The 57,671-nt window shown below is 41.2% G+C and carries 51 protein-coding genes and 1 pseudogene; 31 read left to right on the top strand and 21 right to left on the bottom strand.

Features of this window, described 5'->3' with window-relative positions:
• Positions 1-263: 263 nt before the first annotated feature.
• The 3 genes from BCU84_RS01980 (at position 264) to BCU84_RS01970 (ending at position 2,000) form a co-directional block, all read left to right on the top strand.
• Positions 264-1,103: a mechanosensitive ion channel family protein gene (locus BCU84_RS01980; protein WP_102526425.1), complete on the top strand. Its 840-nt coding sequence runs from the start codon at positions 264-266 to the stop codon at positions 1,101-1,103.
• A 280-nt stretch (positions 1,104-1,383) separates the two neighbouring features.
• Entirely contained in the window at positions 1,384-1,800 is a 417-nt protein-coding gene (locus BCU84_RS01975; protein ID WP_102526424.1) for a hypothetical protein, read from the top strand.
• Complete coding sequence (locus BCU84_RS01970; protein WP_102526423.1) at positions 1,797-2,000, top strand: helix-turn-helix transcriptional regulator; 204 nt, start codon at positions 1,797-1,799, stop codon at positions 1,998-2,000. Before BCU84_RS01975 ends, BCU84_RS01970 begins: the two co-directional genes overlap by 4 nt.
• A gap of 34 nt (positions 2,001-2,034) precedes the next feature.
• On the opposite strand, the gene BCU84_RS01965 is transcribed toward BCU84_RS01970, so the two are convergent.
• A complete protein-coding gene (locus BCU84_RS01965) occupies positions 2,035-2,490 on the bottom strand; it encodes a GNAT family N-acetyltransferase (protein ID WP_102526422.1) in 456 nt (151 codons plus the stop codon).
• A 250-nt stretch (positions 2,491-2,740) separates the two neighbouring features.
• Between BCU84_RS01965 and BCU84_RS01960 the strand changes: the two genes are divergently transcribed.
• Positions 2,741-3,454, top strand: a complete 714-nt coding sequence (locus BCU84_RS01960; protein WP_102526421.1) for a DUF3313 family protein — start codon at positions 2,741-2,743, stop codon at positions 3,452-3,454.
• Positions 3,455-3,515: 61 nt separating this feature from the next.
• Here BCU84_RS01960 and BCU84_RS01955 read toward each other — a convergent pair whose 3' ends face one another.
• Entirely contained in the window at positions 3,516-4,394 is an 879-nt protein-coding gene (locus tag BCU84_RS01955) for a radical SAM protein (RefSeq protein ID WP_102526420.1), read from the bottom strand.
• 160 nt (positions 4,395-4,554) lie between these two features.
• On the opposite strand from BCU84_RS01955, the gene BCU84_RS01950 reads away from it, so the two are divergent.
• Entirely contained in the window at positions 4,555-4,815 is a 261-nt protein-coding gene (locus BCU84_RS01950) for a hypothetical protein (protein WP_102526419.1), read from the top strand.
• Between the two features lie 191 nt (positions 4,816-5,006).
• Here the strand turns inward: BCU84_RS01950 and BCU84_RS01945 are convergent, their stop codons facing one another.
• Together BCU84_RS01945 and BCU84_RS01940 are read right to left on the bottom strand one after the other, a co-directional pair.
• A complete protein-coding gene (locus BCU84_RS01945; RefSeq protein ID WP_241906336.1) occupies positions 5,007-5,477 on the bottom strand; it encodes a GNAT family N-acetyltransferase in 471 nt (156 codons plus the stop codon).
• A 140-nt stretch (positions 5,478-5,617) separates the two neighbouring features.
• Entirely contained in the window at positions 5,618-8,779 is a 3,162-nt protein-coding gene (locus BCU84_RS01940) for a TonB-dependent receptor (RefSeq protein WP_102526418.1), read from the bottom strand.
• 328 nt (positions 8,780-9,107) lie between these two features.
• On the opposite strand from BCU84_RS01940, the gene BCU84_RS01935 reads away from it, so the two are divergent.
• Positions 9,108-9,902 carry a S1/P1 nuclease gene (locus tag BCU84_RS01935; protein WP_102526417.1) on the top strand — a complete coding sequence of 265 codons (795 nt, stop codon included), beginning with the start codon at positions 9,108-9,110 and terminating at the stop codon, positions 9,900-9,902.
• A 481-nt stretch (positions 9,903-10,383) separates the two neighbouring features.
• Here the strand turns inward: BCU84_RS01935 and BCU84_RS01930 are convergent, their stop codons facing one another.
• The 5 genes from BCU84_RS01930 to zntR form a co-directional block, all read right to left on the bottom strand.
• Positions 10,384-12,363: a cytochrome c3 family protein gene (locus BCU84_RS01930; RefSeq protein WP_102526416.1), complete on the bottom strand. Its 1,980-nt coding sequence runs from the start codon at positions 12,361-12,363 to the stop codon at positions 10,384-10,386.
• A gap of 592 nt (positions 12,364-12,955) precedes the next feature.
• On the bottom strand, positions 12,956-14,866 hold the full coding sequence (locus tag BCU84_RS01925; RefSeq protein ID WP_102526415.1) for a hypothetical protein: 1,911 nt from the start codon (positions 14,864-14,866) through the stop codon (positions 12,956-12,958).
• A 565-nt stretch (positions 14,867-15,431) separates the two neighbouring features.
• The gene (locus BCU84_RS01920) at positions 15,432-17,252 is read right to left on the bottom strand and encodes a hypothetical protein (RefSeq protein ID WP_102526414.1); all 1,821 of its coding nucleotides are present in this window, start codon (positions 17,250-17,252) and stop codon (positions 15,432-15,434) included.
• 334 nt (positions 17,253-17,586) lie between these two features.
• Positions 17,587-18,954: an SO_0444 family Cu/Zn efflux transporter gene (locus BCU84_RS01915; protein WP_102526413.1), complete on the bottom strand. Its 1,368-nt coding sequence runs from the start codon at positions 18,952-18,954 to the stop codon at positions 17,587-17,589.
• Positions 18,955-18,962: 8 nt separating this feature from the next.
• Positions 18,963-19,418 carry a Zn(2+)-responsive transcriptional regulator gene (gene zntR / locus BCU84_RS01910; protein WP_102526412.1) on the bottom strand — a complete coding sequence of 152 codons (456 nt, stop codon included), beginning with the start codon at positions 19,416-19,418 and terminating at the stop codon, positions 18,963-18,965.
• Positions 19,419-19,746: 328 nt separating this feature from the next.
• Between zntR and purH the strand changes: the two genes are divergently transcribed.
• Together purH and purD are read left to right on the top strand one after the other, a co-directional pair.
• The gene (gene purH / locus BCU84_RS01905; RefSeq protein ID WP_102526411.1) at positions 19,747-21,336 is read left to right on the top strand and encodes a bifunctional phosphoribosylaminoimidazolecarboxamide formyltransferase/IMP cyclohydrolase; all 1,590 of its coding nucleotides are present in this window, start codon (positions 19,747-19,749) and stop codon (positions 21,334-21,336) included.
• Between the two features lie 269 nt (positions 21,337-21,605).
• Positions 21,606-22,907, top strand: a complete 1,302-nt coding sequence (purD, locus tag BCU84_RS01900) for a phosphoribosylamine--glycine ligase (RefSeq protein WP_102526410.1) — start codon at positions 21,606-21,608, stop codon at positions 22,905-22,907.
• Positions 22,908-23,001: 94 nt separating this feature from the next.
• Here purD and BCU84_RS01895 read toward each other — a convergent pair whose 3' ends face one another.
• From BCU84_RS01895 to BCU84_RS01885, 4 genes are all read right to left on the bottom strand, one after another.
• On the bottom strand, positions 23,002-23,871 hold the full coding sequence (locus BCU84_RS01895) for a hypothetical protein (protein WP_102526409.1): 870 nt from the start codon (positions 23,869-23,871) through the stop codon (positions 23,002-23,004).
• A 108-nt stretch (positions 23,872-23,979) separates the two neighbouring features.
• Positions 23,980-24,132, bottom strand: coding sequence for a hypothetical protein (locus tag BCU84_RS20675; RefSeq protein ID WP_157936180.1), 153 nt, complete (start codon positions 24,130-24,132; stop codon positions 23,980-23,982).
• Between the two features lie 608 nt (positions 24,133-24,740).
• Positions 24,741-25,292, bottom strand: coding sequence for an N-acetyltransferase (locus BCU84_RS01890; protein WP_241906335.1), 552 nt, complete (start codon positions 25,290-25,292; stop codon positions 24,741-24,743).
• 161 nt (positions 25,293-25,453) lie between these two features.
• The gene (locus BCU84_RS01885) at positions 25,454-25,903 is read right to left on the bottom strand and encodes a hypothetical protein (RefSeq protein ID WP_102526408.1); all 450 of its coding nucleotides are present in this window, start codon (positions 25,901-25,903) and stop codon (positions 25,454-25,456) included.
• Between the two features lie 515 nt (positions 25,904-26,418).
• Between BCU84_RS01885 and nhaC the strand changes: the two genes are divergently transcribed.
• Positions 26,419-27,894: a Na+/H+ antiporter NhaC gene (gene nhaC, locus BCU84_RS01880; RefSeq protein ID WP_102526407.1), complete on the top strand. Its 1,476-nt coding sequence runs from the start codon at positions 26,419-26,421 to the stop codon at positions 27,892-27,894.
• A gap of 55 nt (positions 27,895-27,949) precedes the next feature.
• Here the strand turns inward: nhaC and BCU84_RS01875 are convergent, their stop codons facing one another.
• Positions 27,950-28,867 carry a LysR substrate-binding domain-containing protein gene (locus BCU84_RS01875; RefSeq protein WP_198589509.1) on the bottom strand — a complete coding sequence of 306 codons (918 nt, stop codon included), beginning with the start codon at positions 28,865-28,867 and terminating at the stop codon, positions 27,950-27,952.
• Between the two features lie 141 nt (positions 28,868-29,008).
• Here BCU84_RS01875 and xapA point away from each other — a divergent pair, with 141 nt between their 5' ends.
• The 4 genes from xapA to BCU84_RS01855 all read left to right on the top strand — a co-directional run bounded on the left by xapA (position 29,009) and on the right by BCU84_RS01855 (position 32,884).
• A complete protein-coding gene (gene xapA, locus BCU84_RS01870) occupies positions 29,009-29,839 on the top strand; it encodes a xanthosine phosphorylase (protein ID WP_102526406.1) in 831 nt (276 codons plus the stop codon).
• A gap of 8 nt (positions 29,840-29,847) precedes the next feature.
• On the top strand, positions 29,848-31,110 hold the full coding sequence (locus BCU84_RS01865; protein ID WP_102526405.1) for a NupC/NupG family nucleoside CNT transporter: 1,263 nt from the start codon (positions 29,848-29,850) through the stop codon (positions 31,108-31,110).
• A gap of 63 nt (positions 31,111-31,173) precedes the next feature.
• Complete coding sequence (gene deoC / locus BCU84_RS01860) at positions 31,174-31,965, top strand: deoxyribose-phosphate aldolase (protein ID WP_102526404.1); 792 nt, start codon at positions 31,174-31,176, stop codon at positions 31,963-31,965.
• Positions 31,966-31,996: 31 nt separating this feature from the next.
• Complete coding sequence (locus BCU84_RS01855) at positions 31,997-32,884, top strand: EamA family transporter (protein WP_102526403.1); 888 nt, start codon at positions 31,997-31,999, stop codon at positions 32,882-32,884.
• A gap of 83 nt (positions 32,885-32,967) precedes the next feature.
• Here the strand turns inward: BCU84_RS01855 and BCU84_RS01850 are convergent, their stop codons facing one another.
• Both BCU84_RS01850 and BCU84_RS01845 read right to left on the bottom strand, forming a co-directional pair.
• Complete coding sequence (locus tag BCU84_RS01850) at positions 32,968-34,320, bottom strand: FAD-binding oxidoreductase (protein WP_102526402.1); 1,353 nt, start codon at positions 34,318-34,320, stop codon at positions 32,968-32,970.
• 59 nt (positions 34,321-34,379) lie between these two features.
• Entirely contained in the window at positions 34,380-34,958 is a 579-nt protein-coding gene (locus tag BCU84_RS01845) for a GNAT family N-acetyltransferase (protein ID WP_102526401.1), read from the bottom strand.
• A gap of 223 nt (positions 34,959-35,181) precedes the next feature.
• Here BCU84_RS01845 and BCU84_RS01840 point away from each other — a divergent pair, with 223 nt between their 5' ends.
• From BCU84_RS01840 to BCU84_RS01825, 4 genes are all read left to right on the top strand, one after another.
• A complete protein-coding gene (locus tag BCU84_RS01840) occupies positions 35,182-35,889 on the top strand; it encodes a spondin domain-containing protein (RefSeq protein WP_102526448.1) in 708 nt (235 codons plus the stop codon).
• Positions 35,890-35,900: 11 nt separating this feature from the next.
• On the top strand, positions 35,901-36,653 hold the full coding sequence (locus BCU84_RS01835; protein ID WP_102526400.1) for a spondin domain-containing protein: 753 nt from the start codon (positions 35,901-35,903) through the stop codon (positions 36,651-36,653).
• 118 nt (positions 36,654-36,771) lie between these two features.
• Positions 36,772-37,506 carry a response regulator transcription factor gene (locus tag BCU84_RS01830; protein WP_102526399.1) on the top strand — a complete coding sequence of 245 codons (735 nt, stop codon included), beginning with the start codon at positions 36,772-36,774 and terminating at the stop codon, positions 37,504-37,506.
• Positions 37,507-37,588: 82 nt separating this feature from the next.
• Complete coding sequence (locus BCU84_RS01825) at positions 37,589-39,043, top strand: HAMP domain-containing sensor histidine kinase (protein WP_102526398.1); 1,455 nt, start codon at positions 37,589-37,591, stop codon at positions 39,041-39,043.
• 164 nt (positions 39,044-39,207) lie between these two features.
• Here BCU84_RS01825 and BCU84_RS01820 read toward each other — a convergent pair whose 3' ends face one another.
• A complete protein-coding gene (locus tag BCU84_RS01820) occupies positions 39,208-39,426 on the bottom strand; it encodes a hypothetical protein (protein ID WP_102526397.1) in 219 nt (72 codons plus the stop codon).
• A gap of 612 nt (positions 39,427-40,038) precedes the next feature.
• On the bottom strand, positions 40,039-41,103 hold the full coding sequence (gene hemE, locus BCU84_RS01815) for a uroporphyrinogen decarboxylase (RefSeq protein ID WP_102526396.1): 1,065 nt from the start codon (positions 41,101-41,103) through the stop codon (positions 40,039-40,041).
• Between the two features lie 469 nt (positions 41,104-41,572).
• Here hemE and rsd point away from each other — a divergent pair, with 469 nt between their 5' ends.
• The gene (gene rsd / locus BCU84_RS01805; protein ID WP_102526395.1) at positions 41,573-42,049 is read left to right on the top strand and encodes a sigma D regulator; all 477 of its coding nucleotides are present in this window, start codon (positions 41,573-41,575) and stop codon (positions 42,047-42,049) included.
• Positions 42,050-42,157: 108 nt separating this feature from the next.
• Here the strand turns inward: rsd and BCU84_RS01800 are convergent, their stop codons facing one another.
• The 3 genes from BCU84_RS01800 to BCU84_RS01790 form a co-directional block, all read right to left on the bottom strand.
• On the bottom strand, positions 42,158-43,201 hold the full coding sequence (locus BCU84_RS01800; RefSeq protein ID WP_102526394.1) for an MJ1255/VC2487 family glycosyltransferase: 1,044 nt from the start codon (positions 43,199-43,201) through the stop codon (positions 42,158-42,160).
• A 105-nt stretch (positions 43,202-43,306) separates the two neighbouring features.
• Positions 43,307-43,819, bottom strand: coding sequence for a phosphatase PAP2 family protein (locus BCU84_RS01795; RefSeq protein ID WP_102526447.1), 513 nt, complete (start codon positions 43,817-43,819; stop codon positions 43,307-43,309).
• A gap of 270 nt (positions 43,820-44,089) precedes the next feature.
• Positions 44,090-44,347, bottom strand: coding sequence for a YgjV family protein (locus BCU84_RS01790; protein WP_102526446.1), 258 nt, complete (start codon positions 44,345-44,347; stop codon positions 44,090-44,092).
• A 382-nt stretch (positions 44,348-44,729) separates the two neighbouring features.
• On the opposite strand from BCU84_RS01790, the gene rraA reads away from it, so the two are divergent.
• From rraA to BCU84_RS01725, 13 genes and pseudogenes are all read left to right on the top strand, one after another.
• Entirely contained in the window at positions 44,730-45,215 is a 486-nt protein-coding gene (gene rraA, locus BCU84_RS01785) for a ribonuclease E activity regulator RraA (protein ID WP_102526393.1), read from the top strand.
• Positions 45,216-45,344: 129 nt separating this feature from the next.
• Positions 45,345-46,382 carry a formimidoylglutamase gene (locus BCU84_RS01780; RefSeq protein ID WP_102526392.1) on the top strand — a complete coding sequence of 346 codons (1,038 nt, stop codon included), beginning with the start codon at positions 45,345-45,347 and terminating at the stop codon, positions 46,380-46,382.
• A gap of 601 nt (positions 46,383-46,983) precedes the next feature.
• Positions 46,984-47,739 carry a bifunctional demethylmenaquinone methyltransferase/2-methoxy-6-polyprenyl-1,4-benzoquinol methylase UbiE gene (gene ubiE, locus BCU84_RS01775; RefSeq protein WP_102526391.1) on the top strand — a complete coding sequence of 252 codons (756 nt, stop codon included), beginning with the start codon at positions 46,984-46,986 and terminating at the stop codon, positions 47,737-47,739.
• Positions 47,739-48,359 (top strand): SCP2 sterol-binding domain-containing protein, encoded by a 621-nt coding sequence (locus BCU84_RS01770; protein ID WP_102526390.1) that lies wholly within the window; start codon positions 47,739-47,741, stop codon positions 48,357-48,359. Before ubiE ends, BCU84_RS01770 begins: the two co-directional genes overlap by 1 nt.
• Complete coding sequence (ubiB, locus tag BCU84_RS01765) at positions 48,356-50,005, top strand: ubiquinone biosynthesis regulatory protein kinase UbiB (protein WP_102526389.1); 1,650 nt, start codon at positions 48,356-48,358, stop codon at positions 50,003-50,005. Before BCU84_RS01770 ends, ubiB begins: the two co-directional genes overlap by 4 nt.
• Before the next feature lie 99 nt (positions 50,006-50,104).
• Positions 50,105-50,344, top strand: a complete 240-nt coding sequence (gene tatA / locus BCU84_RS01760) for a Sec-independent protein translocase subunit TatA (RefSeq protein WP_102526388.1) — start codon at positions 50,105-50,107, stop codon at positions 50,342-50,344.
• A gap of 6 nt (positions 50,345-50,350) precedes the next feature.
• Positions 50,351-50,749: a Sec-independent protein translocase protein TatB gene (gene tatB, locus BCU84_RS01755; RefSeq protein ID WP_102526387.1), complete on the top strand. Its 399-nt coding sequence runs from the start codon at positions 50,351-50,353 to the stop codon at positions 50,747-50,749.
• A gap of 10 nt (positions 50,750-50,759) precedes the next feature.
• On the top strand, positions 50,760-51,518 hold the full coding sequence (gene tatC, locus BCU84_RS01750) for a twin-arginine translocase subunit TatC (protein ID WP_102526386.1): 759 nt from the start codon (positions 50,760-50,762) through the stop codon (positions 51,516-51,518).
• A gap of 58 nt (positions 51,519-51,576) precedes the next feature.
• The gene (locus tag BCU84_RS01745) at positions 51,577-52,176 is read left to right on the top strand and encodes a hypothetical protein (RefSeq protein WP_102526385.1); all 600 of its coding nucleotides are present in this window, start codon (positions 51,577-51,579) and stop codon (positions 52,174-52,176) included.
• Between the two features lie 2 nt (positions 52,177-52,178).
• Positions 52,179-52,976, top strand: coding sequence for a TatD family hydrolase (locus BCU84_RS01740; protein ID WP_102526384.1), 798 nt, complete (start codon positions 52,179-52,181; stop codon positions 52,974-52,976).
• A complete protein-coding gene (locus tag BCU84_RS01735) occupies positions 52,976-54,910 on the top strand; it encodes a diguanylate cyclase (protein ID WP_241906334.1) in 1,935 nt (644 codons plus the stop codon). Before BCU84_RS01740 ends, BCU84_RS01735 begins: the two co-directional genes overlap by 1 nt.
• A gap of 26 nt (positions 54,911-54,936) precedes the next feature.
• Entirely contained in the window at positions 54,937-55,947 is a 1,011-nt protein-coding gene (gene hemB / locus BCU84_RS01730) for a porphobilinogen synthase (RefSeq protein WP_102526383.1), read from the top strand.
• A gap of 208 nt (positions 55,948-56,155) precedes the next feature.
• Positions 56,156-57,671: pseudogene (locus BCU84_RS01725) on the top strand (adhesin); the annotation flags it as partial.

Genomic DNA, 57,671 nt, shown 5'->3' with positions numbered 1-57,671 from the left:
GTTTAAAGCCTTAATCATAGAAAAAGTCTTCAAATAGAGGGTGCAATGCACTATACCTTAATGAGATTCCCTACCTATTAACTAGCCTGAAAAACTTGAGGTATCTCACGTATTAACGACATTAAAATTAATGAAATAGGATTAATGAATATTTTGTGAGTCTAATTATGTAAAAACGTTAAAAAACAACCCAAGACAACACTTAATTACAACACTATAATCAGTAATTATCTGTTTATTCATCTAATAAAAAGACCATCATTATGAATGAGACCCCAGCAGGCTTAGATCAAGAATTAGCTCAACTGCAAAATGTTTATGAGTTGCTGACAGAGTTTATTGTCCAATATAGCTTCCAAATCATTGGCGCTATTATCATTTTGCTCATTGGTATCTGGATAGCTAACAAGATGTCTGATGTGGTGACCAATCAATTTGAAAAACATAATATTGATGTCACTTTAGGTAACTTTGTTTCAAACCTTGTCAGAATTACCATCATCGTCATGGTATCGATTATTTGTTTAGGCAAACTCGGGATCAGTGTAACGCCAATGGTCGCCGCTATTGGTGCTGCCTCATTGGGCGCTGGTTTAGCGCTACAAGGCATGCTTGCCAATTACGCTGCAGGCGTGACGATTATTGTCACTAGACCTTTTGTTATTGGTAACACTATCGAGATCCAAGGCGTGTCAGGCGTCGTACAAAAAATTCAATTAGGACTCACGATTCTGACTAACGAAGAAGGCGAGTTAATTCATATTCCTAATAAGCACATTGTTGGTGAAATCTTACATAACTCTCAAGAATACAAATTGGTCGAAACCAAGTTCAACATTGATTATGAAACCGATCCTCAAATTGTGACTACGTTAATTACTGACGCATTATTGTCTCAAGAGAAAGTGAATCAGTCTCGTCCGCCACAGGTTGGTATTAATGACTTTAATAGCATAGGAATGGAAATTGGTGTGCGCTATTGGGTACCAACTAAAAGTTATTATGAAGATAAATATCAAAGTAATTTAGCCATTTTTAGCGCATTAAAAACCGCTAGCATTACCATTCCTTGTCCGGTGAGAGAGATCCATCTACAACATTAATCTACCGTTAGTCGATCACTCCCTTACGCTCACTGAGCGAGTTATGATTATAACTCGCTCAGTGATTTATAGCTTATAGATTAGCGGCTTAATAACTCCCCACCCTTTCAAAAAATGCCAAATAGTTCCCTCTAGCACCTGTAGCTATGTCGTGCTAACTTGACAAAATGTCGCTAAAACTTGACATTTTAATTTTTAAAGCACATATTTAAGTCAAGCTTACTTTACATAAAGACAAGTTAAGTTTAATTTTAAATCAAAATGGATAACAGGGTGTTCTATGAATGATTCAATGGATAATGATTGGAAAAAGTGCAACAGCATCAACACAATACGATTAGCTAAATGGACTGCAGCATGGGTGATAACGCTCGCAATAACGACTTTTGGGCCTATCTTTTTGTGGCCTGAAAATGACATCATCACGGTGGCTACAATTGGAGGAAACTTCTTGGTGGGTATCGGTATGATCTGGGCCAATAAACAACACCTCGCTTCTCTCGATGAGCTACAACAAAAAATTCAGTTAAATGCCATGGGCTTGAGCCTTGGAGTCGGATTAATTGTGGGTATTAGTTACTCAACCCTAGCTACAACAGGGATAATCAACGCTCATGCCGAAATTTCTCATCTTGTCATCGTCATGAGTTTAACCTACATGGTCGGCATTATATTGGGTAATAGGAAAAATCGATGAATAACAGATTAAAAGTGCTACGGGCAGAGCACAATTTAACTCAGGCGCAACTGGCTGACTTATTGAATGTATCCAGACAGACTGTTAATGCGATTGAAAAAGGTAAATTCGATCCGAGTCTGCCTTTAGCCTTTAAAGCAGCAAGATTATTTAAGCTCACAATTGAAGATATCTTCCAAGATGAAGAGGCCGTATCTTGAATAATAAAAGCAGCTAATAGTGCGTTTATTTCGCTTATAAACTCAGGGTCATAAACACACTATTAGCGTCTGCTTTATAATCTGCAAAGGGGCCGCATTCAATAAAACCATGGCGAGCATATAACGTTCTTGCTGGGATAAAAAAATCCATGGAGCCCGTTTCTAAGTTAACTGTTTTAGCCCCGCTAGCTTTAGCCTCATTGAGCATAAAGGTCAATAAAGTAGCTGCAACACCACGGCGGCGAAATGCACTCGATACTCGCATCGATTTTATTTCAACATCTTCTACTGAATATCGATTAATCGCACCACAACCCGCTAGTTGGTTGTTTTCCCAAATAGTCCAAAAGTCGATATGAGGTTGGCGCAGTTTAGATAAATCTAATGCGTGCACACTGTCGGCAGGTGAAGTCGCATACATATCTTGTAAATGCTCAGTCAATAACTTAGCTACGTCATCGCCTGTGAGGTCGTCGAGTCTAATATCCATATTTATCATTCCTTTTATTACTACTCTCTGTCTTTCTCTTTCTAATTTTGCTACTCATTCTCTTTTTACCAAGCTTACTTGGCTATTACAACTATCACTTTAATGACGCTACAATCCTGTATTTAAACGATAAAATAGTTAACCATAATATATTGGCTTAACAGAGACTAATGCTTTGATTGACGCTGTGATTGACTCTTTTGATTAAGCTGCCATATTTACTAACAGTATTATTTAAGGGATTAATCATATGCGCAATAGTCAGTTTTACCCAGCTATTCTAGTGACCAGTATATTGTTCAGCCTTATTGGCTGCGCCTCTGGACCCGCGACACTGCAACAAGGCCCTGATGCTGAAACCACTAAAGATGGTTTAGTTAAAGTCGATAATTCAAAGCTCGCACTTTCATATGCAAGACCCAATGTTAATTGGCAGCAATACAGTAAACTGTATTTTAAACCGACAAAGGTCACCAACGATCACCCAGATGATTATCGCGCGCCGAAAATTGATAGGCAAAGTGACGGTTTAAACGCAACCTACGACCTACCTCAAGAGTCATTAGATAAAATGGCCCTACAATTTTCAAAGACCGTTGCCGATGTGTTTAATAGCGAGCAGCCTTTTGAGCTAGTCACGCAAGCTGGGCCAAATACATTAATCATTGAAACTGCAGTCACCGATATTCGCTTAACTGCTCCGATCGAAAAATCTCGCAGAAGCTTTAACTCATCAGGAAAAACATACACCCAAAGCTCAGGCTCGATGGTGTTATTAGCCGTGCTTAAAGATGCTGAAAGTGGCGAAGTGTTAGCGAAAGCTGCCGATCGTGCGATGGGATTTGATCAATGGCGTCAAAACACTCAAGTATTTAATTGGGGAGATGTCAAAACGGTTTATCGTCGCTGGGCAAACGACTTCAAAAATGCCTTAATTGAAGCCAGCGCTCAAACTGAAAACTAACATTTTACAATCATTAATTTGAATCAAGCGCCTTAGGTAAATAGCTTAAGGCGCTTGTTGCTTATAAGCCTCGCTGCCATTCTTGGCGAAGTGGAATTGTCCCTGTAATGGCATCAGAAACTTGATTCAATAATTGTTGTTTATCCTTGCCAAGTACGCCTTTGAGCACTAAATAATTAGAAGCATGATCGGATCTAAAAATGGTCTTGGTGAGCGCAAGCTCTGATAATAATGTCTGCATCTCATTCAACAGCCCAAGTTGATCAGGTAATTCAAATTTACCATCAAACACGCTATCCATTTTCTCAGTACCTAAGGGTAAGGTAACCACTAAGGTCGAAAGGTAATCAGGCTGGGCAGCATTCATTAATTTCGCTGAAGCTTTAGCATGTTGTTGCGATAATTGTTTACCGCCAAGTCCCATTAAAATCATCACCGACGATTTCATGCCCGCTTGCTTGATTTTTTCAAGCGCCATTAAGGAACTTGCGTAATCCTCACCTTTTTTAATCTTAGTGAGCACTTCGTCATCGCCACTTTCACAGCCTACATAAAGCAATGACAGCCCCATATCACGTAGTTCTGACAACTGTTCGACCGTTTTATTGGTCAAATTTCGTGGTAAGCAATAACTACTGATACGCGTCACGGAAGGTAAGTGAGTATTAATTAATTGGCATATTTCTTTTAATCGCTTAAAAGGCAACGTCATCGCATCACCATCTGCCAAGAACACCCTAGTAATGGGATGACCAGACGCGGCAGCAGCTAATATATCCTGCTCAATCTGCTCAATTTTAGTTGCTCTAAACTTTTTTTGCTCTTGGGTGTACATGTCGCAAAAACTGCAGTGATTCCAGCTACAACCATTGGTTACTTGAAGGATAAGCGACTTCCATTCTGATGGAGGTCGAAACACGGGTTCAATATAATTAATCACACTTTTCCCTTTTTAGTGCTCTGTTTTAAATACGCCCTGTACGAATTACGAGCATAGTGATTGTTTTTTATTCTATTTTTTGATCCAAAACGTTTGAATTGCTCGTATTGGTTGTTTATAGTCGTTTTGTTAACTAAATAATTATTCAGGCTAATTGATTATGAATCAAGTCGCATATGGACTCAGTGAACGTAGAGGCGAAGCCCTCGATCAAGAGCACCATTGGGAACTCATGACAGCAGATCAAAAAATGGCGCTGTATGATCTCAACCGATTTGGTTACCGATTGCTTTTTGTGAGAATGATGCCAGAAGGCCCTCTGGCAGTCATTGCTCAACAAAAAGAGTTGGCGACAATTGATTTTGAAGGCGAACTTAACCTACGCCCAGAGATCAAGTTACGTGATGAGTCTCAATCATAGTCTCAATCATAGTCTCAATCATAGTCTCAATCATAGTCTCAATCATAGTCTCAATAATAGTCACAAAGACTGTCTTAGTCTCAATGACAGCATTAGTCACAATCATTCTCATGGTTAGTTAAGTACTTTATTGCCCGATAAAAAGAGTGCCTTGGCACTCTTTTTTTATGGCTTACTTTCTAATCAAATTGCTACAAGTTAAGCAGCATATCAATGTGCGGGATCCCATCTTCTAAATACATTTCAGAGTTAACAGTAAACCCCTGCTGCTGATAAAAGTCACTGAGATGCTGTTGCGCGCCTATTTGGATACTGGTTTGTGGCCACTGAGTTTTGACCACATCGATTGATCGCTGCATTAATGCATGAGCAATCCCTTTGCCGCGACCTTGTTCAGCAATAATCACTCGACCAATACTGGCTTGGGGATAACTGACTCCTGCCGCTAAAATTCGAGTGTAAGCGATTAATTCACCTTGCTGATTGATGCCTAGTAAATGTAAGGTTTCAGCTAAACGATCTTTATTATCAAGCTCTGGATAAGGACAATTTTGCTCGACAACAAACACATCTACCCGCAGCTTTAATGCCTCGTAAAGCTCATCAAGACTAAGCTGGTTAAAGTGCACAAGTTTCCATTGCATTGAATCTATAAAGGGCATATTGGTCCATTATCATTGGAGTGTATTTTGGCAGTCTAGCATGAAAAAAATACCTGATTAACACGCTTATTTGTGCATTTATTTCAGCCAAAAAAATACCGAGCCAAAGCTCGGTATTTTATCGGTTAAATTAGCTCAATTTAGAACTTGTATTTAACGCCAACTTTTAACTGCCAAGCAGACTTATTGATGTCATAAGTATTTTGGTTAGCTGTTTCGATACCATCTTGACCATAAGGCACTGAGTAAGTGTAAACACCCGTACCAGCGTCGTAGTTATGGTCTACTAAGATTTTACTACCGAAAGATTGGTACTCAACAACACCCCAATCATCATTCATCAAGTTAAGTACGTTTTTCACGTCAAAGTATAAAATACCTTTATGATCTTCTAGGAAGCCAGGCAACTCTTGAGTGAAACGGAAATCTAACTGATGGACCCAAGGTTGGTTATCAGAACCTTTACCTGCGATACCGCCAGCATATTTACCTAAACCGATTTCATCAATTGCAGCTTTAAACTCTTCATATGTTAATCCGCCTGCATACTCAACATTGGCATCATCTGCACCTGTTGGGATGTATGGAAGGTAAGAATCTGAGTATGCAAATGAACCTTGGTCACCGAAACCACGGTCATTATGCGAACCTAGTACCCAAGTCATTGGGCGACCTTCGCGGGCTTCATAGAACATGTTGAAGCTAGAGTTATATCCTGCAACAAATTCAACATCATAGCCTAAGCTTGCAGTGAAACGATGTGGTGTTTCATAGTAACCTGGACCAATAGTTGTTCCGTTACGATCTGCACCCACAGAAGTGTATTGGTAGTTAGACGTTGCTGTTGAAGATGAACCCTGGTTACCTTCGTCAACTTGGTTATATGCATAACCAAGACGCATGTTCAGACCCATATCCCAGTTTTTAGCTAAGCTGAAACTTAACGTTTGGCTCTTACCGTCTTCTTCAGCATTAGTTAACATTAGATCGTAACGTTCAGTGTTTCCACCTGCACCATTATTTGCTAATGGATCCCATGTTTCGTATACAACACGACCTGTTGCATCAGTCGTCAATTCGCGACGAGCTAAATCAACCCAGGCAACATCATTTTCTTTCTGAATATATAAGAACTCACCACCGAAGAACCAATCTTGACCTAGCGCACCGAAGTCCCAAGTACTGTCAAAACCGATACTTGCACGCCAATCAGAAGGAAGCTCAAAGTTAGGGTCTAATGAGTTAGTGTTACCATCGCCGCCCACTAAGCCATCTTGTGCACCACTCGGTACATCACCAAAATCAGGTGTGCCCCAAGCATCATTCCAACCGTCATTGAAACTGAGTAAACTATTACCGTCATTTGAGAAGCTATTAGACATCCAAACTGTTGGGTAACCACCACTGTAACGGCCTACACCACCACGAATAGTTACATCATCAGACAGTACGTAAGTTAAGCCAACACGTGGTAAGAAAATATCTTTACCATCCATTGTGCCATTGTTAGCAAAGCCATAACGGTCAACAAAGTTTTGGTTTAAAGCTGGAGAATCTGACATGCTGATGGTTTCGTAGCGAATACCATAAGTCATTTCTAAATCTGAATTGATTTCCCATGTATCTTCAATAAATAATGCTAATGTTTCCATGTTGAAACTAGCTGCAACATCATTTGCATTACCTGATTCAGCATTTTGATAACGGAAACGGTCAACAACACCATTTTCAAAATCATCAATTGAATCGAAATCCCAAGAACCCATAGTGTCTTGAGCAAACAAGTTAAATACTTCAACATTATTGAACTGGAAACCGAAACCAATATTATGCTCGTCTAAGTAGTAATCACCGACAAAACGTAACTCTAAGTTTTGGTTGTTTAATTCATTTGATTGACGTGAGCGCTCAGTACCGAAATTAACATCGCCAGCGTCAGTACGAACATTGACTTGCCCAATACCGATGTTTTCAACTGGGTTAGAACTACTTGTTGTATCTTTATATGCAACTTTAATTTCTGTTGTGAAAGAATCAGTCCAGTCACTGTATAACGTTGCTGCGTATGACTCTAACTCTTCTTCTTTATCGTACCAGTAGCTTGATAAATTCAGTGATGATTCATCATCTGATACTTTATTAGTTCTGTTACCCACTGTGCTTTGGTAAGTCAAAGATGCACGGTGTTCGTTAGTAATGTTCCAATCTAATTTGGCTAAGATTTTTTCATCTTTTTCTTGAGGAGAGGCATTGTAGCCACCAATGTTACTTAAGCCGTAAACATCATTAGCAATGTTGTTGATGCGATCTAATTCATCAGATGTGACGCGCGAATCATTAGCGAAACCGGCACCAGCTGGTCCCCACTCTGCAGCTTGTGGCGCATCGTAGTTTTCATATGAACCGAAGAAGAACAAGGTATCTTTAATTAGTGGGAAACCGACCGTGCCACCAAAAGTAGTTTCTTCGAAATCTTGCTTAAGCTTCTCGCCTGTTTCTTGATCTTTACCGTCGCCAGCCATGCTGTCATTAGTGGTTTCCCAAAAAACAGTACCCGCTAATTCGTTAGTACCAGATTTAGTTACAGCATTAACCTGTGCTCCTGAGAAACCACCAGTACGAGCCGAGAAAGGAGAAGTGTTTAATGCCACACTTTCTACCGCATCAATTGAGATAGGTGAACGCTGAGTTGGGTAACCGTTAGAGTTAAGACCGAAATCATCGTTTTGAGAAACACCATCAACAACAAAAGTGTTAAAACGAGGGTTAATACCTGCAACACTCATTGAAACGCCATCAGTTCCTACTACAGCCATTGGGTTTTGACGTAATACATCTTTAAGGTCACGGTTAATACCTGGAGAGTTAGCAATATCTTTCGCACCGAACTCACTGTTACCACCTGCGCTACGGAAGTAATTTGCAGTACCGACAACACCAATACGTTCCATGTCAGCTGCAGATTGCAGAGTACGGTTATAACGTAATGTTTCACCAACGTTTAGGTATAAATCTTGTTCTAGATCATCAGCAAATTTTTCAGAATCAACTTTGATGATATACGGACCACCAACACGAAGACCACGTGCTGAGAATAAACCGTCAGCGCCTACTGACACTTCTGTCACTGTCCCTGTTGGTTCATGGATGATAGTAATTGTTGCATCTGTAACAGCATTTCCTTGAGGACCAACAATCTGGCCTCGGATGTTTGATGCAGTATCTGCTGCCATGGCTGGTAGAGAAACACCCATAGCAAAGCACGTCGCTAGTGCTAAGCGACTGATTTTATTGTTTAACATTTTCAGACCCCTGAAATATTTTTATATTTTAATTTGTTTGCTAGTTAATCTAGCTTTTAATATGAAGCTGTAGAGTAAAAACTTCAGGGGGATTTTATAACCAATTTGTTTCAAAATCATGTCATTCTTGAACTATTTTACAACAAAACTTAAACTGCCAACGCCTAACTTGCTTTACACATTTAACCAAAGCCACATGGGCTAAGGTTTCTCGGTAGTTTAGTCACAAAAATTTAATAAAAAAAAGATAATATACAAATCTTCTAAACCATCGATTTGGTCACATTACTAGGGTCAAAGTGGCTAAATCGTTAAAGGAATAATAATAATGAAACCTGCAGTACTTCTATTAAGCGCAACAATTACGTTAGCTAGCGCAATCAGCCAACCCGTTCATGCTTTTGGTCAAATAGGTCATAGAATTATTGGCGAGCTCGCTCAAAATAATCTATCACCAACAGCACAAAGTAATATCAATGCATTAACAAAAGGTGAATCACTGGCACAAATGTCGACTTGGCCAGATGAGATCCGTTCAGATAAAAATTGGTACCACTCTTCACCTTGGCACTATGTGTCTATTGAAGATGATGAAACGTGGGAGACAGTAACAAGAAATCCTAAAGGCGACATTATTGAAAGCCTTGAGCGATATGAAAAAATCTTAATCGATCCAAAAACAACAAAAAAAGATAAATGGGAAGCACTGGCTTTTTATGTTCATTTTGTCGGCGACATTCATCAGCCATTGCATGTTGGCCATAGCCACGACCACGGCGGTAATAAAGTAAAACTGAAATGGTTTGGAGACGATACAAATCTGCACTCTGTGTGGGACAGTAAAATTATTGAGCATCAAAAATTAAGCTACACCGAATACACAGGGTTTATTGAACGTATCTCAGATAAAGACATCAAAAACTGGCAAGGCAAAAGCTATTATGACTGGGCTGATGAATCTAAAGCATTACGTGCAGGAACATACGAGCTAGAAAAGAATCGTGATGATCAACCCGATCTTCGATTCCAGTACATATTCAACCATACCCCAACAGTTGAATTAAGACTGCAACAAGCTGGCATTCGTTTAGCTGAAAAGCTTAACGTCATATTTGGTCAGTAAATTAAAGCGCAAAATCTGCATGATTATCAAAACTTTATGAATCATGAACATAAGCCCACTTGTTTAATGATAGGTGGGTTTAATTTTTAGGAAACAATTCGTTAATCAATACGCCGTATATTCGTCATTTTTTCATCATTTATTTCGCATAAAACTATCTTAAATACGTAGCAATAGAGACTTATTAGTTCTTTATTACATTAATAATCACGAATGAGATCACTAGTGCGAATTACAGTCAACTTTATTAAGCCGTCTCGACAGATGATCGTTATAAAGTAAAAATGAGCAAGGTGAAACTTGAGCAGGAATAACGAGAAGTGAGCCTAACCAGCAGAAAATAAGAGCCTGTAAATAATGTTTCCTTATAAGATATCAAATAAAAAAGCCACTATTGTTACCAATAGTGGCTTCCTGTTATTACAGCGCCAACAAGGTGGAGCTGTAATACACTTTTAACGTCTAGATTAACCTAATGTGATTAACGTTCGAAGTTATGGTAAACATCAATACCAAACGACTTACCAGTGTCATGACACGTTGCACATGACTCAGCAGTTCCTTCAGTAAACCATTGGTCGGTAGTTGGAACATTAAATTCACCACCATTTTGTTCCATATGGTTCAATGCTGAATCTGAATCATGACATGCAAAACAGTTTGCAGTGATTGGGCTAGTCATTACGCCATCAGTACCTTCGTTAAACGCTTTTGAAAGCATATATTGATTAGGTACATCAGCTAGGCTTACGCCATCAGCATGACAAGACACACAGTTATCAGCATTCAAGCTAGCAGCAGAGTTTTCAACATTGTTGCCATCTTCATCAGTTTTAGCACCTGAAAGCGCATTACCGATACCCCAGTGCATGCTATGAACCATAGGTCCGAAGCCTGGAGCTGATAAAGCACCTTTACGATCTTGGCCGTTGTTATGACACGCAACACAATCTAAGCCGCCATCACGGTATCCACCATTTTTATGATAGTTAGTATCGTTGTTGTGACAAGTCGTACAGCTATCTTCAGTTACTGCGTGACGACGTCCCCAATCTTGTACTTTTTCAAAGTTAATTGGGTCAACGACTTCACTGTAACCAGTGAAAGATACACCGAACTCACCATCACTATCTTCCCAGTTAGTATCTGCGATAGTGATACGTGAACTTGCTGACAAGTTAGCATCTTCAAAGCCATCTGTTAGCTCGCCGTAACACACTGAACGAGAACCATCTTCGTTTTCAATGTAACCTTCTGCGCCATGAGAAATCACACGAGCCACAATAGAATCATTATGGTAGTTGTTGATGTAAGCACCGCCATAAGTCACTTCATGGGCTTCATACATTTCACCAATATTTAATTGCACAGGTGTTTCACCTGAGTTATCAAATAATGCGATATCAACACAGTAACCTTGAGTCCATGCTACGTCTTTGTGGTCAATCCACTCATCCATAGTTGGATTAAAGTATGGGTTACTTGTTGTGGTGTAATGGTTAGCACGAATTTCTTCACGCTCAACTAAACCAATAGAAGATGATTCAGCATGGAAAGCACGCGCATCGAATCCGTCAGCAGGTACAATAACGCCTGACTCACCATTACCATGACAGTCACTACAGCCATTGCCAGCAATACTAGTATTAACTACAGGTTCTGCGTGACAGGTATAACAGTTAGTTGGGGTGAAATCTTTTTCAAATTTCTGATGGTTAATATGACCCAATTTCTGCATGCTATTTTTAGCATAACCACCAGTGTCTAAAGAGTTTCCTTCAGCGTCGATATCACGAGGTACGTTGTTATGACACACCATACAGCCGCCAACAAAATCAACTTCCCCTTCTGTATTTAAGGCAACATAATTACTGTGCTTAATATCTGATGTAGCATAATCTACGTGGCACGAGTAACAAGTTTCAGTTGTGCTGGTATGAGTATTTTCAGGCTTGTTGACAATAATGTAAGGTGAAGATGCAATGTTATCCCCGCCACCCACTTGTAAACGAATCAAGCCTTCTGTATCCGCTTGAACAGCTGCCATCGGCGCAACAAATTCGTAGCGACCATCATCTAACATGGTTAACGTTGCACCTTCTGTGGCACTATCACCACCCGCGCTAGCACTGCCACCAACAGAGCCATCACGTGCACGCTGAATTCCATGGTCAGTTTTTGCAGCTAAATATACAGCGGCATTTTCAAGACCATTAATTAACGTGCCATCTTCATCTGTAATTTCAAACTCAAGGGTAACTTGACCTTCTCCTACAAGATGTGAAATATATTCGACATTAGTCACTGTTGAAACTTCTGTCACTGGGGTACTTGGTTCTCCAGGTGCGCCTGGTTCGCCTGGCGCACCATCTTCTCCATCACTTCCGTCACTTCCACAGCCTGCTATCCCCATAGCGGCTGCAATAACGAACGCTAATTTACGTTTGGTTAAATGCTTCATCATCACTCCTAATTATTTTTGTTACTACTTTATAGGTATAAAGTTAATTTAATATAACCTTATGCAGATCAAAGAAGAGTGATGACTGTCACAACCGTCTGTATCATATGTTTTAAAACGAGGTGTTTATGTTAAAAAGTTGAGCCAGATCAATATCACTAGCCACTAATGCAACAACAAAGCCTTAACACCATTGTCTTTACATTACTTTACAATGACTTAAGCAACACCATTGAGAAATAAATAATACTAACAGCTAAAAGATGAAGAAAAGTTTAAAAATCTTATCGTTGAATTATGACGTATATCTTGAGGTTATAAGAGAGCTTTTAGATTTTTCATACCACTTTAAGCCTGAGAGGATTAAAAGTGTAGATCAACTCATACCGTAAACACTAAGATATTGAAAAATAAAAATATACTCAAAAAAACTTGCTCAATTTATAGCCTGGAATGTTTTTTAGCCATAAAAAAACCACTATGGTAAATAGTGGTTTTTATTCAATACTTATATAGATTTAGCAAAAACTAGTTAACAATCTTGCCGTCTATATCATCTCGTGACACTAATGCTTTGCATTAGCTAACGACATTAACGCTCGAAGTTATGGAACTTGTCGATACCGAATGATTTACCAGTATCATGACATGTTGCACAAGATTCAGCAGTAGGTTGTGTGTACCAGTCAGTAACAACCTCAGCATCGATCTCACCACCATTTTGTTCCATATGGCTTAGTGCTGATGCACTATCGTGACAAGCAAAACAATTAGCTGTAATTGGGCTAGCCATCTTAGTTGTATCTGGGTCCCCATTTTCATCTGTATTGAATGCTTTAGCACGCATGTATTGATTTGGAATTGCACTTAAATCAATACCTTCAGCATGACAAGATACACAGTTATCAGCGTTTAAACTGTCTGCTGAATTTGGCACGTTGTTACCATCTTCATCTTGCTTGGCACCAGAAAGCTCGTTACCGATACCCCAGTGCATGCTGTGAACCATAGGGCCAAAGCCAGGTGCTGAGCCTACAGCATTACGATCTTGGCCATTGTTATGACAAGCAACACAATCTAAACCACCTTCAACATAGCTACCATTTTTGTGGTAGTTAGTTTCGTTGTTGTGACAAGTTGTACAGCTATCAGTAGTCACAGCATGACGACGATCGTAATCACTCACTACGTTTAAGTCTGCTAATTCAGCAACAGGAGAGTAGCTAGTGAAAGAAACGCCATCATAAGATGCATCTTCACCATGATTAAATGTAACACGTGAACTCGCCATGATTTGCGGCGTTTGTAGATCTAATGTTGAATGACAGAAAGTTTTAGAACCATCGCTGTTATAAGACTCTTCGTAGCTACGAGACTCACGTCCAACAATAGATTCATTGTGGTAACCATGTAAGTAAGTACTTGCATAAGTTAGCGTACCGTCAGCATATAGTGTTTCAATGCTTAGTTGCTCTTCACCTTTGAATAAACTTAGGTCAGTACAGTAAGCACCAGTGTCATTCTTGTATACAGCAGAAAGTGTAGTTGAATGCTCAGCACGGATCACTTGACGCTCATCGATACCAATTTTTTCTGATTTAACATGGAATTCACGTGCATCAAAATCACTGTTTGCCATAATGAATTGTGCAGAAGCTGAATCCGTTGTGTGACAATCACTACAACCGTTACCCGCGATGCTAGTATTGATTACAGGCTCTGCGTGACAGGTATAACAGTTAGTCGGTGTGAAGTCTTTTTCAAACTTCTGGTGATTGATGTGACCCAATTTCTGCATGGTATTTTTAGCATAACCACCAGTATCTAGAGAGTTCCCTTCAGAATCAACATCACGTGCAACGTTGTTATGACAAACCATACAGCCGCCAACAAAATCAACTTCGCCGTCAGTATTTAATGCAACGTAGCCACTGTGTTTAATATCTGAAGTTGCATAGTCAACGTGACATGAATAACAAGTTTCAGTCGTTGTTGTGTGCGTCATTTCAGGCTTATTCACAATAATATATGGTGAAGAAGCGATGCTATCTCCGCCACCTACTTGTAAGCGAATGAGTCCTTCAGTATCAGCTTGAACAGCAGCCATAGGCGCTACAAACTCATATCGACCATCGTCAAGCATAGTTAGCGTTGCGCCTTCGTCACTTGCAGATGCACTGCCACCAACAGAACCATCGCGTGAACGCTGAATGCCATCTTCAGTTTTTGCTGCCAAATATACTGCAGCATTTTCAAGGCCATTAATTAATAAGCCTTCTTCATCAGTGATTTCAAACTCAAGTGTTACTTGTCCTTCTTCAACCATATGAGAAATAAATTCTACATTGGTCACTTCAGAAGCTTCTACTACTGGTGGAGTCGGTCCTGGACCTGGTTCACCTGGTGCGCCATCTTCGCCGTCTTTACCATCGCTACCACAGCCTGCAATCCCCATTGCTGCTGCAACAACGAAAGCTAATCTGCATTTCGTTAAGTTTTTCATCATCACTCCGAATGTATTTGATACTACTTTGTAGGTATAACCCGTTTTTAATATTAGACTTTTCTGTATTGTTAAATAGTGACTAGAATCACATGCGCCATGACAAGACGTATATTTTATCGCCTTTATGGTAGAACTTTGAACCAGATCTTAATCAACACATTCTTATATAATCAAAGACGAATTTAACAAATGCTTAAGTTGTTGTTTTTAAATGACTTTTAAAACCTTAAAAATGATTAATATTTTAAAAACCTTTATTTTCAAGCCTTTATATTAAAATTTAAGGTTCGCATTACGGTTAAACATACGAAGTATAGACAGGATTAATAATGAGTTAAGCTTATTTTAAGGTTGGAACACTAAAAACCATCAATTAATAGTGTAACCATATGTATCAAATGGTTTTTAATTATATTTGAATGCAATATATAATCTTGTGTCAATCATCCCAAATTCAGAATATAAAAAAGCCACTATGACTAGTGGCTTTTTTTATTCAAACATCAAACCTAAGAGTTAGTCTTGATTTAAGCTAACTCTACCAGCTTATATTAATAACTATTTAACGCTCAAAAACATGGAATTTTTCGATACCAAAAGATTTACCTTCAGCATGACAAGTGGCACAAGATTCTGATGTAGGTTGAGTATGCCAATCAGCAGTTACTGGTACGTTTAGCTCACCACCATTTTGTTCCATGTGGCTTTGTGCTTTCTCATCATTATGACAAGCAAAACAGTTTGCCATAACAGGAGAAGTCATCACACCAGCTTCACCACCATTGAATGCTTTAGACTTAATGTACGCATTTGGCACTTCGTATAAATCGATACCATCAGCATGACAAGCAACACAGTTTTCAGCATTTAGCTTAGTTGCTGAGTTCGGCTCACCAGTCACTGCATCGCTACCTTCACCCCAGTGCATGCTGTGAACCATTGGTCCAAAGCCTGGTGCTGAGCTTTTAGCATTACGATCTTGGCCATTGTTATGACATGCTATACAACCAATACCACCTTCATCAAAAGTGCCACCTTTATGGTAATCACCTTCAGAGTTATGACATGAAGTACAACTGTCAGCAGTAACGCTATGACGACGATCAAACTCATGAATGAACGCACCTTCGGCACTGACGATATCTGAATGAGCAGTCATGCTCACTAAGCCATCAAACGTAATACGTGCTGAAGCAAATAACTCAGAACCCACGAAGCTTTCATCTAAAGTGCCACATAAAGCCATGCTCTCACCAGATGTAGAAACGCTCATAGACGCAGCGCGACCAGTGATTGACGCTTCGTAGTACCCATGTAAGTAGCTAGATACAGAAACAGTACCAGCATCCACTAGTTCACCTAAGTTAAGTTGATTTTCTTCAACATCGTGAAGAGAAATATCGCTACACCACTCTCCTGACTCTTCGCCTTGAACAAAGTAAGGAGCTGATGCTGAAACAACATGCTCTTCCTTCAATTCTTTACGTTCAGTCATTACAGTGTGGAATTGACGCCAGTCATCACCAGTTTGGTTAAAGCTATTAAATGTTGCTTCAACTTCAGTGTTTGCAACACCTGCTGCATCATGACAATCAATACAAGTCTGTTGGTTATAAACAGTCGTGATTGGATCTACGTGACAAGTTGTACAGTTAGATACTTCAAAACCAGTTTCAAAACCTTGGTGATTGATATGACCAATTTTTTGCATATGGGTGTTTGAGCCATTGTCGTCACGAGTAACGTGACCGTGACAAGTCATACAACCAGCAACAAAATCAGTTTCACCTTCTAAATCAACCGCTACACGCGATGGATGTCTGAAACTTGAAGTTGAGTAATCAACGTGACAGGTATAACAAGCTTCTGTTGACGTTGTCATCGCTGCTTCTGGCTTATCAATTAAGATGTAGTCAGATGTTGCGATGTCACCGCCGCCCACTTGAAAGCGAATAATACCTTCAGTGCCAGCAGTTACTGCTGCCATTGGTGCAATAAACTCATAATTGCCATTTTCAAGCTCAGTTAACGAAGCACCTTCGTCACTCGCTTTTGCTGCGCCGCCGACAGGATTTTCATCACTGCTGTTACTACGCTTAATACCATGCTCAGTTAACGCGGCAAGATATAACTCGGCATCTTCTAAGCCAATAATGCGAATATCATCTTCATTGGTAATGCCAAACTCAACCGTTACTTGTCCATCTTCAACCGCATGATGGATAACATCTACATTTGTAATTTCTGATGTTTCTGTTGTTGGTGGGGTTGGTCCTGGACCTGGTTCCCCTGGGTTGCCATCTTTACCATCACTACCACAACCTGCAATCCCCACTGCCGCTGCGATAACAAATGCTAATTTGCATTTCGTTAAATGTTTCATCATCACTCCGTTATTTTTAATACCTAATAGGCACTTGCGCGCATATTAGGTATTCCATTTAGTGAAATGAGTGACGCTGATCACATGAGATCTGAAATTTAACAAATATGATATTGTTTAAATTAAAAACTTGAGCTGTGTCTTGTTTAGGTAAAGCTGATATTAACAAGTATGACCTGAATGCTAACTTGAGGGTTATAAATCAATAAACTAGGTGACAAAATGTATCATTAACTAAAAGATTTAACCCATGGCTTTTAAACACAAAAAAGACCCTTTCGGGCCTTTATTGGTGGGCATATTTTCAGTAATTAAAGTTCAACCTATACAAGCATTAAGAACAGCAATCTCTTCGCATACTCTTTTTAGGTAACTTATCGTAAATCACTTTTGCCATTAATAGTGCCAACACAATACCCGAGCCCATGGTGACATACGAAGGAAGCAGTTCATGCTCGTGACCAATTTGCGGCATCACCACAAAACCAAACTCTGCCACAAGATAGTTAACCAATACACCAAACGCTAATGCGACACCCAGTACGCCGCCTAGATAGCCAAACAAGGCGCGCTTACCTAACTCTTTAGTGACAACGCCTAAAGTCGCGATATTAGTAGCAGGACCTGCCATCATGAACACCAATACCGCACCAGGTGAAACACCAGCCAATAACAAACCAGCCGCAATCGGCGTGGATGCTGTAGCGCAGATGTACATAGGCACAGAAATCAATACCATCACTAACATAGCCAGTATGCCATCCCCCCACTTGGCAAGAAAATCACCAGGCACAAACGTCTGTACTAATGCTGCAAAGAATAACCCCACCAACAACCATAACGTGGTATCTCTGACTAAATCAGTGGCGGCATAAACCAACCCTGATTTCACTCTTGATAATATTGACTCATTTTTAAGCTCTGTCGCCATGTCTTTAGTGGATTCACAGCAGCTTTCAGACGATTCAGCAGCGAGATCCGGCTTACTTGAACAACAACTGGTCTCCTCTGCCATAAGGTTAGCTTTATCCGCTTTGCTTGCACAACAGCTAGCTTTGTCTGACTTAACCTCAGCTTTATCCACTTTACTAGAACAACAGCTGGTTTTTTCAGGCTGTACCGCCTTACTTGAGCAACAGCTTTTAGTCTCAGTTGTACTAGCCATCATAGGCGCTGTATCAGGTGTAAATTTAGGCGCTGCGCTGGCTTTATTTTTACTGCAGCAAGAAGAAGTCACTTCACCTTTATCGCCAAGCTCGCGGGCTAATTTTTCACCCTTATCTAACTTAGTTTCAACGATTTCAGGCTTATCATCTCGTCCGACTAATAGCCCAGCCACAACAGCACTGGTGATAGCAGCAATAGGGCGAATGATGGCCATAAATGGCCCTAATAAAACATAAGACACCGTTACTGAATCGACACCCGTTTCAGGCGTCGACACTAAAAATGATGTCGTTGCAGCTTTTGAAGCACCCGAGCGACGAAGTCCCACTGCCGCCGGAATAACCCCGCATGAACACAGCGGCAAAGGTGCGCCAATAACAGCAGCCTTAACAACAGTTTTTAAACCGTGACCACCCAGCTGTTTTTGCATCCACGCCATCGGCACAAACACTTTTAACAACCCAGCCAACACTAGGCCTAATAACAGCCACGGCGCTGACTCTAAAAATAACTCAATAAAATTACTTAATAACATAATATGTCCTACCCCTGCTTTTCTGCATGAAGGTGATGTTCAACTTTTGGGCTTAACTCTTTATCGGTTGATTCTAGCGCCTCTAAAATAGAGCAGTGCTCAGCACTATCAGGTCCGCCGCAACACGCCTGTGATAATTTATTTAATGAACTGGCAAAAAATTCAAGCTCTGCGATCTTCGCCTGTACTTGTTCTAACTTGGTATCCACTAAGCCTTTCACATCGGCGCAGGCCCAATTAGCTTTGTCCAACTCAATCGATAACAGCTCTGCAATATCATTTAAACTAAAGCCGACCACTTTCGCACGAATAATAAAACGTAATTTTTGCGCATCATCTTGGCTATATAGTCGATACCCTGCCTCTGAACGAGTTGAAGATGTCAATAAACCGTGCTTTTCATAAAATCGCAGCGTATCTGTTTTAACATCAAATAAAGTCGCGAGTTCGCCAATTCGATACATATATTTACCTGCCCAGTGAAAACTTAAATTCAAACCTTTACCAGCTTAATAAGCCAATTATAAACCTTGGAGTTAAATCCAAGGTCAAGGGTTTTATAGAACAAAGTTCACCCCCTTACTTTGTTCTTATTTCAATATTGTGAAATCGCGCATAAATTTCCCGAAATAACACTGATTACGTTAAAATACGCGCGTTTCATTACGGCCCACCTAAAAACAATAAGATGAAGGGCGTAGGAACTTTGGCAAAACAGATTTCACGCAACTGTGTTCGAGTAATTCTGTTTTGCCAAACTTCCTTAAAATAAATAGTGGACACTGTACCTACATGAATACTGTCAGACCTATTCGTCGCGCGCTGTTAAGCGTATCTGATAAAACTGGAATGCTTGAGTTTGCTAAAGCATTACATGAGCAAGGCGTAGAATTACTTTCTACTGGTGGCACCGCTAAATTACTTGCTGATAATAATATTCCAGTGACCGAAGTCTCTGACTACACGGGTCATCCTGAGATCATGGATGGTCGTGTTAAAACTCTGCATCCAAAAGTACACGGTGGCATTCTAGCCCGTCGTGGTATTGATGAAATCGTGATGGAACAAAACGCCATCAAACCAATCGATTTAGTTGCCGTTAACCTATACCCATTTGCTTCTACTGTAGCAAAAGAAGGTTGTACCCTTGCCGATGCTGTTGAAAACATCGATATCGGTGGCCCAACAATGGTGCGTTCTACCGCTAAAAACCATAAAGACACCACGATTGTTGTTAATGCTAGCGACTACGGCCGCGTCATTGCAGAAATGCAAGCAAACGAAGGTAGCACCACACTTGAAACCCGTTTTGATCTAGCGATTGCAGCGTTCGAGCACACTGCAGCTTATGACGGCATGATTGCTAACTACTTTGGCACTATGGTTCCTGCCCACAGTAAAGATGAGTGTCACGAAGATTCAAGCTTCCCACGTACATTCAACACTCAGCTAATCAAAAAACAAGATTTACGCTACGGTGAAAACAGCCATCAAAAAGCGGCTTTCTATGTTGATAGCAACATTGATGAAGCCTCAGTTGCAAGTGCAACACAATTGCAAGGTAAAGCGCTGTCATACAACAACATCGCCGATACTGATTCAGCACTAGAATGTGTTAAAGAATTTGACGGCCCAGCTTGTGTCATCGTAAAACATGCTAACCCTTGTGGTGTCGCATTAGGCAACACCATTCTTGAAGCTTACGACCGCGCATTCAAAACTGACCCAACGTCAGCATTTGGTGGCATCATCGCCTTTAACCAAGAGTTAGATGCTGATACCGCAAAAGCCATTGTTGACCGTCAATTTGTTGAAGTGATTATTGCGCCAACAGTAAGCCAAGCAGCACGTGATATCGTGGCAGCAAAAGCTAACGTACGTTTATTAGAGTGCGGCCAGTGGAATACTAAAACCACGACTCAAGACTTTAAACGTGTTAACGGCGGCTTATTAGTTCAAGACCGCGACCAAGGCATGGTTGATGTGGCTGACGTTAAAGTGGTATCAAAAATACAACCAACAGCCGAGCAGCTAACTGACTTAATGTTCTGCTGGAAAGTGGCTAAATTCGTTAAATCTAACGCGATTGTTTACGCAAAAGATGGCATGACTATCGGTGTCGGCGCTGGCCAAATGAGCCGTGTTTACTCAGCTAAAGTGGCTGGCATTAAAGCGGCTGACGAAGGTTTAGTGGTTGAAGGTTCAGTGATGGCATCGGATGCCTTCTTCCCATTCCGTGACGGTATCGATGCAGCAGCGGCTGCAGGTATTAGCTGTATCATCCAACCGGGTGGCTCAATCCGTGATGAAGAAATCATCGCAGCGGCAGACGAGCACGGCATTGCCATGGTATTTACTGGCATGCGTCACTTCCGTCACTAAATACGATTTAACATCGCTTGTTAATGCTAATAAGCGATGTACTAAGTTCAGCTTTAAGCATATTAGAGCAAGCCATTGTTTCAAGCTCAATGAAGACACGCGGAGTTTATAACTATAAATGAAGCAGAAATTGAGACCATGGAATTTTTAAGCATATTAGAGCAAGCCATTGTTTCAAGTTCAATGAAAACACGCGGAGCTTATAAGCATAAGTGAGCATGTTTGAAGCAGAAATTGAGACTATGGCGCAGCTATAAGAGGATTAAAAGATGCAAGTATTAGTTATTGGCGGCGGCGGACGCGAGCACGCACTGGCTTGGAAAGCAGCACAATCACCACAAGTTGACACTGTATTTGTCGCGCCAGGCAATGCGGGCACGTCTTTAGAGCCAAAACTAGAAAACGTCGACATTAACGTTGAAGCGATTTCAGAGTTAGTTAAGTTTGCTCAAGACAACAAAATTGAATTGACGATTGTTGGTCCAGAAGTGCCATTAGCACTGGGCGTAGTCGATGCTTTTAACGAAGCAAAATTACCGATTTTCGGCCCTACCCAAGGCGCTGCGCAGCTTGAGTCTTCAAAAGCCTTCACCAAAGACTTTTTAGCGCGTCATAACATCCCAACTGCTGACTACTCAAACTTCACTGAAATAGACGCTGCAAAAGCGTACTCAGCAGAGTTAACCTCAAAAACAGGTTTCCCTGTTGTGATTAAAGCTGACGGCTTAGCAGCAGGCAAAGGCGTGATTATCGCTACTGACCAAGCTGAAGCTGATGCGGCAATCGAAGACATGCTAGCTGGCAACAAGTTCGGTGAAGCCGGTTCTCGCGTCGTTATCGAAGAATTTTTAAAAGGTGAAGAAGCTAGCTTTATCGTGATGGTAGACGGCAAAAACATCTTAGCTATGGCCACCAGCCAAGACCATAAAGCCCGTGATAACGGCGATTATGGCCCTAACACTGGCGGCATGGGTGCATACTCACCAGCCCCTGTTGTCACCCAAGCCGTTCACGATTGGACGATTGCAAATGTTATCCGCCCGACGGTTGATGGCATGGCAGCAGAAGGCAATGTATACACAGGCTTCTTATATGCAGGATTAATGATTTCTCCAGATGGCAGCGCAAAAGTACTTGAGTACAACTGCCGCTTTGGCGACCCAGAAACACAACCAATCATGATGCGTCTACAATCAGACTTAGTTGAGCTTTGTCTAGCAGCCACCCGTGGTGAGTTAGATACTGTGACTGCAGAATTTGATTCACGCGCAGCAGTCGGTGTTGTACTTGCAGCAGGCGGTTACCCAGATGCATACCGCAAAGCTGACGTGATTGACGGTTTATCTTTAGGCGACAACAACGCCAAAGTATTCCACGCTGGCACAGCAATGAAAGACGGCCATGTTGTCACATCAGGCGGTCGCGTATTATGTGCTACTGCGTTAGGTAATACAGTTACCGAAGCACAAGCAAGCGCATACAAGTTAGTCGATGCAATCCACTGGGATGACGTCTACTTCCGCACTGATATTGCATACCGTGCAATTGCACGCGAGCAAGGGAAAGACTAATTATTTAGTTTGTACTTGTTGTTGAAGCGATAAAAATAGAATCCCTGTGATGGCAACTAATGCCAAAAATCATAGGGATTTTTTATCAAACATCTTAGCTAAATCTCGAATAATCGATTGCAAAAGGATGCTTACGTTTTAAATACTCAGCGACTTCAAACCACTCAAGATCAACACCAACTTTTTGCCCACTTATTAGCTCTAATTCAGCCATGTAATGTTCAAAATTTGTTTCTGAAGCTTTACTCGAAATAAATTTTTCAATCTCAGATTTTGCAAATTTCACCGAACTCTCTACCAGTGTTCTATTTTGCATATGCATTTCAGATATAGCATGAGCAAAACCTTCGATTGCTTCAGTAAATTCAAATTTCATCCCATTAGATAACTTCTCTTTCGGAACTTTGAATTTGATAAGCTCTTCATAATTAATGAATATATTGAAACCAACTAGAGTTTTATTATCTTGCTGATTATTACTTATTGAAGTTGTGAAAGTGGAGATTGGCAAATTTCTATGTTGCGAATTATTTCTTATTTTACAAGCTATGACATAACCCAAATTGTTATTATACAGTTCTTCTCGTTTATCTATGATTGATTGTTCTATGTCTTGACTACCTGTTAAATCCCTAGAAAAACACCTTTTTTTGTCTTCGTGATAATGAATATCGAGATAAGCTTTACCTAAATTAAGTAAATTAAAAGCTAACCGATTTAAAGAGCTTCTTATCTCATGATTCAATACATAATCTATTGGTTTAGATACACTCCTTAATCGCCAGTAATCTACTTTATTCTTATATTCCCAGAATTCTTCAATAACTTGATCAAATAAAACTTCAAGGTCTAAATACTTCGATAATATTTCTTTATTGCGCTGAAGCATATCAGCTTCTTCAGACGATAATTCAAAAGTAAGATGAGTAAAGCCATTCATATTTTCGATTTTTAATTTATCCATAGTTACTCTTTTTTATCTTATCCAGTCTAGTTAAATTAAATGAGGTTTTATACATGTTAACTTTACCCCATTGATGTACTTGTTACGCTAAACATTATCGTAAAAACATCAACTTAACCAATTGCCTGCCGCAGGCTTATGTGCAGATACAACTGCGAGGCGCTGCAAGTACATCCATGTAAGCTCTGCCAAAACATCCATGTTTTGGAAGCTCGCTGCTGCATCTACACTGGGATTATTACTTCTTCGATTTAACTTCATTTGGGTATTCTAAAAAGCTCGAGCATACAATTTGAAGACACCATATGACTTGAGGCCATCAAGAAAATTGCGTGAGTCTAGCCATGGATGGCTAGCTAGCTTTCGAAGGGAAGGGACGCCCCATCGAAAGCGTTAGTAATTTTCGAAGATGGTCGAAGTAGAATCAAAAAGAAGCTAAAAGCTGGATCCATCCTTGTAGAAATCTTTCGCTTTTCAGAAAATTTCGTAAAGGCGGCAGGGTGATCCAAGAGGGTATTGCTGTTGATACCCTTTTGGTCTGGTGTGGGCGAAGCGCCGCGACCTTGATTTTGCTTTCAGCTATAGTTAACAAAACAAAACGCCCCATCGGAAGCGTTAGTAATTTTTGAAGATGAACAAAGCAGAATCAAAACGAGGCCAAAAGATAAACAATACTCCGTTGGAAATTTTGCTTTTTAAATTTCGCCGGAGCGCTGAGGGATTATCAAGGGGGACAAGCGCTTTCCCCCTTGATTTTGGTGTGGGCGAAGCGCCACGATCTTAATTTAGATGCAGAAGTAGAAGTAGAAGTAGATTTAGATGTAGATTTATAAAATAAAAATCACTTCGGCATTTCTGCCGAAACCCAATTACCAGTATGACTGCTCATTCAGTGCATCCACACAAAAACTATCCCCTTCAATCGGCTCAATCTCGGTGCCAACTAATGATTGTGCTAACCACCCTTCAGGGTAAGTCAGGATAAGAGGTGCTTTGATGCAGTCTTCGCTGATAGGGTTAAAGCCAACCTTAACGTAGTAGTTAGGGTCACCGTAAGTAAACACTAACTCAACACCATTGTCTTTAAGCTGCTTTAAGCCAAAGTTAATTAGCTTTTGGCCAATCCCTTTTGCTTGAAAAGCGGTGCTCACCGCAACAGGAGATAAAATAAACGCATTGGCTTTCTTCGCTAATGCTAAACGGCTAAAGAAGATAGCCCCTACAATCTTGTTTTCTAAGGTTGCAACAAAGCCCAACAAGTCTGTCGCAGGTGTTGTCACAATCAATTCAGAAACTAAGTGACCAATCACCTTGCCTTCAGCCTCGCCCTCAGCATCCCCAAACGATTGAGTAAATAACTCAATAACATCGTCTGTTGTGTTAGTAGTGAAAGCCGATAACTTTATAGTGTCATCTGTCATATTTTGCAATTAAGCCTCTGAAACGGAATTTATTGATGTCATATAACATTATTATCGACGGTTATTTCACTACAAGCCAGTTTGCAAAAATCAAATTGCGACCCTAAAACAAAAAAGCCGAGCATGGGCTCGGCAAAGGGGTGATTCAAATGAAAAATGGGTTAATCACGGTTATCGGTATCTTCGTACTCAGTAATTTTGGCACCAAACTGATAGCCACCATTATTACGGTTGTATTCGCGAAATAAGCTTACTGAGAAATAGGTCGGTGCATCAGTATCAATCACACCTGAAACCACCTGTGCCAATGTTTCTACGTCATGCTCTGCAGAAAAATAGAAATGCTTGGTTTTCTGCAACGATAACTGCTTAGCTTGCTCTTTTGTGATAAGGATTTCACTAAACTGCGTCGCTACAATTCTCGTAAACTCAGTATGGTACGCATCACCTTCTTCTAGCAACAGCATCGATGTTTCAGCCACCACCATTTCACTCATAGCTTGCTCTAATTGAGCTTGTTCAGATGCTTCATTGGCATTTGCCGTCGCTGAAACACCCAATGCGCTAAATGATAGCGACATAAGCACTGCGCCAATTTGTTTTTTATTCATGTAATACCTATATATCGTGGCGGTTTATTGAGGTGCGAAAGCCTCTCAATAAAGGAAAATCTCAATAACCGCAGTCTACCCTTTACAGATCTAAGCAATTAATCGCTTTTGAAGGACTCAACCCTCATATAGCTTGTTTAAGGTCTAAACTTAACCGCTTAATGCCTTCGAACAAGCAGTTCAAATCACATCGACATTTTTCGGTAATATTTTAAATGGGTATTTATGCACGCTAAATAACTATTATGAATAGCTATGCTTAATAAATGTCTGAATTGTTAAAACCAGCTAAATCCAATCCAATTAACGGCTATAACAACGACCCACAAACATCGACTTGAGCTACTGCTTTATGGCAGGATGTCGCACCGTCACAATTTAATAACAATAGTGACAAAGGCTAAAAATAATTTATACCTAGCACGACCTATAATAAAAATAACATTAGTAACCAAGGCTAAAAATAACTTATACCTAGCACGACCTATAATAAAAATAACATTAGGGATAGCTTTATGTCTGACTCTCAAATCAAGCAGCCGAGTTTGCTTGATGCACTCTTACCCGTCTTTGCATTAATCACTATGCTTGGCGCTGCGGTATACCTTTTTTCATCTGACAGCTCTTCAGGTGCTAACCAAATAGCGCTGATCCTTGCTGCGTGTATTGCCATCGTGATTGGTTATAAAAATGGTTACAGCTGGAACCAAATGGAGCGCGGAATAGTCAACAGTATTGGTATCGCCACAGGCGCATTACTGATTCTATTTACTGTAGGATCGCTCATTGGTACTTGGATTCTTTCAGGTACTGTACCGACAATGATTTATTACGGTATGCAAATCCTCAACCCCAAATATTTCTACGCTGCAAGTTGTATCTTGTGCGCAATAGTCGCTATCAGTATCGGCAGTTCATGGACGGTGGCCGGTACAATAGGTATTGCACTGGTGGGCATTGCCTCGGCAATGGGCTTAGATATTAATATCACCGCTGGCGCTATTATTAGTGGTGCTTATTTCGGCGATAAAATGTCGCCATTATCTGATACCACCAACCTTGCGCCCGCTGTTGCAGGTTCTGATATTTTCAGTCATATCAAGCATATGACTTGGACAACCGTGCCAAGCATCATTATTGCGCTCATTGTGTTTACGATTATTGGCTTGTCTGCGGATGTGTCGAGTTTTGATTCTCAATTGGGCACAACGTTAGTTCTGCTTGAGCAAACCTACGACCCCGGCCTGCATTTACTGTTACCCCTGTTAGTCGTGCTGTTTTTAGCAAACAAGAAAATGCCCGCTTTCCCTACCGTCATTTTAGGTACCATTGCTGGGGCAATTTGCGCAGCCCTTTTCCAATTCGACAACATCATAGCGTATGTTAATGAGCCCGATTTATTGCCATTTGTGGCGATCATTAAAGGCATTTGGATTGCCATGTTCGATGGTTACGTGGCAACCACGGGTGATGAGGTACTGGATAACTTACTAAGCCGTGGTGGTATGAGCAGCATGGTCACTACCGTTTGGTTAATTCTCTGTGCCATGGCGTTTGGTGGAGTAATGGAAGTAACAGGCTTACTTTCAAGGTTACTAGAAAGCATTCTTAGCTTAGTCACAGGTACCAGTAGCTTAATCATCACTACATTAGGGGTTTGTATCGGTGCTAACGTGATTACTGCCGACCAGTATATTGCCATTGTACTGCCAGGAAGAATGCTGAAACTTGAATATCAAAAACGTCAACTTGCTGCAGTGAACCTCAGCCGCGCCCTTGAAGACTCGGCCACTGTTACCAGCCCATTAATTCCTTGGAATACTTGTGGCGCATTTATGGCAAGCACTTTAGGTGTAGCGACTATCGCTTACTTGCCCTATGCGATATTTAACTTGGTCTGCCCATTTATCAGTGCATCGTATGCTTACTTCAACATCAAAATTGAGCCGCTAGTTGAGACGGAAAACGCAGCTGAATTAAGTCCAAGTTAACCCGCATATACGATTTGAACCCATGCTTGGTTTTCATAAAAAACCATAGCATGTCTCAAATGGGGGCGTTAACCCGCAGCGCGTCGACGAACAACTTGGCCGAAGCGGATAAGCCAGTATTATCATAAATTGCGCATAAACTGGCTGGTATTTTTTCATAGAGCGAAATAAACTCAATGCCTTCCCACTGATGCGCGGTAAAACTTGATGGCACAACGGCAATCGAGTCACTGATGCCAACATAGGCCATCAAACTCGTGGGCTCAATGAACTCTTTGCCCACCTCAGGGATAAAACCTGCTTGACGGCATTCATTGATGATCAAATCGGCTGATGCGGAGTTTTTACGGCGCATAAAGGTAAATGTTTGTTCGCGTAAATCGGTCAGCGTTAATGTATTTTTTGTCGTTAACGGATGGCCTTCTGCTAACGCAACCACAAAGCGTTCATTGGTTAGCGCCCGTGTTCGTAATGGATGAATATCTAACGCATCTGCAAAGCGTACAATACCAATATCAATGTTCTTATTCAGTAAAGCTTGCTGCTGTTCTCGCGGCGACATCTCAATTAAATCAATATGGTAATCAGGGTAACTGTGATTAAAACCTTTGACCATTTCGCCAAACCCTGCCCAAAAAGAGGAACTGACAATTCCTAACTTAATTTGCTGAGTGTGTTTACGACTAGCATGCTGCACTTTAAGCATAGAATACTCAAATGAACGAAATAAATGTTCACACTCAGCCTGTAACACTTTTCCGGACTCTGTCAGGCTGACATTACGTGAATTGCGTTTCACTAACTCTACCCCTAAATGCGCTTCTAGCTCTTTAATTTGGGTACTCAATGGCGAGTTAGTAATGCTTAATTGTGAGGCTGCTTTGCCAAAATGCCCTGTTTGCGATAAGGCATAAAAATAGCGCAGCATCTTCATCGTCACTTTTTCACTTAACAGTTTTTGCTTGTTAACCATTGATCTCACCAGTTTTATTGACCACTAAAGTGCAAGCCTACAATCATCCTTAAATATAGCATAATCAACCGTTTTTTAACGATGTTTATCGGAAAAGTGCTTTGCTAGTATCGAGTGAGTTTACTAATCCTGAGGTACATTATGAGCATCGATCCCGTTGTTGTAGCAATCAATACAATTCAAGCACGTAAACCTAATTTTGAACCTAAAGCGGCCTTTATTTTAGGCTCTGGCTTAGGTGTTATTGCCGATGAATTACAAGATAAAGTTGTCATTCCATACGAAGATCTAGCAGGGTTTCCTGTTAGTACAGTACAGGGCCACTCTGGTGAGCTGGTGTTGGGCACATTAAATGGTGTAGACGTGGTGTGTATGAAAGGTCGTGGCCACTACTACGAACACCAAACCATGAAAGTGATGACGACACCGGTTAGAGTCTTTAAACGTCTAGGCTGTGAGTTTTTGTTGGTCACCAATGCAGCAGGTTCGCTGCGCCCAGAACGTATCGATGTCGGCTCGTTAGTGGTATTTAATGATCACATCAATACCATGCCTGAGTCACCTATGACCGGGGCAAATGATGAAGCCTATGGTCCACGCTTTTTCAGCCTTGCCAATGCATACGACAAAACCCTACTAAACAAGGCACTCACTGTCGCTAATACCCATGACATTACCCTGAATGAAGGCGTGTTTGTATCTTATACAGGGCCTAACTTTGAAACGCCTGCTGAAATTCGCATGATGCAAATCATCGGTGGTGATGTGGTTGGCATGTCAGTGGTTCCTGAAGTCATTTCTGCTGCACATTGTGGCTTACCTGTACTGGCTATTTGTGCCATTACCAATATGGCTGAAGGTTTAGGTGATGTGGAACTATCACATGAGCAAACGCTGAAATGCGCCAAGTTAGCTGAAGCTAACTTTATCAAACTGATTAACGAGTTCATGGCACACCACTTCAACGCGTAGGAGTTAGTATGTTTGCAGTCGGATTTTTAGGTATAGCTGCACTATTAGCCATTGGCTATTTGTGCTCGACCAATAGAAGCGCTATTTCACTTCGCATCGTTGGCTCGGCGTTCGCATTACAAATGGCCATCGGCGCGTTAGTGCTTTATGTCCCTTGGGGGCGCACGCTACTTGAAGGCATGTCTCGCGGTGTTCATGCAGTGCTTGATAGCGGTAAATCAGGTATTCAATTCTTATTTGGCAACTTAGTTAACTTCTCCGTTGAGGGTATCGGCTTTGTCTTTGCTTTGAACGTGTTACCGTTAGTGGTGTTCTTCTCGGCATTAATTTCGGTGCTGTATTATTTAGGGATCATGCAGTTTGTTATCCGCATTGTCGGTGGCGCGATCGCTAAAGTTATCGGCACCAGCCAAGCAGAATCAATGTCAGCGGTATCAAATGCCTTTGTTGGTCAAAGCGAAGCACCTTTGGTCGTCAAACCGTATATGCCTAAAATGTCCGACTCAGAATTTTTTGCCATTATGTGTGGCGGTATGGCGTCAGTTTCTGGCACCGTTCTCGCAGGCTACGCCATGATGGGCGTTAATATGGAATACTTATTAGCGGCATCATTTATGGCAGTACCTGGCGGTATTTTATTTGCAAAAATTATTGTACCAGAGACCACAACCCCGACTTATACCATTAGCAAATCAATCACTTTTACAGAAAAACCTCCGGTTAATATTCTGGCCGCTGCAGGTGAAGGCGCCATGAGTGGTTTAAAACTGGCGGCGGCTATTGGTGCGATGTTAATTGCCATGATTGGTTTGGTCACGCTGGTGAATACCATCTTAGGCAGTGTGGGGGGAATATTTGGCTTAACACTAACCCTGGAGCTTATTCTAGGTTGGATTTTTGCGCCATTGGCATTTTTACTGGGTGTGCCTGTTGCAGATATTGGTATAGCGGGCTCAATGATCGGAAAAAAACTAATTGTTAATGAGTTTGTCGCCTACTCTGATTTATCACCTTACTTGCAAGACCCTAAACTCGTTGCCGAGGCTGGGTTACAAGTGCTGAATGAAAAATCACAAGTGATCATTAGTTTCGCCTTGTGTGGTTTTGCTAATATTGCCTCGATTGGTATTTTAATTGGTGGACTCGGTACCTTATGTCCTTCACGCAAAGACTTTATTGCCCAATACGGCGTACGCACCTTAATTGCTGCAAGTTGCAGTAACTTATTAAGTGCCGCCATTGCAGGCATCTTTTTCTCATTCTCGCTTTAACCATTTCGATTGATACCAATAACAACGTCAGTGTCTACTGGCGTTGTTGCTAAGGAACACCACATGGCCGCTATTTTAGAAACCACTGTAAAACAATTTGCACAACAGGCATTGACGCTAATTGACTTAACTTCACTTAACGACAATGAAACCGCAGCTGATATTGAAAAACTATGTCAAGACGCAAACACCCGCGTTGGCACAACTGCCGCCATTTGTATTTACCCAAGATTTATACCTTTGGCCAAAAAGTACCTGCAGGCGCAAGGGACACCACAAGTCAAAATTGCAACTGTGACCAACTTTCCTGATGGTAATGATGATATCGCTATTGCTGTAGCTGAAACCCAAGCTGCGGTTGCATACGGCGCTGATGAAGTCGATGTGGTGTTTCCTTATCGCGCCTTAGTCGCTGGCAATGAAACTGTTGGCTATGAGTTAGTGAAGCAATGCAAACAAGCTTGCGGCGATATTACCTTGAAGGTCATTATTGAATCAGGCGAACTTGCTGAGCCTACACTCATTGAGCAAGCATCACGCATCGCGATTGAGGCTGGCGCTGATTTTATTAAAACCTCAACCGGAAAAGTCGCAACCAACGCCACCTTAGCCGCGGCTGAAATAATGTTGACTGTGATTAAACTGATGAATGTTGCTGATCGAGTCGGCTTTAAACCTGCAGGTGGAGTGAGAACCACTGCAGATGCTATTGCATACTTAACCTTGGCGAGCAATTTATTAGGTAAAGAATGGGTAACGGCGCAGCATTTTCGCTTTGGCGCATCAGGACTATTAAATAGTTTATTAAGTAGCCTTGATATCAACCACACGTCAGTATCAAATGCTGCATACTAAAACCCTCTCTTTTTAAAGGTAACATCGCGCAATGAATATATTACTGGCAATGATCCCTGCCTTCTTTTGGGGGACGACTTACGCCGTCACTCAATACACCCTAACGGATTGGCCACCATTATTGCTGGGAGCATTGCGCGCACTGCCTGCAGGACTGATCCTGTTAGCATTAAAACCGTCACTCCCCGCGGCAAAAGATTGGGGGATATTAACCAGCATTGGCTTGTTAAATATCGCCATTTTCTTCAGCTTAATCTTTGTTATGGCGCTAACTCTGCCTGCGGCTATTTCTGGTGTGGGCATGGTGTCAGTGCCCGTTTTTGCAATGCTATTTCACTGGTTATTTAGCCGCACTCGACCTAAAAAAGTCCAAGCAATAAGTGGTGCTATTTTAATCGTATTATCTTGGCTGCTATTTGACCCAAGGGCAATTGCGCTTGACCCAATTGGTTTAACAGCCATGCTCGGCGCCATAATGTGTATTATTGTCGGCAGCACCATTGTTAAGAGTATTGGCAAGCGTATTCATTGGTGGACAGTGCTAACTTGGCAGTTAATTATCGGTGGTGTCATCCTTGCTGTTGCCTCAATCATTCAAATGCAGCTTCAGCCTGAGCAATATCACGCCGTATTTGCAGGCGTATCTTCATTGAACTTTATCGGCTTAATGTGGATTATCATCCTCAACACAGCGCTCGGTTATGGCTTGTATGTGTGGCTATTGCAAAAGATGTCTGTGGTTGACTTCACTTTTGGCGGCATTGCGAATCCTATTGCCGGCATTGTCTCTGGGGTCGTCTTAATGTCTGAAAGCTTTAGTATTTATCAATACAGTTTAATGTTTGGCATGATACTGATGTCATTGATGCCGCAAATTGTGGCGATGATAAAACAGCGTTCACAGTCAAAGCGACACTGATCGTTTTACCTTTAACAAGCTGCTTTCAGTATTCAATATTCAATAATTTCAGCCACCTCATTAGGTGGCTGTTATGTATCAGATTACCCTAAACGATCTTTTAACCAACCATAATGATAATAACCCCACTGCCCTATTCGCCTTGCTTTGGTAAAGGGCATCGCAGGCAGTGGCGCGTTATAAAGCGGTAAATCAGGTAAAGATTCACCAGCAATACTTTGAGCTAGCCTGAAGGCGGCTTGAGCACTAAAAGATACTCCTGCGCCACAATAACCTAGACTATATCCAACACCATTTTTACTGTACACATGGGGCATGTCATCCATTGATGCCGCGATCCAACCTGTCCAGTTATAGGCAATTTTTTTGCGGCTTAAATACGGGAAACATTTATCCATAGCTAGCTTTAAGCGCTGACCATAAATAGGTTCAGCCGCATCTTTGCCCCATACCGCGCCTCTTCCGCCGAATAACAGTCGGTTATCAGGTAGCAGCCTAAAGTAATACTTTAATATTCTGGTATCCATGGTGACTTGGTTAGTATGCAAACCCGCTTGGGCTAGCTCATCATCGGTCAATGGCTCGGTGACAATAATATTACTTAAAATGGGTAAAAACTTGTCATCCACTCGCTGATTAAACTGTTTTGGTGAGTAGGCATTTCCCGCCATTATCACTTTGTTTGCCAACAGTTCACCATGCTCGGTAAGCAGTCGATGTTTACCGTTTTCTTCAATCCAATCGACAACACAAGACTGCTCATTAATGCTAACACCTTGCTTTTGAACCAATGATTTATAACCCAGTAACAATTTCAGCGGATTTACACCAAAGCCATCATTAAGCCTTAATGCCCCATAAGCTTGATGATGATTGAGATATTGAGTTTTAAACTTATCAGCACTAATAAATTGCGCCGTAAAATCACTGTCTTGCGCCATGTTTTGCTGAATAAAATCAGCGGCGGCTTTAAGGCTGTTAAGCGCTTTGGGGTTATGCGCCACTTTAAGATAGCCATGTTCTTGGGGTTCACAGGCTATCTGGTGTTGATTTATCAGCCCTTCTACTCGGCTTACCGCTTGACTGAACTCCTGATAAATACCTTGTGCTGTAGCAAGATCCCACCGCTTTGCCATAGCTAAGTAGCCTAAACGGCCTGAACCTTTAAGCACAAACCCCGCATTTCGTGCACTGGCACCAAACCCTACCTGATTAGCTTCAAGAACACGGCAATCAATATTAAACTCAGTTGCTAAGTAATACGCTGTTAGTAATCCTGTGTACCCACCGCCGATAATCGCCACATCTGTTTGTTGACTACTCTTAAGTGAAGGTAATAGCACTGGCAAACTTTGGGTCGATGCCCAATAACTATCTGCAAAAGGTTGCGATGCTGGCGTGCTGTTGATTAAAGGATCGTAATAACTTGAGGGCATACAAGGTACTCATTTATCGCTGTGCTGAAATACATTAAAAATGATGTTTTGAAGCGAACTTAGCCAAATTCAATCACCATTTCACAAGCGGTGCAGTGACAGTCATCACCACATATCACGCACAAGTAATCGCTGTTGTCATGTCGCTGATTCCAGCGACTCGGGTGCAACTTAATCAGTTCACCTCCAGCATGTGTAAAGTAGCCTACTGCCGAGTTATTGGGGCTTTGCTGCCACAAATGACTCACACCAGCTTTAGCCCCTTGCTGCTTTACTGCTGCAATTGAAGCCTGCAATAGCCGAGAACCAATGCCTTTCCCTCGCTGACCTTCTGCCACAGTATTACATTTGAAGTAACACATATCTTCAACGGAAACTGGCCATTTATCTGGGGTGCACCATTGATCAATGGGCCACTTTCCCGCCGCATAAGTTAATCGAAAACCGACGATAGTTGATTGACTGTCAATCTGTGAAGTTTCATCACTTATCGCGATGAAATGCGCATTAATATGATTTTTTATGCCCATTTGATAAATTTTTTCAAGGGAGGCGAAATTTAAATAGCCTTCACCATGCACGAGATTACCTAACTCTATAACCTGTTGAAAATATTCAGGAGTTAAGTTTCTTATCATTATTATATTGACTCCAATTGTCATCATTATATCGCCAAGACTACACAATAAATTCGGCAAAATAAACGATGTTAATCTTTTGTGATAATTTGGCGATAACACAGTGAGATCCCTTTGCCAGAATCGTTAGCAATTAAACAAAAGGAGCTCTGTTATGAAATCATCAGTCTTAAAGGCGTCAGAAGTACAACCGTCAATTTCAGTATCAACATCATCTGCATCAATGAAAACTAAAGCGACTCTGCTTTCACTTGGCCTAGTGGCTGCTGGTCTATTCAGTGTTTCAGCCACAGCTGCAGAATTAGAAATTAGCGTGGTTAACTTAACCCATGGTAATCACTTCACCCCTATCTTAATTGCAGCTCATGATGCTGATAGCCACTTATTTGAAGTCGGCACCGAAGCAACACCAGCATTGCAAAAAATGGCCGAAGGTGGCGATGTTGGTGATTTAGACGCTGCTGTGATGGGCGCAGGTGGTTTTACCGCAGTTAACCCTGCGATGGGATTACTAGCACCAGGGGCTAATGTCAGCGAAGTGATGCTTGATTCCATGGAAATGACGCACCTTTCAATTGTTGCCATGGTGCTACCAACCAATGATGCCTTTATCGGTTTAGATGGTTGGGAAATCCCTACTGAAGCAGGTAGTTATACAGTTTACTTAAATGCCTATGACGCAGGCACTGAAGCCAATGATGAAATGGTTAATGGCGGCGGTATGGCAGGCGTTCCAGGTATTCCTGCAGCACCTGGTGGTGACGGAGGTATGAATGGTACTGGTGTTATGGATGGTTCTACTAATGCTAATGTTCACACTCATCCAGGTGTGCTTGGTGATACTGATGCAGCCGGTGGCGCAAGTGATTTAGATAGCCGCATTCATCGCTGGTTAAACCCTGTTGCGAAAGTAGTTGTTACTGTCAAATAAGGGGACTCGCGATGAGATATTTAATAAATAGTAAAACTAAACATACCCATAAATATAGCTTAACGGCAGTAGCATTAATTGCGGTGTTAGGACTAAGCGGTTGTTCTGATGATGACGATGAATCACCTACACCAGAACCTGTTACTCCGCCTGAACCGACTGTTGTAATGCAGACTTATACGGTTACCGTGACCAATTTAACGGCTAACCAACCTATGTCACCGATTGCCATTGCCTCGCACAGTAGTGATGTGATGTTGTGGCAAGCAGGTGAAGCTGCCAATGTTGCACTGGAAAAAATTGCTGAAGGCGGCGATGCTGCAGATGTTGCAGCAATTGAAGGCGTAACATCTACGGTCAGTGGCGCAGGAATTTTAATGCCGGGTATGTCAGAAACTATCACTGTGACACTTGATGAAGCAGACATTGCCAATCTCACTGTCGCCACAATGTTAGTCAACACCAATGATGCGTTTACTGGCCTAAATAGTTATGACATTAGTATGTTGGCTGTTGATGAGTCAGTGTCGATGCGCGGTATGGTTTACGATGCAGGCACCGAAGCCAATTCAGAAGCACAAGGCACGATGCCTGGACCTGCTGATGGTGGCGAAGGATATAACTCAGAACGTGATGATGTAGATTTTGTTCATATTCATCCTGGTGTGATCACCATGTACGACGGATTGATGGACAGTGTATTAACGCCTTCACATCGTTTTGATAATCCGGCAATCTCCATTTCGATTAGTCGAACGGAATAGTGAAAACATCCATGATTAAGCTTAAACAAGTTTGTTAACAAATAAAAAACAAACAGGTTGAAATTTAATCTTCCCATCTCAGGTCTGGTTATTAGGGATCTGATTTGGGAAATTTTGGATGAACGATAACACTAAGCATAACGGCCACCAGATAAAGCAGCATATTTTACTGGTTGAAGACGAACAAGATTTAGCCAAGCTGATTATGTTGAATCTTACGGCATTAAACTACGAAGTGTTTCATGCCACGACCTTAAGCCAAGCCATGCAAATCATCGACACTAAATCACTCGATCTGATTTTAATGGATCGTATGCTCCCTGATGGTGATGGCATTATGCTTTGCCAGCAACTCAGAGAAGCTGGAAAATCATTGCCTGTGATGATGTTAACTGCCAAAGATTCAGAAGCCGATATTGTTTTAGGCTTAGAAGCTGGCGCAGACGATTATCTCGTCAAACCCTTTAGCGTATTAGAGCTTCGAGCAAGGGTTAAAGCCATGCTCAGGCGCAGTAAAGTACAACAAGTACAAACTGAGCAATTGGAGTTTAACGGGGTCACCATTAACTCAACAACCCGCGAAGTAGTGTCTAACAATAGTACGTTAGAGCTCACAGCGAGAGAGTTCGATTTATTACTGTTTCTTGCCCAGCATCCCCTGCAAGTGTTTAGCAGAATGCAGTTATTAGAAGCAGTATGGGGTTATAACTATGACGGCTATGAGCACACTGTTAATAGCCATATAAATCGCTTGCGCACTAAGCTTTCTCGAAGCCCTGGCCACCCGGAATTAGTCAAAACAGTATGGGGAGTCGGTTACAAATTTTCACCACCCGAAGCTGGGGCACATTAGCGCTATTGAATTAAACGCACTTCAAATTAACTCAGTACTCTGACTTCATTCACCCTAGTCGAACCAAGGTAGGTCCCGCATCATGAATCGATTATTTAACCGGCTGTTCCTATCTGCGACTGTGGTGGTATTACTGTTATTTGTCGCACTGTGGCAGTGGTTGCAACTGAATCACGAATTTAGTCGTAATCAAATTCAGCAATCATTACATCTGCAACTTGCCGAACATATGGCGCATATCAACCCGTTACTTTCACAAGGTATTACCTCTGATGCCGCGCTAAAGGAAGCATTTCATGACTTTATGCTGTTAGGGCCAAGCTTTGAAATTTATACCCTTGATCCCGAAGGCCGTGTCATCGCTTATGATGCCAAAGAAGAAAAAATCAAAAAAGATCGCGTCAACCTAAGCCAAATTCAGCAGTTTATTGCAGGTGGTGACTTACCGATTTTAGGCACAGATCCACGCTCAACTGAAACCCAGAAAATATTCTCCGTCAGTCCACTAGTGACAGAAAACGGCCTTCATAGTGGATACTTATACGTAATCATTGGCGGCGAGGATTATGACAGTTGGCAGGCGTTAATTAATTCAGAAAACCAGCCTAAACTTTGGGGCGCAACAATCGGTTTTTGGGTGATTTTCGCGTTAATTCTATTTGTGCTGTTATTAGGTTTTTTCACTCGCCCGATTCAAAAGCTTGCCAGTGATTTAACGCGTCTTAAAGACGCTCCCTTAGAAGAAAATTTGGCTTTGCCGAATCGCTATAACGGCAGCTTAGAAATCAAAAAACTCAGTGAGCACATTAATCACTTGCTGCAAGAGTTAAACCAGCAACATCAACAAGTGAAACGACAACAACAGGCCAAACATGACTTTTTACTTCACTTATCCCATGACTTAAAGACACCATTAACGTCGTTGATTGGTTATATTGACACTTGGTTACTGTCACCACCTGAAGAGCGTCAAGCAGAATACATTGAATATGCTGCCAATTCTGGGCAAAACTTACAGCAATTATTATCGCAGTTACTTGAGCTTGCCGCCCTTGAAAATGGCCAAATCAGTGCTCAAATAGCTAAAATTAATTTGCGTGAAGTCTTACTCGATTTAAATCAAACTTTTGCCCCTAGAGCAAAAAAACTAGGGATTACTTTAGATTTTAATGTCACGGATCAACTGCAGGTTTATACCGATCCTCAGCTGATGAGGCGGATTTTAAATAATCTCGTCGACAACGCGCTGCGATACACACCTAAAGGCGGCACGATAACGGTTTACAGTGAAACACATCATGATCAAACGTGGTTAGCGGTTGAGGATACTGGCGCAGGCATGCACAAGCATGAAGTAGAAGCCTTGAAACAGTTATCTATACAGCAGCTTAACTTTGAGCCAAATCAAGCACTGCCACAGCTCGGAGTTGGCTTAGCCATTGTCAGGCAGTTATTAGGCTTATTAAAGTGCAGAATTGATATAAAAAGTACCCCAGGAAAGGGAAGTCACTTTATGATTGAGCTAGCAACCCATTAACCCTTTCGTTGCTACTGCAATATTTTTAGAAAAAACAAAGATTAAAAACAAGAAAGCCACCTTAAATTGGTGGCTTTATTTATTATCTATCGACAGCGTCGCTAAATAATCATTCTGAGAGTATTCCCGTTTATGAGCATCACTCTCAATGAATCAGGCTGTGACTAGCCATTTTCAATTGAAAGGTACAAAGCTTTAATTTTGTGGAAGAAAAGACTCACAAAACCAGCAGCTAAACAGCCCCACATTAGCAATACTGCAGCAACAGTTACGAATTGCCCCATGTAGTAACCAGCATTAGCAACATAGATGTAATGGGTACCAGGTAGCAGTGCAGCAAAAATAGCAAAGAATACTAACGCAACAATAATTTGAACTTTCATATTTATCTCTCTTTTGGCAAAGGCTACTAGATGTGGCTTCCATCCCACCATAAAACAAAGCTAGTCAGCTTATTAATATTATTCTCACAATGAGCATAAAATATCAAATTAGTTCCATGAAGAGTTTTGCAAAGATCACAAAATAGAATATTCCATTCTCACTTTGTGATAAAGCGCACCTAAATAGTTAAAACAATGATTTATATAGTCTAGGCGTGTTGATCTTTCAAGGTTGTTTTGCAGCGAGTTGTTGTTCATTTAGACAAGACAGAGGCTTTGTGGTGTAGTTATTCTACATAAAAAGCCGATAACGCAGTAAAAATGAACAACAAACGCTGCCCGAAGGGTTCGGCTAAAAACGGATTCGGCATTGTTGAGCGACCTTTTTTGCGAATAAAGAGTGCTTAGGTTACTAGGCGGCAACTCACTCGCCGCGCTTAATCCGTTTTTATCTCGAACAAAACTCAACCAGCAAAGTTCAACAAGCCCTAACAGTCCTTTGTTAATTTTCTATTTATTCTTGCCATAAAAAAAGACGAGCCATGCTCGTCTTTTATTTAATACCCAAATTATGCACCATCAATTATTTGCGGCGCTTTATTTATGGTATTTTTATTTATGGTACTTAGGCGATAATTGATTAACTGAGTTAATGAATGCGCCAGCATGCTCTGGATTAACATGTTGATGAATACCATGACCCAAGTTAAATACATGGCCAGTACCTTCACCGTAAGATGACAAGATTTGGTCAACTTCTTGATGAATACGCTCAGGAGATGCGTAAAGTACAGATGGGTCCATGTTGCCTTGAAGTGCAACTTTATGCCCAACACGACGACGTGCATCACCGATGTCAACAGTCCAGTCTAAACCTAGAGCATCACAACCTGTTTCAGCCATAGATTCTAACCACAGTCCGCCACCTTTAGTGAACAAGGTAACAGGAACTTGGCGACCGTCAGCATGGCGAGTTAGGCCATCAACGATTTTTTGCATGTAACGTAATGAGAACTCACGGTAAGCGTGGTGAGATAACGCACCGCCCCATGAATCAAAGATCATTAACGATTGCGCGCCATTAGCTACTTGTGCGTTTAGGTATAAGATAACTGAGTCAGCTAACTTGTCTAAAAGCATGTGTAATGTTGCTGGCTCTTCGTAAGCCATTTTCTTGATCTTTTCGAAAGTCTTGCTTGAACCACCTTCGACCATGTAAGTCGCTAGTGTCCAAGGTGAACCAGAGAAACCGATTAAAGGTACTTCACCTTTTAGTTCACGACGGATGGTGCTAACAGCACGCATTACGTAACCTAATTCATCTTCTGGATCTGGAATGCAAAGCTTTTTGATTGAATCGATGGTGTCAGTAGGACGTTCGAAACGTGGGCCTTCGCCTGTTTCAAAGTAAAGACCTAAGCCCATTGCATCTGGAACGGTAAGAATATCTGAGAATAGAATTGCAGCATCTAAGTCGTAACGACGAAGTGGTTGTAACGTCACTTCACATGCTAAATCTTGGTTCTTACAAAGAGACATAAAGTCACCCGCTTCTGCGCGAGTCGCTTTATATTCAGGTAGATAACGTCCAGCTTGACGCATCATCCACACAGGTGTTTTGTCAACAGGCTGTTTTAATAAGGCGCGTAAATAACGATCATTCTTTAATTCTGCCATTGGGCTTAATTCCTAAACATATAGTGATATCCGCTGGCGCGTAGTTTAGCACTTATGCGATTAATGTAACCAGCGATGCTAAATTAATGTGAACTAACACCCTAACTAGTATCGAAATTGCTAATGTAATCGTTAGCATGCTCACAATAATACCCATATTTAGGTATCAGGTAGCCTAATTGGATAAAAAAGTTGCACCTCTTGTTCGCCTTTGGTATAAAAAGTCTGCGCTAGCAAGAACAATCAAGAAGCACGATAAATCGAGCCCTTAAAAAAATCTATTTGCCCAGTGGTAGCTTGCTATCACTGGGCATTTTTCTTTTTATGCTATTTCCCCGTGATACAAATCACTATCAAATAAGACCTTATCTGGTCGATCCATTAGATCTTTTACAGAAAACAGTTGATCAATAGTCACTTTCTCTCATACATTAAGTGATATGGATTAGTTGCAACACTGGAATTCGTTATGCTGACAAAACTAGAAAAAGCCGAACAAAAATGGGGCGGCTCTAACAAGCTTGTCGATCAATGGCTACATCATCGCAGAACGTTGCTGATCCAATATTTCAAAATTGCCGGCCTTGCACCATATACCATGCCCGCTAAAAGCCTGCCTAAAGCTGATGCTGTTAAGCAATTCTGTGCACAATTGGTGGATTATGTCTCAGAAGGCCACTTCGAAGTCTATGATCAGGTGGTAACTGAATGCGAGAAATTTGGCGAAAGCAGTAAAGAAAGAGCGCAAACATTATTACCACAAATCAGTGAAACCACTGATGCAGCCCTCGACTTTAATGATAAATACACTGAAGCCGATAATGATGATGTATTAATGGACCTAGATGCAGACCTCTCTAAATTAGCTCAAGCAATGGAAACCCGCTTTGCCTTCGAAGATGAACTACTTGAGCAACTTCACGAGCACCATTCAAAAGCAAGTTAACTCGCTTAACACTTATCCATTTAAGCCTTATTCACACATTAAAAAGCTCTCTTTGATTTTCATCAAAAGAGAGCTTCTCTAGCACGTATAACGATCCACTTACCTAGCTTATTTACGCCAATTATCTGGTAACTCTACCTGTGACCAAAGATCATTACACAACACTTGATGCTGATGCCAATCACCTTGCTTAAGCCACTTAACCAGTGCATCACCCACTTGTGGATATTTAATCGGCTTAGGTGAAGCTGACTTAAGCCAGCGATTTAAAATACCTGCATCTAATTTATCCATGCTTTGCGCTGCAGCTAATAACTCTAATGCTGCCACATTAGAGGACTGCTCAAACTGACCTTGCAATGGCTTAACCAGCAACTTCTTGCCAAGGGTCATCGCTTCACTCGCCAATTCAAAGCCTGCATTACCAATCACCCCACCACACTGAGACATATGCTGCTTAAATCCTTCACGATTAAAACCAAACCAATTTATGTGTTCGGGTAATCCCTGTAACGGTTTATCTGCGTGATAAACAAAAAATTGATACTCTGAGAATGGGCTTAAGAATTTGGCAATAGTGTCGGCATTTTCAAACGGAAGATACACCAATATTTGATGACTATGATCGCCAGAGTTAGGTTCTACTTCAACAAATGGCGGTAATATTGGAAACCCAAAATGGTGCCAATGACAACCAAGCTTAATATCTGTTGGCGCAAAGTTATTTAATAGTACCCGATCAAACCAGCTCATTCCCTGCTTTGGCACAGGATACTGCAGCGCAGCTTGATGACTAATACTGATGGAGGTAACCCCCTGTTTTTTAGCCGCCCATGCCGTAACAGGCTCAAAATCATTCAAGACTAAATCGTAATCAGACAAATCCATTTGCTGAACTTCAGATAAAATAGATGACGATAAATTACGTTTTACCGTTTTGGTCAAATTAACTCGACCTGACTCAGTAATAAACGACATCCCCTCTCTTACTTGATAGTCACCAAAGCACTCCATATCAAAATATTGATCTTTATTACGACCGCTAAATAAAAAGTCGACTTCGACATCTGTTTTACTCAATGATTTCGCCATGACACGCGCACGACTAATATGGCCATTTCCAGTCCCTTGAACACCATATAATATTTTCATAAAGTTCCTTGTGCTAACTCAAGCAATATTGCATCACACTTAGGGTGACGGTGAGTTGTTAATTAGACATCTTGTTATTTAAAGCAATATAAATACGCTAACGGATTAAATAAATTGTTCAGCCAAGGTGACTGCGCCGATACCCAGTCCCATACCAGCCAAAATATCTAACGGGTAATGCACACCTAATGCGATTCGAGATAAACCAATAAAACCAGCCCAAGCAAACGCGATTGGTGCCAATAAAGGAAACGTTGTCATGACAACCGACGCCATAATAAAAGCTGCTGCAGTATGTCCTGACGGTAAACTGAATTTATCTGAAGGTTGAAAGTCAGACTCGAAACCTGCAAATGCAGCGCAAGGACGAGTGCGACGAATAGAATTTTTTAATAACAAATAAAGTGGCAGTTCAATCACGTAACTTACAAGCATCAAATTAAAAAAATGACTGCCTTGAGGATGAAGAAACAATAAGCCTACCGCCATGTACACGTAGCAATGACCATCACCTGTTGCTGACACTTTTGTAGCAAAATCAGTGATTTTATGATCACGACAGAAAGTCAAAATATGACAAAACAACTGCTTGTCTAAGTTGGCGATGCTTAACGTCACGTCCTTTGCCATAATTGTGCCCTTATTGATTAATTGTTATTCAACCATTGTAAGGACTGTAAATATTTCGAATGACGGAGACATGACAATCTATCGAAAGTTTTATGACAAAGTGTTAATTAGACTGTCTCGAGAAAGAATTAATTGAGAGTACTTAGGGAGGATTTATCCAACGAGACTTAAGTTAAGGTGATTAAGTTAAGGTGATTAAAGTTACTTAAGGCAATAAAAGTAAGGTGCCTTGGGAAGACACCTCATTCGACAAAAAATTTAAGCTGATGCTTCTGCAAGATTGTCGGATTTACTGGTGCGATAGATTTTGATCAAATGAAAAATATTGATCCCAGCCACGAACGCGTTCATACCAGCCACTGGCCATGCTTCAATTTGTACACCGTAAATAACGAATAATGTACAACCAACAAAATTTAACCAGCGAAGCCAAATAATGTCTTTCATCATTAACGAAATCGCCACCATAACAGATGCGCCATAACCAATGATTTCAACAACGTCTAACCCTTCCATAAGAACCTCTAAGTAAGGCTCTCTGCCATCCATAAGCGTTACGGGGGGTCCGTGCCCCTAAAGCAAATAAAACAAACTGCATTTAATTAAGTGCTGATATTAACAAAAATTCATACAAGGTTGTAATAAAAATCCGTAATATGATGACTAAGATCAATATTTGTTTCACCCCAAGGCCATTATGTAAGTTACTTTCTTACAGACTAAGCTAAACTGGATCATTATGGCTGCTTATAACATCAGGTTATAAATCAACTTGTTGCTTTATCGCATTCTGGTGATGAATATCGCTGTTAATTTCAAAAAAAGCTCATATAATTCATTTAAGATTGCTTAACTACTGGCGAATTTATTCAAATCGCTAACCCCAAGGAGTGTCACTATGGAATACAACACCTCAGAACTGTGTGATATGTATTTAGATGTTGTTGATGTCGTCGAACCTATGTTCAGTAACTATGGCGGTACTAGCTCTTTTGGTGGTTCTATTAGCACCATTAAGTGCTTTGAAGATAACGGCCTGATTGCTGATGCTCTTCAGGCTGATGGCGAAGGCAAAGTATTATTAGTTGATGGTGGTGGCTCTATGCGCCGCGCATTAGTCGATGCTTCTATCGCAGAAATTGCAGTTGCTAATAAGTGGGAAGGCATTATTGTTTATGGCTCAGTAAGAGACGTAGACACATTAGAAGAAATGGACATTGGTATTCAAGCACTTGCTTCAATTCCAATTGGCGCTGACAGTAATGGTGTTGGTGAAGTCGAAATTCCAGTCAATTTTGGCGGTGTGACCTTCCTACCTTTCGATCATATTTATGCTGATAACACTGGGGTGATTTTATCGCCTGAAGCTTTAGATATTGAATAATCGATTCAATATTGCATAAACAAACTAAAGCCAGCTATGCTGGCTTTTTTATTGTCTGTAAAATAAACGCTAATGAATAAATTAGATATCACTGCTCACATAACAATAATAACGAGATAAGTAGGCCCTATGCTGCAAATGATGACTCAAGCCTGGTTAGATACATATCTATCAACGCGCGATGGCGAAACCAAGTTAGGCCAGCAGGTGCTATTGCTCAGTCAGGTGAATACTCAACCTAGCGAGCTAAAACATGCCCTTGTACAAGCAAAAAATCAAGGCGTACAGTTTGTGATCTTGGGTATTAGTGAAGATGCAGGCCCCAGAGCAAACTTAGGCCGTGGCGGTTCAACCACCGCATTTAATGCCGCGATGAGCCAGCTACTGAATTTACAATCAAACCGCTACCTCAACGGCAGTGAATGTCTTATTCTAGGTAATATTGAACCTAAGCAACTCGATACTCACGCCAGTACAGAACAACTAAGACAGGCTACAGCTGAACTTGACCATCAAGTCATTGAAGTAATCAGTCACATTCTCGCAGCAGAGCTTGAGCCTATTGTGATTGGTGGCGGCCACAATAATGCTTATGGATTATTAATGGCGCTGAAGTCTCATTTCAATCAAGCCGCCGCAGCCGTAAACCTAGACCCCCATAGTGATTTCAGACCTCGAGAAGGACGACATAGTGGCAATGGCTTTAGTTACGCCGCAGCCAATGGCGCCTTAGCTTATTACCACGTTCTAGGACTACATGAGCTTAAAAACAGCGAAACCACTCTAGAGCAGCTAAGTTTATTTGGCGGCGAGTGGCATAGCTTTCAGCAAATATGGGTCAGGCGAGAAGTGAGTTTGGAAGAGGCTCTAAAGGCAATTGCCAACAATTTAAATCAAACCCAGCTTCCTGTTGCGCTCGAACTGGATGTCGATGCTATTGCAAAAATGCCCAGCAGTGCATCAACGTTTGCTGGCGTGCCATTGTTAGATGCATGTCATTACATCCACTATATAGCCAAACACTGTCAAACGGCATATCTGCACATTGCAGAAGCCGCGCCCCAATGTCATGAGGCTGGTGAAATCGCAGGCAATAGAGATGTTGGTCAAAGTGTTAGCGAATTAATATATGCCTATATTCAAGCGAAGAAACCTGTCCAATATTAGGCGTGTTGGTCTTAGCTAGTTGAACGTTGCTCAAGATAAAAACGGATTAAGCGGCGGCAAGAGAATTGCCGCCTGTAATCTAAGCACTCTTTATTCGCAAAAAATTCGCTCAATAATGCAGAATCCGTTTTTAGCCGAATCTTTCAGGCAACGTTTGTTGTCCACTTTTTACAACGTTATCGGCTTTTTATATAAAATAACTGCATAACAGAGCATCAGCCTTGTCTAAATCAACAATAATTCGCTGCAAAAATAACCTTGAAAGATCAACACGCCTTAAACTCAATAACTAACAGTCATCTCAACAGGCTTGGCTATAGTTGAACCCTGTTATTAGATTAAACGTATCAATTACTGCTCATGTGTTATTTCACCATTTACAGGCTATTCAATATCGAACAGATTTATGGTCTAATGCAGGGCAATTTTAGTAGAACTGTTTTTACAGCGCTATTTACACAAAAGCATATATCGATTCTGTATCGCTGAATTCCACGCTGTTTCTAGTAAACTGGATCACACTCTCGCTGATTAAAGTTTCTGCAAAGCAAGCAATGGCATACACTCGCTGTTAATTACCGCATATTATAGGAATACACAGATGTCTGAGGGCGACCCAAAGAACACTCATTTTGGTTATAAGACCGTTGATTCAGAAAAGAAAGCTGACTTAGTCGCTGACGTATTTCACTCGGTTGCAGCTAAATACGACATTATGAATGATGTCATGTCATTTGGTGTTCATCGTTTCTGGAAACGCCACACTATTGCAACTGCGGGCGCACGTCCTGGCATGAAAGTGTTGGATCTGGCCGGTGGTACTGGTGACTTAACCGCTAAATTCTCACATTTAGTCGGCGACCGTGGCCAAGTTATTTTAGCGGACATTAACGACTCAATGTTAAAAGTTGGTCGGACTAAATTACGCGACAAAGGCATTGTGGGTAACGTAGATTATGTTCAAGCCAATGCTGAAGCCTTACCGTTCCCTGATAATTATTTTGACATTATCACTATCGCATTTGGCCTACGTAACGTAACAGATAAAGATGCAGCATTACGCTCAATGCGCCGCGTGTTAAAACCAGGCGGAAAGTTATTGGTGCTTGAGTTCTCAAAGCCACAACATGAAGTAATGCGCAAAGTTTACGATATGTATAGCTTTAAAGTATTGCCTAAAATGGGCGCACTAATCACTCAAGATGCTGACAGCTATGAGTACTTAGCTGAATCAATTCGTATGCACCCAGATCAAGAAACATTAAAGCAAATGATGATTGATGCAGGTCTTGAGCAAGTTGATTACACCAACATGACTGATGGTGTTGTTGCATTGCACCGTGGTTATAAGTTCTGATGCAGCCCAACCATTTTTCATTACTGACTTGCGCTGCTCTAGAAACTGCCATTGCGCAGTTACAAGCGCAAGATCAGGGTGAATATGCACGCCTTAAAAATTTACACGGCAAAGTATTCTGCATTCAATTAAGTCAGCTTGAATGGCCTTTATACTTAGTCTTTGCTAAGCAAATTCAAGTACTCAGTATTTATGATGCTGATGTTGATGTCAGCGTGACAGCTGATGCCACCACACTTTACCAAATATCTGAAGGCGAAAGCCTAACAGAGCTGATTAAGCAAGATAAGCTGAAGCTTGATGGCGACGTTAACTTATTACAAAGCTTTAGCCATTATCTGCGTCATATTGAATTAGATTTTGCAGAGCCCTTGTCACGTTATATTGGGGATGCCCCAACGCATATGTTGGTTTCTGGCGCTAAACAACTTGCCAGTTCAGCAAAGCAGGTTTTTGAAAAGTCTCGTTCTCACGTTGGCCAATTAACCACCGAAGAATATCGTCTTGCCCCCCATCAAATAGAATTCATTCATTTTCGTGATAATCTTGAAGAACTCGCTGATAGCACATCGGCACTGGTTACCCGAATAGATAAATTAAGAGAAAAAATTACCCCATGACAATTGCAAGTATCAGGCGCGGTTATCAAGTCATCAAAACTGTATTACATTACGGCTTAGACGAACTTTTACCCAGTAATAAAACACCCTGGTACTTCTCTCTTCTGCGACACAGCTTTTTCTGGCTCCGTAACCAACACAAAGATAAGCCATCAGCTCAGCGGCTAAAATTGGCAATGCAAGAGTTAGGGCCGGTTTATATCAAGCTCGGACAAATGCTATCTACACGTCGTGACTTACTCAATGATGAGTGGGCAGAAGAGCTAGCCATGCTTCAAGACAGAGTACCTCCATTCGATTCAGCTTTAGCCCGCGAAGCCATTGAAGCCGAACTAAAAGCGCCGATTGAAAGCTTATTTGATAATTTTGATGAAACGCCATTGGCTTCAGCGTCGATCTCGCAAGTGCATACCGCAAACCTCAAAGAAAATGGCGCTGAAGTGGTATTAAAAGTGCTTCGCCCAAATGTTGAAGCGCAAGTACAGGCTGATTTACAGCTTATGTGCCAAGCGGCGAGCTTTTTAGAAAGGTTACTAGGCGAAGGCAACCGCTTACGCCCTGCAGAAGTAATTGAAGATTATCGCACCACAATTCTGGGGGAACTCAATTTAAACCTTGAAGCCCTTAACGCGATTAAACTTCGCAATAACTTCTTAGATTCTGACGCACTGTACGTACCTTACGTGTATGAAGATTATTGCTACTCCCGCCTGATGGTAATGGAACGTGTGTATGGTATTCCTGTTTCCGATGTAGAGGCACTGAGAGCCCAGGGCACCAATTTAAAATTACTCGCTGAGCGCGGTGTTGAGCTGTTTTTCACCCAGGTATTTCGTGATAATTTTTTCCATGCAGATATGCACCCCGGCAATATTTTCATTAGCCGTGAGCACCCTGACAACCCATTTTATATCGGCATGGATTGCGGGATTATGGGCACCTTGAATGATGTCGATAAACGTTATTTAGCTGAGAACTTCCTCGCGTTTTTCAACCGAGATTATCAGCGTATTGCTCAGCTTTACATTGAATCTGGCTGGGTATCAGAAAACACCGATGTGTTAGCATTCGAGCAAGCGGTTAAAGTGGTTTGCGAACCGATGTTCAATAAACCATTAGATGAAATTTCTTTTGGCCATGTATTACTAGAGTTGTTCCGCACCGCTCGTCAGTTCGATATTGTGGTACAGCCGCAATTAGTCTTGCTTGAAAAAACCTTACTGTACATCGAAGGTTTAGGCCGTCAGCTTTACCCACAGCTTGATCTTTGGTCGACAGCGAAACCCTTTTTAGAGCAATGGATGTCTGAGCAAGTCGGGCCTAAAGCGATATTTGACAAAGTAAAAATGAAGTCGCCATATTGGGCTGAAAAACTGCCAGAATTCCCAGAGCTTATTTACGACAACCTAAAAGTGGGTCGTAAACTGCTAGGAACACAACAACAGATGCTAGATAAGTATCTGAAGTTTCAACACAAAGCTCATAAAAGTAACTACTTCTTAATAACATCTGCTGTATTGTTGATCTGCGGCACACTATTATTAAATCAAGACGCTACACTATGGCCTTCTTATATTTGTCTAACTGCAGGTATAGTGCTTTGGTTCACAGGATGGCGATCCAGACCAAAGAATCGTAAATTTTAACTAGCACTTATTCATTAGAGGTTCATAATACTCAATATAATGAGTGCTAAAATTTAGGCATTATTAAAAACACTTTTTTATTCTATAGAGGAAATGTTCATGGGCGGCATCAGTATTTGGCAGCTTCTTATCGTTGCGTTAATTGTTGTTTTGTTATTCGGAACTAAAAAGTTACGTTCTTTAGGTGGTGATTTAGGTGGAGCAGTTAAAGGCTTCAAAAATGCTATGAATCCTGAAGATGAAGAGAAAAAATCTTTAGAAGATAAAGATAGCACTGCAAAAACCTCTCAACAGGCAACTGAACAAAAGTCCGAGTCAAAGGACAAAGAACAGGCGTAATTCATTATGTTCGACGGTATTGGCTTTATGGAGCTACTGCTGATTGGAATTTTGGGGCTAGTGGTTCTCGGCCCCGAAAGACTTCCTACTGCGGTACGTTCAATCTCTGGGTGGATTCGCTCATTAAAGCGAATGGCAAACTCTGTTAAAGACGAATTAGAGCAAGAGCTTAAAATCGAAGAGCTTCATGCTGACTTAAAGAAAGCTGAAAGCAAAGGTTTGTCTAACCTATCTCCTGAATTACAAGAGTCTATTGATCAGCTAAAAGATGCTGCGCAATCCGTTAATCGTCCCTACCAAGTAGAAGACGTTAAAAAGGATGCACCTAAAGCGGAATCAGCTGAAAGCAGCACTGAATCAAGTGCGCCAACAAATGACTCAACCAGTTCAAATACCAAAAGCTAGCGGGTAATCAATGTCACAACAGCTACCTCTCATTAGTCATTTGCTTGAATTGCGTAATAAATTACTCAGAGCTATCGGCAGTGTTTTGCTGGTGTTTATCTGTTTAGTTTACTGGGCAAATGATATATACCATTACATGGCGATTCCATTAATGCAGTCACTGCCTGAAACAAGCAGTATGATTGCTACTGATGTAGCTGCGCCATTTTTCGCCCCATTTAAGTTAACCTTAGTTTTATCATTTTTTGTGGCGATTCCTTATGTGCTTTACCAAGCTTGGTCGTTTGTTGCACCAGGTTTATATAAGCATGAAAAACGTCTAGTGACCCCTCTGTTATTCAGCAGTACCTTGCTGTTTTATTTAGGGATCGCGTTTGCTTATTACATTGTATTCCCGGTTGTATTTGGCTTTTTCACCAGTGTTGCGCCTGAAGGTGTTACTGTGGCAACCGACATCAGCAGCTATTTAAGCTTTATTCTAAAGTTGTTTTTTGCCTTTGGTTTGGCCTTTGAAATCCCTGTTGCTGTGGTATTAATGTGCTGGGCAGGTGTCACCACACCTGAAGAGCTTAAGCAAAAACGACCATATATTGTCGTAGGTGCTTTTGTCGTTGGCATGATGCTAACGCCACCAGATATTATTTCTCAAACAATGTTAGCAATTCCTATGTTAATATTATTTGAAGGCGGACTATTAGCAGCCAAGCTATATACGCCGAAAGAAGATACAGATAACGAAGAGTCTGAGAGCGAACGCACCGACAGCTAAAGTTAATTGCATTTGTTACTCATGGACTAGTAAAACAATAATAAAGAAGGATTCTGTTATGCGTTTAACCTTGGTTGCCACTTTTGCTTTGGCTATCTCTTCTCAAGCTCATGCTAGCATCGAGCAACAACTGGCTAATTGTGCCAGTCATACTGATAAATTAGACCGCCTAATGTGCTTTGACGCATTGGCGGCTTCAGTTAATACCGCAGTTGCTACTCAGCTTCCTGCTGCTGTGCCTACAACTTCAACAGAAGCTACAGCCGTTGCAACCACAGCAGTTGCAGCAAATACCCCTACGACTGTTGCACCTGCCGTTGCAAGTGTTTCTTCAACTCAAGCTGCCAGTACTGCTGAACAAGAGTTTGGTCTAAAGAAAAATACAGCAGAAAAAGATGAACAGACTTTTGGCTTAAAGCAAGTGTCAGAAGAAGAGGATGATGTTCGTTTATATGCTGAAGTCAGTTCAGTTAGTAAAGATCCTTATGGCGCATTAATCGTTAAATTATCTAACGACCAAACTTGGAAACAAGTAGGGACTTCACGCTACAAATTAAAAGCGGGTCAAACCATCTATATCGAAAAAGGTGCGTTAAGCTCATTCTTGCTTGGCAGTGATGACCGTAACTCGACTATGCGAGTTAAGCGCGTTAACTAATCATGCCTCAGCATATCGATATTGCTGTTAATCTACTGAGTAGTCGATTAGCAGCAGATATAGACAACATCATACACAAAGCGGTGGAACATCATGTTTCACCGTTAATCGTTATCGGCAGTGATATTGCCGAGAGCGATGAGTCCGCTAAGCTCTGTCAGCAATATCCCCTTAAACTTTATAGCACCGCAGGTGTTCATCCTCATCAAGCCAGTAGCTGGGATGAAAATAGCTTAGATAAACTGACTCAAATAGCCAATAGCAAACATGTCGTCGCCATTGGCGAATGTGGTTTAGATTACAACCGTGATTTTTCTCCTCGAAAAGATCAACGTCAGGCTTTTGAAGCACAACTTGCGTTAGCAGCTACATTGAATATGCCTGTTTTGATGCATTGTCGTGATGCTCATGATGATTTTATCGCGATTTTAAAGCGTTATCGCCATAAACTCCCAAGCGCTGTATTACACTGTTTTACAGGCACAGAGACCGAACTTAAAGAATGTATCGCCCTTGATTTATATATTGGCATCACTGGCTGGGTTTGCGATGAAAGACGCGGTGCAGAACTTGCGAGTATCGTACATCTTATCCCGAACAATCGGTTCGTGGTTGAAACTGATAGCCCTTATTTGCTGCCAAGAAGCATGCGCCCAAAACCTAAGTCGAGCAAAAATCTGCCACAATACTTGCCTTATATTGTTGAGTCTATCGCGACACTTCGCAACCAACCTTATGAAGAGTTTGCAGCCCATTGTTATGCTAATAGTATTCGTTTGTTTAATTTAGGCGAGCGATAATGCTAAAGCACAATATGGATTGGTTACGTCGCTCAATGGCATTGTTATTATCAAGTTTTTTCATCATCTTAAGCACAGGTGTCAATGCTTATGATGCGACCAGTTATACTGACAACACAGAACATCATAATATCCCACTACGTTTAACCGCTTCTTCAATCACTAAAATCGACTTAAAGCCGTGGCTGTACATCCATAATTCGAATGATGTCACTGAAATTGCCAACCTCAAACTCCAGAACAATAATCAGAATCAATGGCGTAAATTAACCAGTAATGACTTACGCAAAATTGGCGCTAAAAATACCTGGTTAAGCTTCAGTCTTTATAATCCAAATGATCAGCTATCACGCATTATTGCTCTAGATAACCCATTAATGGATAGCATTAAGCTATTCCATTTAGTCAATAATGAATTACTCAATATTGAACATATGGGAGACACCCTCCCCTTCGATCAGCGTCCATTGCAGAGTAATTTATTTTTATATCCTTTTGATATAAAACCAGGAGAACTGCATACGTTTTATTTCAAAATTGATAATCGTGGCAGCCTCAATTTTCCTTTAGTATTATGGAGTAAAAACGATTTTAGCCATGCCATTGAAACCCAAAGTTTAGCGAATGGTTTTCAAATTGGGATTTTGATTGCTATTGGGGTTTTTAGCCTATTTATTGCCTTAGCCTCTGGGTCGTTCAGTTACAGTTACTACAGTGGCTACGTGATTTGTTTAACCGTTATTGTGGCTAGTATTCATGGTATTGCATTTCAGTATTTATGGCCTAACTGGCCCTCTTTACAACAGTTAGCTGTTCCCGTCTTAATCCCGTTGGCACTGGCTTTTGCTTTGATGTTTACTGAAAAGGTCATGCAACTTAAATATCACAGCAAGCCAATGTTATTACTTGGCCGTTACTTAGCGGTATATTGTATTTTATTGAGCTTAATTGTCTCTTTTATCGACTTTAAATTTTCCCTTTATCTACTGAGTTTTTCAGTCATTTTCATCAGCTTTATACTGATTGTTTTTTCACTTATCCAAGTCTTCAAAAGAACCAAAAATGCCCGATTATATGCAATAGGTCGTATTGGTCTATTTGTCGGTTCCTTGTTCACTGGGCTGATGTATTTAGGTTATCTCAACTGGGCAGTATTCCCGCAAACACCAGTGATGATAGGACTAACATTTGAAGTTGTGATAATGGCAGCTGTACTGGCTATGCGTTATAACGATGAGCGTAAAGCCAAATTACAAATGCAGCAAAAAGCACTTGAGCAAGCGATACGTTTACAACAAAACCGAGATGAAGCATTAAGGGCAGAAGCCGAGGCAAATGAGCGTCTTGAACAAATGGTTGCCGAAAGAACCTTAGAACTTGAAGTGACCTTACGTGAACTCAATGAAGCGAACCAAAAGCTGACTCAGCAAAACACTATCGATAGCCTTACTGGAGTGAAAAACCGCAGCGAATTTGATCGTCGTTTAACCGCTGAGGGTCGTATTAGCCGACGTCAACAAACCTCTTTGGCGCTGTTAATGCTTGATATCGATAAATTTAAAGCCATTAATGACGAACACGGACACCTTGCGGGTGACCACTCGATAAAAGTGATTGCGACAACAATTTCAGATTATTTAAAGCGTCCAACCGATCTGGTATCACGTTTTGGCGGTGAAGAGTTTGCTATTATATTACCGAATACTGATAGTGAAGGAGCGATGACGCTAGCAGAACACGTTCGCCTAGCAATATCCAAGTTATCAATTAATTGGGAAGGAAGCCCTATTCCCCTTTTTGTGAGTATCGGAGTCAGTGCTGCAGTTGTTGAAACTGAAGAACATCCGACTTTGTTACTTGAACAAGCAGATAAAGCGCTTTATCAAGCTAAGCGCGGTGGGCGAAATCAAGTTTGCCAATTTTCGCCAGAATAAGATGAGATTAATATCAGGAGTCAAATGTGAATATTATTACTAGTGCGTTTCCACAGCGCAGAATGCGCCGTATGCGTAAACATGATTTCAGCCGTCGTTTAATGTCAGAAAATAAATTATCGGTGAATGATCTTATCTACCCAATGTTTATTCTTGAGGGAAACAATCGCACTGAACAAGTCGCATCAATGCCTGGTGTCGAACGTTACTCGATTGATTTATTACTTAAAGAAGCTGCAGAGTTGGTCGAACTAGGTATTCCGCTAATTGCATTATTCCCCGTGACTCCTGCTGAGAAAAAATCGTTAATGGCAGAAGAAGCCTATAACTCAGATGGCCTAGTTCAACGTGCAGTGCGTGAGCTAAAACAAGCCTTCCCTGAACTCGGTGTGATGACAGATGTTGCACTAGACCCGTTCACGACACATGGCCAAGATGGCATCATTGATGATACTGGTTATATTCTTAATGACATCACAACTGAAATTCTAGTCAAACAAGCATTATCTCATGCTGAAGCTGGCGCAGATATCGTAGCCCCTTCAGATATGATGGATGGCCGCATTGGCGCTATTCGTGAAGCGCTGGAAGCTGCAGGTCATGTGAATACTCAAATCATGGCGTATTCTGCTAAGTACTCTTCTAGCTACTACGGTCCTTTCCGTGATGCGGTCGGCTCTGCTGGCAACCTTAAAGGTGGCAATAAACACAGCTACCAAATGGATCCAGGTAATAGTGACGAAGCACTTCATGAAGTCGCCTTAGATATTCAAGAAGGTGCTGACATGGTTATGGTTAAGCCTGGCATGCCGTATTTAGATATTGTCCGCCGAGTTAAAACTGAACTTGCCGTACCGACATTCGCTTATCAAGTGAGTGGTGAATATGCCATGCATATGGCAGCGATTCAAAATGGCTGGTTAGCTGAAAAAGCCATTGTGATGGAGTCGTTACTTTGCTTTAAGCGTGCTGGGGCGGATGGTATTTTAACTTACTTCGCCAAATCAGCAGCACAATGGCTCAAAGAAGATAAGTAAAGCCTAACGTTAACCGCTTTATATTTTAGATTGTTTACAAAAAGAGGCCAATTGGCCTCTTTTTTTATATCATTTTGAATCTAGACAATTAAATCATTCAACTAGTCTTTAAAAATTAATTAACAGGGTTTATGCTTAAATTTTCGCTTAATTGCATCAATAACGTATAGGTTAATGATGACAATGGATTGAAAGTTAAGGAATGCAAATGATTGTGGATAGCATTGATGTATTGTATTACGTAAAAATTGGCTCGAGCGTATTCGCAATTGCGAACGATGGTCAATGGCACGCTATTAGTTCTGAACAAGTCATTAATACTCTTCCATTATATGATATCAACGCAGAAGATATCCTCATTAACGACCAAAGCGCACCCTATATCGTCGTTGATCAGCAAGTTGTCACTATTCCAAATACTTTATTGATTAATTCGTCTCAAAATCCATCAACTCCCTCTTCTACACAGCCAAATAGCCCTGATAGCCAAGCACCAGATAACGCATATAATCAGACGCCATCTTCAGAGACACAAGGGTTAAACTATTTCTACAATGTCATTCAGACTCAATACAATGCTTTAATCGCACAATCTGGTTATAACTCTCAAGGTGATAACCTTTCAAAGGACACTAATAACATTAGTTCGCTTATCGGCGAGCAGGATTCTTTTGTAACACTCACTCTATCCGTCAATATTGATGATGCCAATGATGGTTATTTAAATAGATTCGAAGTCCCTTCTGTTAGTATTTCTGGTCAAGCATTAGATGCTATTAATGGCCAGATATTGAGCTTGAAGCTGACAGATGTTCATGGCCAGCAACTTTATATAGAAGTCACTGTAATCAACGAAAGTTGGCGTCTAGACAATGTTGATATATCCAACCTTGCAGAAGGACTTCTTAATGCAGAGATAAGTGCTCCCACTTATCAAGGAATAGCTGAACCCGCTTTTGATTACTCAGTTAAAGACACCCTTGCTAGTATCAGTATCGAGATTGAAGATCTTGATAATGTTATCAATGCTGCTGAAATATCGTCTGTCATCATTAAAGGGACGGTGGCTAATGTTGAAGATGGCCAAACGATAATGGTGACCTTATCGGATGCAAATGGCTCAAACCATCAAGTCAACACCACGGTAGCAAATGGTATCTGGACTCTTCCTCCTCAAGACTTATCAGACTTTGATCAAGGCTCCCTGATTGCAACTGCTGAAGTTATCGATATTGCAGGTAATCCTGTATCTGCAACCACACAACTGCCAGTCGATACTCTGGCTGATATTACCATTGAAATTATCGATAACGATGGCGTCATTAATGCTACTGAAATTACACAAGTCGCCATTCAGGGCACTGTGACCAATGTTGAAGATGGTCAAATCGTTACGGTAACCCTAACGGATAATCAAGGCCACAGCTTGATGCTCACCACCATCGTCACTGGTGGCATTTGGGTATTGCCCCCTCAAGATTTAACTGCATTTGATGATGGCTACTTAATAGCAACAGCTGAAGTCTCTGACATTGCGGGTAACCCTGCATCTGCAACCACACAACTGCCTGTCGATACTCTGGCTGATATTACCATTGAAATTATCGATAACGATGGCGTCATTAATGCTACTGAAATTACACAAGTCGCCATTCAGGGCACTGTGACCAATGTTGAAGATGGTCAAATCGTTACGGTAACCCTAACGGATAATCAAGGCCACA

The organism is Shewanella sp. 10N.286.51.B7 (assembly GCF_002873615.1).
Taxonomy (GTDB): Bacteria; Pseudomonadota; Gammaproteobacteria; order Enterobacterales; family Shewanellaceae; genus Shewanella; species Shewanella electrodiphila.
Note: the sequence above shows the minus strand (reverse complement) of the source record. Positions and strands in the feature narration are given on the sequence as shown.

Coding starts and splice junctions, on each gene's coding strand:
- BCU84_RS01980 (WP_102526425.1), top strand. CDS start 264: ATGAATGAGACCCCAGCAGGCTTAGATCAAGAATTAGCTCAACTGCAA.
- BCU84_RS01975 (WP_102526424.1), top strand. CDS start 1,384: ATGAATGATTCAATGGATAATGATTGGAAAAAGTGCAACAGCATCAAC.
- BCU84_RS01970 (WP_102526423.1), top strand. CDS start 1,797: ATGAATAACAGATTAAAAGTGCTACGGGCAGAGCACAATTTAACTCAG.
- BCU84_RS01965 (WP_102526422.1), bottom strand. CDS start 2,490: ATGGATATTAGACTCGACGACCTCACAGGCGATGACGTAGCTAAGTTA.
- BCU84_RS01960 (WP_102526421.1), top strand. CDS start 2,741: ATGCGCAATAGTCAGTTTTACCCAGCTATTCTAGTGACCAGTATATTG.
- BCU84_RS01950 (WP_102526419.1), top strand. CDS start 4,555: ATGAATCAAGTCGCATATGGACTCAGTGAACGTAGAGGCGAAGCCCTC.
- BCU84_RS01945 (WP_241906336.1), bottom strand. CDS start 5,477: ATGCCCTTTATAGATTCAATGCAATGGAAACTTGTGCACTTTAACCAG.
- BCU84_RS01940 (WP_102526418.1), bottom strand. CDS start 8,779: ATGTTAAACAATAAAATCAGTCGCTTAGCACTAGCGACGTGCTTTGCT.
- BCU84_RS01935 (WP_102526417.1), top strand. CDS start 9,108: ATGAAACCTGCAGTACTTCTATTAAGCGCAACAATTACGTTAGCTAGC.
- BCU84_RS01930 (WP_102526416.1), bottom strand. CDS start 12,363: ATGAAGCATTTAACCAAACGTAAATTAGCGTTCGTTATTGCAGCCGCT.
- BCU84_RS01925 (WP_102526415.1), bottom strand. CDS start 14,866: ATGAAAAACTTAACGAAATGCAGATTAGCTTTCGTTGTTGCAGCAGCA.
- BCU84_RS01920 (WP_102526414.1), bottom strand. CDS start 17,252: ATGAAACATTTAACGAAATGCAAATTAGCATTTGTTATCGCAGCGGCA.
- BCU84_RS01915 (WP_102526413.1), bottom strand. CDS start 18,954: ATGTTATTAAGTAATTTTATTGAGTTATTTTTAGAGTCAGCGCCGTGG.
- zntR (WP_102526412.1), bottom strand. CDS start 19,418: ATGTATCGAATTGGCGAACTCGCGACTTTATTTGATGTTAAAACAGAT.
- purH (WP_102526411.1), top strand. CDS start 19,747: ATGAATACTGTCAGACCTATTCGTCGCGCGCTGTTAAGCGTATCTGAT.
- purD (WP_102526410.1), top strand. CDS start 21,606: ATGCAAGTATTAGTTATTGGCGGCGGCGGACGCGAGCACGCACTGGCT.
- BCU84_RS01895 (WP_102526409.1), bottom strand. CDS start 23,871: ATGGATAAATTAAAAATCGAAAATATGAATGGCTTTACTCATCTTACT.
- BCU84_RS20675 (WP_157936180.1), bottom strand. CDS start 24,132: ATGAAGTTAAATCGAAGAAGTAATAATCCCAGTGTAGATGCAGCAGCG.
- BCU84_RS01890 (WP_241906335.1), bottom strand. CDS start 25,292: ATGACAGATGACACTATAAAGTTATCGGCTTTCACTACTAACACAACA.
- BCU84_RS01885 (WP_102526408.1), bottom strand. CDS start 25,903: ATGAATAAAAAACAAATTGGCGCAGTGCTTATGTCGCTATCATTTAGC.
- nhaC (WP_102526407.1), top strand. CDS start 26,419: ATGTCTGACTCTCAAATCAAGCAGCCGAGTTTGCTTGATGCACTCTTA.
- BCU84_RS01875 (WP_198589509.1), bottom strand. CDS start 28,867: ATGGTTAACAAGCAAAAACTGTTAAGTGAAAAAGTGACGATGAAGATG.
- xapA (WP_102526406.1), top strand. CDS start 29,009: ATGAGCATCGATCCCGTTGTTGTAGCAATCAATACAATTCAAGCACGT.
- BCU84_RS01865 (WP_102526405.1), top strand. CDS start 29,848: ATGTTTGCAGTCGGATTTTTAGGTATAGCTGCACTATTAGCCATTGGC.
- deoC (WP_102526404.1), top strand. CDS start 31,174: ATGGCCGCTATTTTAGAAACCACTGTAAAACAATTTGCACAACAGGCA.
- BCU84_RS01855 (WP_102526403.1), top strand. CDS start 31,997: ATGAATATATTACTGGCAATGATCCCTGCCTTCTTTTGGGGGACGACT.
- BCU84_RS01850 (WP_102526402.1), bottom strand. CDS start 34,320: ATGCCCTCAAGTTATTACGATCCTTTAATCAACAGCACGCCAGCATCG.
- BCU84_RS01845 (WP_102526401.1), bottom strand. CDS start 34,958: ATGATAAGAAACTTAACTCCTGAATATTTTCAACAGGTTATAGAGTTA.
- BCU84_RS01840 (WP_102526448.1), top strand. CDS start 35,182: ATGAAAACTAAAGCGACTCTGCTTTCACTTGGCCTAGTGGCTGCTGGT.
- BCU84_RS01835 (WP_102526400.1), top strand. CDS start 35,901: ATGAGATATTTAATAAATAGTAAAACTAAACATACCCATAAATATAGC.
- BCU84_RS01830 (WP_102526399.1), top strand. CDS start 36,772: ATGAACGATAACACTAAGCATAACGGCCACCAGATAAAGCAGCATATT.
- BCU84_RS01825 (WP_102526398.1), top strand. CDS start 37,589: ATGAATCGATTATTTAACCGGCTGTTCCTATCTGCGACTGTGGTGGTA.
- BCU84_RS01820 (WP_102526397.1), bottom strand. CDS start 39,426: ATGAAAGTTCAAATTATTGTTGCGTTAGTATTCTTTGCTATTTTTGCT.
- hemE (WP_102526396.1), bottom strand. CDS start 41,103: ATGGCAGAATTAAAGAATGATCGTTATTTACGCGCCTTATTAAAACAG.
- rsd (WP_102526395.1), top strand. CDS start 41,573: ATGCTGACAAAACTAGAAAAAGCCGAACAAAAATGGGGCGGCTCTAAC.
- BCU84_RS01800 (WP_102526394.1), bottom strand. CDS start 43,201: ATGAAAATATTATATGGTGTTCAAGGGACTGGAAATGGCCATATTAGT.
- BCU84_RS01790 (WP_102526446.1), bottom strand. CDS start 44,347: ATGGAAGGGTTAGACGTTGTTGAAATCATTGGTTATGGCGCATCTGTT.
- rraA (WP_102526393.1), top strand. CDS start 44,730: ATGGAATACAACACCTCAGAACTGTGTGATATGTATTTAGATGTTGTT.
- BCU84_RS01780 (WP_102526392.1), top strand. CDS start 45,345: ATGCTGCAAATGATGACTCAAGCCTGGTTAGATACATATCTATCAACG.
- ubiE (WP_102526391.1), top strand. CDS start 46,984: ATGTCTGAGGGCGACCCAAAGAACACTCATTTTGGTTATAAGACCGTT.
- BCU84_RS01770 (WP_102526390.1), top strand. CDS start 47,739: ATGCAGCCCAACCATTTTTCATTACTGACTTGCGCTGCTCTAGAAACT.
- ubiB (WP_102526389.1), top strand. CDS start 48,356: ATGACAATTGCAAGTATCAGGCGCGGTTATCAAGTCATCAAAACTGTA.
- tatA (WP_102526388.1), top strand. CDS start 50,105: ATGGGCGGCATCAGTATTTGGCAGCTTCTTATCGTTGCGTTAATTGTT.
- tatB (WP_102526387.1), top strand. CDS start 50,351: ATGTTCGACGGTATTGGCTTTATGGAGCTACTGCTGATTGGAATTTTG.
- tatC (WP_102526386.1), top strand. CDS start 50,760: ATGTCACAACAGCTACCTCTCATTAGTCATTTGCTTGAATTGCGTAAT.
- BCU84_RS01745 (WP_102526385.1), top strand. CDS start 51,577: ATGCGTTTAACCTTGGTTGCCACTTTTGCTTTGGCTATCTCTTCTCAA.
- BCU84_RS01740 (WP_102526384.1), top strand. CDS start 52,179: ATGCCTCAGCATATCGATATTGCTGTTAATCTACTGAGTAGTCGATTA.
- BCU84_RS01735 (WP_241906334.1), top strand. CDS start 52,976: ATGCTAAAGCACAATATGGATTGGTTACGTCGCTCAATGGCATTGTTA.